The organism is Gaiella sp. (assembly GCF_035710885.1).
Taxonomy (GTDB): Bacteria; Actinomycetota; Thermoleophilia; order Gaiellales; family Gaiellaceae; genus Gaiella.
Genome location: NZ_DASTCS010000039.1, coordinates 1 through 48,772, shown reverse-complemented (window position 1 = coordinate 48,772; position 48,772 = coordinate 1). Strand labels below are relative to the sequence as shown.

The window sequence follows — 48,772 nt, the reverse complement described above, 5'->3', positions numbered from 1 at the left end:
CCGGCATCTCGGCCTTCCTGGTCGAGAGCGACGCTCCCGGCTTCGAGGTGACGCGGCTCGAGCCGAAGATGGGGATCTCGGGCTCGACCACGGGCGAACTCGCGTTCGACGACTGCAGGATCCCGGCGGAGAACCGCCTCGGCGAGGAGGGCACCGGCTTCAAGCTCGCGATGCAGATCCTCGACCGCTCGCGACCCGGTGTCGCCGCGCAGGGCCTCGGGCTCGCCCAGGGCGCGACCGACTACGCGCTCGAGTACGCGAAGACGCGCGAGACGATGGGGCGTCCGATCGCGCAGCACCAGCTCATCCAGGCGAAGCTCGCGGACATGGAGACGGAGTGCGAGGCCGCGCGCGGGCTCCTCTACCGGTTCGGGCGCATGGCCGACGACGGCGTCGACGGGCCCGAGCTGACGAAGGCCTCGGCGATGGCGAAGCTGAAGTGCGGCGACGTCGCGATGGCCGTCACGGTCGAGGCCGTCCAGATCCTCGGCGGCTACGGCTACATCAAGGAGTACCCCGTCGAGCGCTTCATGCGCGACGCGAAGATCACCCAGATCTACGAGGGCACCCAGGAGGTGCAGCGCCTCGTGATCGCCCGGGAGATGCTGAAGGAGAGCCGCGCCTTCCTGCTCGCGGGCGTCGCCTGACGCCGTACGCCTCGGCGCTCGGGTTTCTGCCCTACACCGCGGGCACGACCGCTGACGCAGACGCCGACTTGCTCTCCCAGTAGCGGTTCAGTGCGCCCTGGATCTTGATGAACCACACGAAGAGCCCGACGAGCGGGAGCAGCATCCAGAGGCCCGTCCACCCGGAGAAGGGGGCCTCGCGACCGTCTGCCCTGAACATCTTCCCGACCTCGGAGGGGATCAGGAACCAGGTCACCGGCGAGAGGACGATGTAGATCACGAGGCCGATCACACCGCCGACGCCGATGCCCGAGTGCTCCTTCACCTCGTCCTGTGTCTTGAACACCCAGTACAGCGTGTAGATCCCGAGAGTCACGATCGTGATCAGGATCGCGAAGCCGATACCGCGCGGGCGGCCCAGCGGGCCGGTGGTGGAGGCTTGTGTGCTCATGGGCCTGCAGTCTCGGTGGTCTGCCGGACGGCGTCCACGACCGCGAGCTCGTCCGCGTCCGCGCGGACGTCCGGTGGCGTCGCTGGCGGATAGCGCTCCTTCACGTCCTCGACGTAGCGTGCGAGCGCGTCGGCCGTGACGGCGTCGTGGATCTCGACGACGTTCTCCGCGTTCCGCTCGCCGGAGCGGGAGAAGTTGAACGAGCCGACGAAGCACACGTCGTCGCACACGACGACCTTCGCGTGCATGAAGTCCTGGATGCCGTCGGGAGCCCACGGGGTCGAGGGCTTCCCGGAGAAGGCGCCGCGCTCGACGATCGTGTGCAGGAGCGGGATCTTCCACGCGCTGACCCCGTTGCGGCTCCACTGGTGGAACACGTCGTCGACCTGTGTGTCGTCGACCACCCCCACGACGGTGCAGCGACGCTCGTTCACGACCTCCACGAGCGTGCCCAGGATCGGGCCGGCCGTCAGCACCGGCGAGGCGATGCGCACGCGCTTCCGTGCGCGCCCGATGTGCTTCGCCACGCGGTGCGAGAGCGCGTCGCCGTGGCCCGGGGTGAACCACGGACGAACCGTGATGCCGTCCGCCAGCTCGACGGGACGCGGCTCGACGGTCCCCGTGCCCTCGACCGCACCGCGCTGCCAGAGCTCCTCGAAGGCGAGCGTGAACGCGAACGCGAGCCGGTCGGCGCCGAGCACGCGCACGACGACGTTCTCCTGCCGCGTCCACGAGTCCTCCGTCCAGTTCATCGAGCCGGTCCAGACGTCGACGCCGTCACGCACGCAGAACTTGTGGTGCATGAGGTCCGGGATGCCCGCGATCCCGCGCGTCTCGACGGGCAGCGCCTCGATCGCCTCGGGGCGGGTCTCGGGCGGCGGGGGCACCGCGATCGGCCCCGGGTGGTCGACGTTGTACATCAGGCGGACCCGGAGCCCGCGCTGATGCGCGGCGAGGAGCGATGCGAGCACGAGCGCTCCGGCCTCGGTCTCGAGGCGCACGTCGTAGAGGGCGAGGTCGAGGCTCCTGCGAGCGCCGTGCAGAAAGGCCGCGATCTCCGCCGCGACGCGCGACGCCGGCTGTCCGCCGTCGGTGAGCGTCAGGAGCTCGATCGACGAGTTCATCGTGCCGCGGCGAGCCTATCCGCGTCGGCCACCAGTAGCCGGAGGCGCGTGCGTTTTCGGCAGCGGCAGCGACTCGGCCTCCGCGACGACCGCCTCGCGGGCTTCGACGGAACCGTGATCGAGCGCCATTCCAGGAGTGTCTTCCGGGGCGGGACGGTCGGCCACGATCGTCACGAAGCGAACGACTTGACCGCGACCCAGACCCGTCCCCCACCGACCGTCAGGGCGTCCCAGGGGTCCGCGGGGTAGATGAGCGTCCCGAGCGGGATCGCCTTGGCCACGGTCTGGGACTCCGGATCGGCATGGAGCAGCATCCCATCGGCAGTCGCCACCCAAACAGCTCCATATCCTGTCGCGATGCTGCCGCCCTCCGCGGTGCGGCCGAGCGGAACGATTCCCGCGAAGCGCTTGGTCGTGGAATCGATCCTCCACAGTGACGTGGGAGCCAGCAGCCAGATGGCACCGTCGCCGACTGCGATCCGATAGTGCCAGCCAGTAGTCTCGCCGATTGGGCCGAGCGGAATCGTCTCGACGACATCCCCGGTCCTCGGTTCGATCCGTTCGATCGTGTTCGGCTCGGGGGTGACCGCCCAGAGCGCGTCTTCCCCGTACGCGATCATCCGGTTGCGACGCGGGCGTACCGGCTCCGCGGCGGTCGTGGCAGCGTCGATGCGGATGATGTCCCCAGGGTGGCCGGCGCAGCTGCAGACGAAGACCGCGTTCGGGCCTGCCTCCATGTAGGCCCACCTCAGGCCCAGGGTTCGGGGGAGGCGGATCGTGGCGACGACGTCATTGATGTCAGGGTCGACTCGCAGCACGGCCGAGCCCGAGTCGCTGAGGACCCAGACGCTTCCGGCGACCACCTCGACGTCGGTCGGCGCAACGCCGAGCCCGATCGTGCGCACGACGTCCAGGGTTCTCGGATCGATCCGTAGGAGGGTGTCGTCATCGCGGTTGCCGACCCAGACAGACCCTTCCCCGAAGCCGGGCCCGGTCGGCCTCCCTCCGACCGGAATCTCGCCGGCGATCGTGTCCGTTTCGGGATCGACGACGGCGACGGAGTCGCCCGCCAGGACGACAGGTTCGAGCGAGCCATTCGACGAGTAGCGTGCGGCCGCCACAGCGGCGGTCAGGATCGCGAGCAGCAGTGCGGCGGCCAGCGCGACGGGTCCGCGGCTCCCGAGCCGTGGCCCTTGCCGCACCGTGTCGATCCGCGCCTCTCCTCGGCGCGGCGTCTCGCCGCCGGGCACCTCGAGTGACGGATCGTGGCGGAGGATCGCCCGCTCCAGCGCCTGCAGACGGGGGCCGGGCTCGATCCCGAGCTCCTGACTGAAGTTTCGCCGAGCGCTCCTGTACGTCTCCAGCGCCTCTGCCTGGCGGCCGCTTCGGTAGAGAGCGAGCATCAGCTGTGCGCGCAGGCCCTCGCGGTACGGCTGCGCAGCCGCCAGAGTTTCGAGCTCGGCGACGAGCGAGTCGTGGCGACCCAGAGCGAAGTCCGCCTCGATGCGGGTCTCGAGCGCGGTCAGTCGAAGCTCCTCCAGACGCGCGATCTCGCTCTGAGCGAAGAGCTCGGAGGCCAGATCGGCAAGAGCAGGGCCCCGCCAGAGCGCGAGGGCTTCCCGGAGCGTCAACGAAGCGCGTTCCGCCTCGCCGCTCGCGAGCTCTCCCCGACCCTGCTCCAGGAGACTCTCGAAACGACGCGCGTCGAGCGCTTCCGGCGGAACATGCAGCACGTACCCCGCCGCCTCCGTGAGCAAGGGCTGCTCACCGTTTGCGCCGGCAAGCAGGCGCCGCAGCCTCGAGAGATAGACGCTCAGGACCGCGTTGACGGTCTTCGGGGCAGCATCCTCCCAGAGCCCCTCGATGAGTCGCTCGCTCGACACGGACTCGTTCGCGTGAACGAGGAGGATGCCGAGGAGCGCGCGTTGCTTCGGACTGCCGAGCGCAAGTGCTTCCCGGCCGCGGATGACTTGAAGCGGCCCGAGAATGCGAAACTCGAGATCCGGCTGGCCCTTCGTGGGTCAATGGTACGGCGCTCGCGCTGCAATTGCGACGCGTCCTCGGGTCCGTTTGCGCGATGTATTCCTCGCATTTGACTGCCGTCTTCATCCGGGCGTGATCATCGTCGCGTGCGCATTCCTCGGACCCTCGCTCCCTCGGGCGAAACGATCGGTCTTTCGGTCGTCGTCGCGCTCGTGCTCGCCGCGAATGCAGGTGCGTACGAGGTTCCGAGCAGGCTGAACGAGGTCGCGCGCGTGTACTCGCTCGGGATGGGCGAGGTTCGCTGCCCGCCTCAGGCGGAGTGGGATGCAGATTGGGCATCGTCCTATGCCTCGGCCTACACCAACATCCGCGAGGGCTACACCGTCCTCGGGCCAGTCGCATGCAGGGGCGCGCAGGGTATTGGCAGTGCCGACGTACCTGCCTGGCAGCAAGCGCTCGGGGCCCTGGTGCTCACGCACGAGGCATTCCACCTTCGCCATTGGCGCTTCCGGCGGAACGAGGGAAAGGTGGAGTGCCAGGCTCTCGCGAACTTCAGGCACGCCGTCCAACGACTGGGGGCGACGGCCGCATTGGCCGAGGATCTCTACCCCTACGCGCTGGCGTTGCACGCCTACAAGGTCAGGCTGTTCCCTCGGTACAGAGATCCGGCATGCGTGATCCCGCCCTGGGATCCGCCGACGACGACAGGATGACCGGCTCGCGCCCGAGGTCGATCGGTCCGACGCCGCCCACAGTGATGATCAGGCCTTCGTAGATTCGGCTCGACGGGCGCTGCGGGAAGCGCGCTTGGCGGCCTGGTATGCCTCGAGCGCCTCGACCGAGTCGACGTCGCCGAGCGTCGGGTAGCTCGGGGCGAGCGGCTTCGCGGCCTCGACGCCGAACCGCTTCGCAAGGACGGCGCCGAACGCCTTCACCTTCATGTCGCCGAACCCCGGCAGCGCCCGGATCCGTCTCTCCAGCTCCTTCGCGTCCTGCGCCTCCGTCCAGACGCGCTCCGCATGGCCGCCGTACTCGCTCGAGACGTGCTGGGCCAGATCGTGCACCCGCTTCGCCATCGAGCCGGGGAAGCGATGGATCGCCGGCGGCCTGCGGAAGAGGGACTCGAGCTCGGCCGGGTCGGTCGCGGCGATCGTCGCGGCGTCGAGCGAGCCGAGCCTCTCCTTCAGCTTGAGCGGGCCGGCGAACGCCGCCTGCACCGTGATCTGCTGGTCGAGCGCGAACCCGATCAGGAGCGCGAGCGGATCCTGCGCGATGAGCGCGTCGGCCTCCGCGTCACCGGTGAAGTGGAGAGCTGTGGGCGGGCTCGCCATGGCCCGATCATAGAGGGCCGATCTCGCTTCCCCGCGTCACCGCCGGATCAGCTCGAGGACGCCGGTGGGAATGAGGCCCAGCGTCTCGTAGCGCTCGAACGCCTGCAGCGACAGCGGCTGGGCCGCCACGAGCTCGGCGATCAGCGCGGCGGCACGGTCGAGCTCGCCGCGGCGGGCGTGTGCGAACACCGCCGCCGTGACCGCCTCGTCCTCGCGCAGGCCGGCGGCGAGCGCGGCCTCGTGCTCCTCCTCGGGATCCGCGTCCGCGCCGATGCCGTTCCGCCGGCGGTACCCTGCCGCGAGCCGGTAGAGCCGCCGGAGCTCGCGCAGCGGCTCCTCGTGGTCGTCCACCCGGAGGTCGAACACGCGGTCGACGGCCGGCTGCTCGACGGCCTCCCCGGCCACGACGACCAGACCTGCCGCCTGCCTCCCGCGGAAGTCGCCCCCGGCCGCCTCGGCGGCGTCAAGTGCGGCGAGGAGCCGCTCGGCGAGCGACCCCGGCGTCGTGTCGAACGCCTCGGCCATCGCGGGCCAGACGTCGGGCGAGCGGAGCATGTTGCCCTGCACGCTCACGCCCCCCTCGCTCTGGTGTCCCGCATGGGCGATGCAGTCGTCTCCTGTGTGGGCGGCGGTCGCGCCGCTCGTATCGACGAACGCGACCTGTCGCACCTCGCGCAGGTCGTCGGCCGCGAGGAGCTCGTCGAGCGCCTCGCGCGGCGGTCGCCCGTCGGCCAGCAGCGCGAGGCCACGCGGCCCGTACCGGCGCTCGGTGAACGACTGGGTGGCGACCGCGCCGACGCCCGCGGTCGCCCAGGCGCACGCGCCTCCGGTTCCGAAGGCGCGCGACTGGACCGCCACTCCCAGCTCGCCGGTCTCCGGGTCACGCGCGATGATCGAATAGGTCATCGAGGGCGATGATGCACGACGTCCGCCTCGATGCACGGAATCGCGGGTCTCGGCCGCGTGACGTACTCTCGGCCGGTACGGTCGGCCGTACGCCCGAGGCGACGTCCGAGGGCTACCCTCGACGGGTGGACCCACTCGCCACGCTTTCACCCCGAACGAGAGCTTGGTTCGAGCGCGCCTTCGAGACACCGACACCGGCGCAGCAGCTCGCCTGGCCGGCGATCGCCTCCGGCGGTCACGTGCTCGTGCAGGCACCGACGGGCTCCGGGAAGACGCTCGCCGCCTTCCTCCTCGGACTCGACCGGCTCAACGAGACGCCCGGCGAAGGGCTGCGCCTGCTGTACGTGTCCCCGCTGAAGGCGCTCAACTACGACATCGAGCGGAACCTTCGCGGCCCGCTCGCCGGGATCGGATCCGAGCTCTCGGTCGGCGTCCGCACGGGTGACACGCCGCAGCGCGACCGCCAGCGGATGCTCCGCACGCCGCCGGACATCCTGATCACCACGCCGGAGTCGCTCTTCCTGCTGCTCACTTCGCGCGGGCGGGAGCTGCTCGCGACCGTCGAGACGGTGATCCTGGACGAGGTGCACGCCGTCGCGGGCACCAAGCGCGGCGTGCATCTGGCGCTCTCGCTCGAGCGGCTCGAGCGAGTGGTGGAGAAGCCGTTCCAGCGGATCGGCCTGTCGGCCACGCAGCGCCCGCTCGCCGAGATCGGCCGCTGGGTCGCAGGACCTGGGCGCGAGATCGCGCTCGTCGACGCGGGTCAGCGGAAGGAGCTCGACCTGGAGGTCGTCGTGCCCGTCGAGGACATGCGCGAGCTGGGTGCCTCCTCGGCTCCTCTCTCGCAGCCGGTGATGCCCGACGGCGTGGAGATGGATTCCGGCTACGAGGCCTCGGCCCGCTCGATCTGGCCGTCGATCTATCCGGCCCTGCTCGAGCTGGTGCGCGCGCACCGGTCGACGATCGTGTTCGTCAACAACCGTCGACTTGCCGAGAGGCTCGCGCTTCGGATCAACGAGCTCGCCGAGGCGGAGGTGGCGAGGGCGCACCACGGATCGCTCGCCCGCGAGCAGCGGGTGCTGATCGAAGAGGACCTGAAGGCGGGCCGCATCCCGTGCCTCGTCGCCACGTCCAGCCTCGAGCTGGGGATCGACATGGGCGCCGTCGACCTCGTGATCCAGGTCGAGAGCCCGAAGTCGGTCGCACGGGGCCTGCAGCGGGTCGGCCGCGCGGGCCACGAGCTCGGCGCGACCTCGAAGGGCCGGATCTTCCCCAAGTTCCGGGCCGACCTGCTCGAGTGCGCGGTCGTCGCCAGAGCGATGCGCGAGGGGGCGATCGAGGAGACCGCGATCCCGAGAAACCCGCTCGACGTCCTCGCGCAGCAGGTCGTCGCGATCTGCGCGGACGAGGAGATCGCCGTCGACGATCTCCACCGGCTCGTCCGCGGAGCGTATCCGTTCGCCGACCTCACCCGCCAGCAGCTCGAGAACGTGCTCGACATGCTCGCCGGCCGTTATCCCTCCGACGAGTTCGCCGAGCTCCGGCCGCGGATCGTCTGGGACCGGACCGCAGGCGTCATCCGCGGGCGAACCGGCGCACGCCGACTCGCGGTCACGAACGCGGGGACGATCCCCGACCGGGGCCTCTACGGCGTCTTCCAGGTCGACGGCGGCGGACGCGTCGGAGAGCTGGACGAGGAGATGGTGTACGAGGCCCGCGAGGGGCAGACCTTCATGCTCGGCGCGTCGACCTGGCGGATCGAGGAGATCACCCGCGACCGAGTGCTCGTCTCGCCGGCACCCGGCGTGCCGGGGGCGGTGCCGTTCTGGAAGGGGGAGGGCGTGGGCCGGCCCTACGAGCTCGGGCGGAGGATCGGCGGCGCTTCCCGGGAGCTCGCCGCGCTCTCCGACCGGCGCGCGACCAGCAGCCTGAAGGACGACTACCACCTCGACGGGCTCGCGACGCGAAACCTCCTGACGTTCCTGCGGGAACAGGAGCGCAGCTCGGCGCTGCCGACCGACAGGACGGTCGTGGTCGAGCGGTTCCGCGACGAGATCGGCGACTGGAGGGTCTGCGTCCTCACGCCCTTCGGCGGGCGCGTCCACGCACCCTGGTCGATGGCTCTCGCCGCCCGCCTGCGCGACGCGCTGGGCCTGGAGGTGCAGTCGCTCTGGTCGGACGACGGGATCGCCCTCCACTTCCCCGACGCCGACGCGCCCCCGGCGCTCGCCGACCTGCTCGTCGAGCCGCAGGAGCTCGAGGACCTCGTCGTCCAGGAGGTCGGCTCGACCGCGCTCTTCGGCGCGCGCTTCCGCGAGAACGCCGCGCGCGCGCTCTTGATCCCGCGTCGGAGGCCGGGCCAGCGGACACCGCTCTGGCAGCAGCGCCTCAAGGCGCAGAGCCTGCTCGAGGTCGCGCGCAAGTACGGCTCGTTCCCGATCATCCTCGAGACGTACCGCGAGTGCCTCCAGGACGTCTTCGACCTCCCGGCGCTTCGCAGCATCCTCCACGGCCTCTCCACACGGGAGATCGACCTCGTGGAGGTCGAGACCCCGTCCGCCTCGCCGATGGCAGCCTCGCTCCTCTTCGACTACGTCGCCACCTACATGTACGAGGACGACACCCCGGCCGCCGAGCGACGTGCCCAGGCCCTCTCGCTCGACCGCGAGCTGCTGCGCGAGCTGCTCGGCCAGGAGGAGCTGCGTGACCTGCTCGATCCCGGCGCGCTCGCCGAGGTCGAGGGCTCGCTGCGCCGGCCGCCCCGGAACGCCGACGAGCTGCACGACCTGCTGCGCCGCGTGGGAGACCTGCGCGAAGGGGAGCTCGACGCCGGGTTCGCCGAGACGCTCGTCCGGGAGCGGCGCGCGTTCCACGCCCGCCTGGGAGGGGGCAGCGCCGTGATCGCAGCCGAGGACGCCGGGTTGTACAGGGACGCCTTCGGCGTGATGCCGCCGGGCGGCCTCCCCGAGGCGTATCTCGAGCCGGTCGAGGACGCCCTCGAGCGAGTGCTCCTCCGCTACGCGCGCTCGCGCGGGCCCTTCACGACACGCGAGGTCGTCGCGCGCTACGCGCTCGAGGACGCCGAGGTTCTGCTCGCCGGCCTCGAGGCCCGCGACCTGCTCGTGCGCGGCGAGCTCCGCCCGGGCGGCGTCGAGCGGGAATGGTGCGACCCGGACGTCCTTCGCCGGATCCGGCGGGCGTCGCTCGCCGTCCTCCGCCGACAGGTGGAGCCCGCGGAGCAGGCGGCGCTCGGGCGCTTCCTGCCCACGTGGCACGGGATCGACCGGCGCGCGACCCTGCGCGAGGCGCTCGTCCCCCTCCAGGGCCTCGCGCTGCCGGTCAGCCTCTGGGAGACCGAGATCCTTCCGCGCCGGGTGCCGGGCTACCAGGCGGCCGCGCTCGACCAGCTCTGCGCGTCGGGTGAGGTCGTGTGGGTCGGTGCGGGGCTCGACCGGGTCGCACTCTTCTACCGTGAGGACGCCGCGGTGCTGGGGCCCCCGATCGCGGCGGAGCCCCTCGACGGGCCGGCGCACGACGCGGTCCGCGCGGTGCTCGCCCGGAGCGCGGAGTTCTGGCCCGAGCTGGTGGCCTCCGTCGGGCTCGACCACGGCGAGGCTCTGCCGGTGCTGTGGGAGCTGGTCTGGAACGGCGAGGTCACCAACGACGCGTGGGCGCCCCTCCGTGCCGAGCGCCGCTACGGCGTGCCCGCACCGGAGCGTCGCCCACGCCGGTTCTCGCGCTCGCGCGTCTCCGGTGCCGTCGCGACCGCGGGCCGCTGGTCCCTCACCGGGCGGCTGTTCGAGACGGGCGAGCGCACCCCGCAGTCGGCTGGCGGCACGGCCGACCGCCGGGCGCTCGCCGAGTTGCTGCTGGAGCGGCAGGGGATCGTGACCCGTGACGGCGTGCGGGCCGAGGGGATCCCGGGCGGGTACGGGGCCGTGTACGGCGAGCTGAAGGCTCTCGAGACCGTGGGCGCGTGTCGGCGTGGGTACTTCGTCGAGGGCCTCGGCGGGGCCCAGTTCGCGCTGCCCGGCGCCGTCGAGCGGCTCCGGGAGCTCCGCGACCTCGCCGACGACGACCCGCTCGTCCTCGCAGCGGCCGATCCCGCGCAGCCGTACGGGGGAGTCCTCCCCTGGCCGAGGCGGGCAGCCGCGCGGGCGGCGCGCGTCGCGGGCGCGCACGTCGTCCTGCTCGGTGGGCAAGCGGCGCTCTACGTCGAGCGCGGCGGTCGCTCGCTCCTCCCGCTCCGCGACCCCGAGCCGGCGTGGCTCCGGCCCGCCGTCGACGCCCTCGTCGACTGGGTCAGGGCGGACAGAGGCCGGCGGCTCTCGGTCGAGCGGTTCGACGGCCATCCCGTCGTCGAGAGCGAGGCCCTGTCGCTGCTCGTCGAGGCCGGCTTCCTCGCCGGGCCGCGGCGTGCCGTCCTACGCCCCTGAGCGCACCAACGGAGAACGCTGTCCCTGGACAGATCCGTCGTCCCGGCGACAAGAGGTCCACAGGAACGGGGCGGTCCCCCCGACCGCCCCGTCTCTGCCCCGTGTCGGACGGTCGCTACGGGAGAGCGATTCGGCCGCGGTGGCGTGCCGAGAAGTAGAGCGCTGCCCCCGCCGCCGCGAGGAGAGCCGCCATGCCTGCGCCGAGGCTGATCCACGTCCAATCGGTGTCGTCGCCGGACGAGCTCGCCTGGGTCGTCGAGCTCGGCGACGAGAGATCGGTGCGCGTCAGTGCCGAGTCACCCGTCAGGCCCTCGGGCATCGTGTGTGCGACGCGTCCGGCCCATGTGCCGGTGGCCCTGGACGACGACTCGCCGCTGAACAGGCTCTCGTCGACGCCGATCCCGTGGCTCAGGTACGGGATCGTGCCGGGCTCGCCGGGGGCGGCCGTGCCGGGCTCGACGGCCGACGCCGCGCCGGCCTGAGCGGCCCCGTCACGCTGGAGCGCCGCGTGCACGCCCGTCAGCTGGGGTGACTGCCGGCTGCTGAGCTCGCCCTGCCTCGTCAGTGCCGAGTCGCCCGTGAGGCCGAGGGTCGCCTCACCGCTGAACCGGCTCTCGTCGACGCCGATCCCGTGGCTCAGATACGGGATCGTGCCCGGCCCGATCGGTGCGGGCACCGCAGCCGCGCTCCCTCCGCCCTCGACGTCGAGATTCACGGCGTGCGCCGGGCCTGCGATCAGGGCTGCGACCGCCGCGAGTACGGCGGTCGTCAAGAGCATCCTCGTAGTTGTTGCGTCGTTCATCTCCGACTCCCTTCCGACCGTTCGACCATGGGCGGGAGGCTAGGAGGGCGCCGGCGGCACGTCGTCCTCCGCTGCGACACAGCGTGTGTAACGCTTGCGACAGATGGAATGGCGGCTCTTGGCGGGCGTCCCCGGCGAGGACGTGCGAGCGGTCCTCGCGCTGGCGCGCCGGGCCACCTACCGGCGCGGCGAGGTCGTGTTCCACCACCACGACCCTGCGGACGCTGTCCACCTCATCGCGAAGGGCCGCTTCGACATCCGCATCACGACACCGCACGGCGACGTCGTGGCGCTCGCGATCCGCGGCCCGGGGGAGACCTTCGGCGAGCTCGCGCTCGTGACGGGGACGGAGCGAAGCGCCACCGTGACCGCGTTGGAGCCGGGGGAGACGCTCGTGCTCCGCGGGTCGGAGTTGCGCCGGCTCGCGCGGGAGCAGGCTTCGGTGGACGAGGCGCTGGTGCGCATGCTCGCCGAGCACGTCGCGCTCCTCTCGGAGCGCCTTGTCGAGGCATACACCGTCGACGCCGAGACGCGGGTCGCGCGCCGCGTGCTCGAGCTCGCCCGGGTCTACGGCGGCTCGCCGCCGATCGTCATCCCTCTCATCCAGGAGGAGCTCGCCGCGCTCGCGGGGGCCTCGCGGGCGACCGTCAATCGCGTGCTGCGAGAGGCCGAGGGGCGCGGCCTCGTCCAGGTCAGCCGGGGGAAAACCGTCCTGCTCGACCCGGAAGGGCTCGCCCGGCTGGCCCGCGTGCGCGGCTGAGACGCGGCCCGCGCGGCATCAACCTCAGCGCCCTGGAGCGGTGCGCAGCAACTCGGAGCAGGATGCCTCGGCCAGCCACCGCTCGTATCGCTTCGGCGTCCAGCCCCGGTCGTGAGTGAGGAGGTGCCAGACCGCCGGGCGGTTGAGCGTCCAGAGGATGTCGGTGGCGCGATCGACGCCCAGCCCGGGCATGAGTGCCTTCTTCCGGTGGATGCTCTGCACGATCGCCCGCTGGTTGGAGTGGAGCTCGCCCTGGATCCGCTCCCAGAGAGCGGCGATCTCGGGGTCGACGGAGGCGCCGCCGCGAACGACGTCCAAGGACGGCGCCGACGCGCGACCTGAAGGCCCGCGCGTTGCGGGCGTTGAGGTGGAGCTACCTCACGGGATCGGGCTCGTCGAGCACTTCGCGGTACCAGGTCTGCTCTGCGACGGGGGGGTCGTGCTCGTCGCCTCGTAGGCGTGTGTCCCAGAGGGCGCGCAGCAACCCGCTCTTGGTCTCGAAGGCGAGGTAGACGGTCTTGAGCGCGACGCCCACCTCGGCGGCGATCGCGTCCATCGTCGTCCCTGCATAGCCGCGGTGCGCGAACAGGCCCTGCGCCGCGGCGAGGATCTCACGGCGCGTGGCGGCCGCTTGGAAGCCGCGCTTCACCGCGGATGTGCCGCAGGCCAGACGGGACGCGACCAGCCACCGGCTGTACCGGGCCGTCGACGACCCCAGCGAGGTGTTCGTCTCCGTCGAGTTCACCTCCCTCGACCAGGCCACGGCTGCCCGCCAGCGACTGCTCGCGTCGGGGTGCTCGACCGGGTCACGGTCGTGGCCGGCCCGTCGATCGTCGAGGAGGCGGAGGCGGTGGTCTACTAACCGGATGCCCGAGGGTGACTCGCTCCATCGCGCCGCGGCCCGGTTACGGCCGCTCGTCGGCGAGCGTGTCGAGGCATCGTCGCCGAATCCACGCGGGCTCGCGACGAACGTGGCGAAAGCGGTGGACGGCCGCGTGCTCGAGTCGGTCGAGGCCGTCGGCAAGCATCTCCTGCTCCGCTTCGAGGGAGGCGTCACCGTCCGGAGCCACCTGCGCATGAGCGGGCGCTGGCGCGTCCGGGAGAGCGGCGGGCCCGCATGGCGCGGACGGCCGTGGCTCGTCCTGGCGACGCCGCGGTGGGAGGCGACGCAGTGGAACGGCCCGGTGCTGAAGCTCGACGACGGGCGCGCAGGCCGGCTCGGCCCCGACCTGCTCGCGGATGCGACCACCGTCGGCGAGGTCGTCGCACGTGTCCGTCGTGCGGATCCCGCCAGGCTCCTCGGCGACGTGCTCCTCGATCAGCGCCTCGTCGCCGGCATCGGGAACATGTGGCTCGCGGAGCTCCTCTGGCAGGGACGCCTCTCGCCCTTCCTTCCGGTGGGCCAGGTGACCGACGACGAGCTCGGGGACGTGCTGGGCTGGGGCCGCCGGTCGATGCGCGGCGCGGTGGCCGGGGCGCGGCCGCCGCGCGCCGTCTATCGCAGAGCGGGTAGGCCCTGTCCGCGATGCGGGACGCCGATCCTGTCCCGCGGGCTCGGTGAGCTGAACCGGACGGCGTACTGGTGCGCAACCTGTCAGCGCGCACCGTGACCGCCCGGCCGGGACGCCGCGCGGCAGGGATCGGGCCGCCCGTCGGGTACCTGTCATCGTGGCACCCCGCTCGCCGCAGCTCCACCACGCCCTCCGGGCCTTCACGCTCGGCGCGTTCGCGTACCTCACCCGTGAGCTCGAGGAGGCCGGCGAGTCGCTCCCGTTCGCCTTCGAGGAGCACGAGGCCGAGGACCGACCGGCGCTCTACGAGTACCGGCCGCTGGTGCGGGACTTCGTGGAGGGGCGCGCAGCGCGGCTGCGGGGTCGCGAGGACGCGCTGATCGCCCTCGAGGAGCTGGGCCGCGAGCCGGCGGCGGGCATCTACGCCCGGGCGCACGCCGGACGTGACCCCTCGGAGGACGACGCACTCTTCCGGACCGTCCTCGTCGACCTCCTCATTCGTGTCGCCGAGGCATGCGGCGGCTTCGACTGGGACGACGAGTCCTTCGACCGCGCGTACGCCGAGCTCGAGCGCTCGCTGTTCGGCGAGCGACGGACGTACACAGCCGTCGCCCCGCTCGTGGGCATCTCGACGGGCGTCCAGCGCGAGCTCGGCGCCTCGATGCGCGTCCGCGCGGCGGCGGACGGCGAGCTCGCCCGCCACTGGCCCGAGGCGAAGGGGCTGCTCCCGCAGGGGTTCGGGCGCGAGCCCGACCGGTACTGCGTGATCGAGCTGCGCGTCGCGCTCGGCTCCGGCGAGGACGTACCCGACGCTCCCTCGGAGATCGCCGACTCCGTGTCTGCGATCAGGCTCGCGACCGCCGCGCCGCTCGCGGCCGGGCCGGTGCTGTTCGAGACGCTCGACGGGCGGCCTTACGGAATCCGCCCGGTCCTGCCGATCGCCGCGACGCCCCCACCGGGCGAGCCGACGCGGCTCGACGAGTTCCGCGCCCCGCTGGCGGCGGAGCTCCTGGTGCGGCTCGGTCTCGCCGACGCGGACACCCACCTCGCCGAGGCCCTCGACCGGTGGGAGCTCTCGCTCTTCCAGCACGAGCCGTTCCGCTCGGAGCAGCTCCGAGGCGCGTTCGCGGCGCTCCTCGGGACGACGTGGCCGCTGCGGGCCGCCGTGCTGCTCGAGCACGACCCCGAGCGGCGCGAGGTGCTCCACCGTGACCTGGCGCTGCTCGCGTGCGGCGACGAGGAGGCGACCACCCCCGCGGCGGACGCCGTGCGGCGGTCGCTCGTCGAGGTACTCCGGGACGGCGACCGACCAGCGCTCGTCGCGCGGCTCGATCGCGCCCTCCTCGGGCTCGCGGTGCCCGATCGGCTGCGCGCGGCCTCGTAGCACCCCGAGGGTCTCGGTCGTCCCGGGCCGGGGCGCGACCTGCGCTCGAAGGGGCCCGCATGCGGCACGCAATCAGGACGCCCGGTCGCCCGTGAACGCTGCCGGAGCTTCCGGCTAGGCTCATCGGGCGACATCGCGAAGCTCGTGGCCGGGCAGTCCTCCGCATCACCGAGGACGTCGACCCGTGGACGGTCACGCGGTCACGAACTCGGCACGAATTCGGCACACCTCCGTCACAGGTGACGGGCTACGGTCGCTGCATGGAGGAGGTACGGAGCATCCTCGAACGGTTCGAGCGGATCGAGTCCTTGCGACGGGCGAACGCGGGCCCGGTCGAGTTGCTCGGGGAGCTCCGTGCCCTTCTCCGCGAGGCAGAAGCGTGGGTGAGGGTGGAAGGAGGTGATGCCGGCGACGCCGCGGTCGCGCGACTGCGGGAGGCGTTGGCGCGTGACATGATCGGCGCGTGATCTCACACTGGGACGACGTCGACGCCGTCCACCGCCAGTCGGGCCACATCTCCGGTCACTGGCAGTCCCTCACCGGTCAGGCGTCGGAGGGAGTCGGCGTCAAGCGGATTCGGATCGACCCGGGCAAGTGGTCGACGCCGCTCCATCTCGAAGGCTCCGAAGAGGAGATCTTCTACGTCCTCGACGGCCGGGGCGTCTCGGTGCAGTGGGACGGTTCGAGCGAGGACGCGTACGCCGTCGGCGTCGGTGACTGCCTCGTGCATCTCGCGCTCGAGCACGCACACACGCTCCAGGCGGGGCCGGACGGCCTCCAGGTGCTCGCGTTCGGGCAGCGCCACTACGCGGCGAACACGCTCCTGCCGCGGGCCGGGGTGTCCTGGCTCGGTCCCACCTGGGTGCTCGAGGGTGCGCCGGACGATCATCCGTGGAAGCGCGAAGCTGCCGTCGGCCCACCGAACGTGGGCGAGCTGTCCGATCGGCCGGCGCGGATCGTGAATGCAGCCGACGTGGAGCCCGAGACCCGCGAGGGCGCGACGGTCGCGCGGACGGTGCGTGACCTCGGGCGGGCCGCAAGGTCGGAGCGGACCGGCCTGCGGCTGTTCGAGGTCGAGCCCGGGAAGCTGCTGAACCCGCCGCACTGCCACAGCGCCGAGGAGGAGATCTTCGTCGTCCTGGACGGCGAGGGGACACTCGAGCTGTGGCCTCATCTTCGGCAGGGCGGCGAGCTCGAGGAGCATGCTCTTCGGGCAGGAAACGTCGTCGCGCGCCCGGCCGGCAACGGGCGGCCACACACCTTCAGGGCCGGCGACGGCGGCCTGTCCGTCCTCGCCTACGGCACACGCGAGACCGGCGACGTCACGTACTACCCTCGTTCGGGCAAGGTGAACTTCCGCGGCCTGGGGTTGATCGGTCGTCTCGATGTGCTCGACTACTGGGATGGGGAGGATTGAACGACGGGTGAAGGAGTCGGGTGGACCGTGGTGAACGAGGCGTGGTCATGGGACTCATTCGCCTGCTGCCACGCACCGGGGGCTCACGCCCGGCCCCTGCCGTCGAGCCGGAGCCCGATCCCGCACCGGCCCTCGAGCCGGAGCTCGATCCGACACCGCTCGACTCACCGGAGCCGGTCGCGTTGAGCGAAGCCGCACGCGAGCCCGCGGCGCCGATCGTCACTCGCGTGCCCGTTCCCAGCGAGCCTGCCGTCGAACCGGTCGAGGTCCCCGCAACCGGTGAGCGCACGGCCACGCGCGTGATCGCGTTCGCGAACCAGAAGGGCGGCGTCGCGAAGACGACCACCACGCTCAACCTCGGCGTCGCCTTCGGGGAGATGGGTCATCGTGTGCTGCTGGTCGACCTCGACCCGCAGGGCAACCTGACCATGAGCCAGGGGCTCAACCCCGACGTGATCGAGCGGTCGATGTTCGACGTGCTCGTTCACAAGGTGCCGATCTCCGAGGTGATCGAGCACCGCGAGGTCGACCTCGCGGTGGCGTCGATCGACCTCGCCGGCGCGGAGCTGGCGCTGAGCTCGCTGATCGGCCGCGAGCGGTCGCTGGAGAAGGCGCTCGTCGAGGTTCGCAACGCCTACGATTTCGTGCTCATCGACACGCCGCCCTCGCTCGGGCTGCTGACCATCAACGCGTTCGTCGCCGCGACCGGCGTGATCGTTCCCGTGCAGTGCGAGTACCTCTCGCTGCGGGGTCTCGTGCAGCTCGAGAACACGCTCGCGATGGTCCGCGAGAACCTCAATCCAGACGTGGGAGTGGAGGGGATCGTGCCGACCATGTTCGACGGGCGAACGCTGCACTCACGCGAGGCGATCGAGATCCTGGAGGAGAACTTCGGCGATCTCGTCTTCCGCACCCGCATTCGCAAGACCGTTCGTTACGCGGAGGCGCCCGTGAAGGGCAGCTCCGTGCTCAAGTACGACCCGACGGGCGCCGCGGCGGAGGGCTACCGCGAGCTGGCGCGCGAGATCCTCGCCGCGAAGGAGGCCCAGGATGGCGCGCAAGCGCGCAAGCATGCGTGAGGGCCCGCTCGCGGAGCTCTTCCGCGCGACGGAAGCGGCACAGCGGGCCAAGGGAGAGCAATCGGCCGGCGAGCCTGCAGCGCCGCCCGAGCCGACGGCCGCCGAGCCGGTGGAGCAGCTCGAGGCGCAGCTCCCGCTCGAGCCGCAGGAGCCGCCTGCCGAGGCGCCCCGGCCGACGCCGGTGGAGCTGGACGCCACCGTCGAGCACGTCTACGACTTCGAGGTCGGTCGCTCCGAGCGCAGCGAGGCGTCGGCCGCCCGTGCGCCCGAACCGCCCGTCGCCCCTGCGCCAGAAGCGCCGCCTGCGCGGGAGCCGTCCGTCGTGGAGCCGCCTGCCCGTCCGGTTGCAGAGGTGACGCCGGTCGTCGAGCTCGTCCGCGAGCCGCGCGCGGAGGCGTTGCGCGAAGAGCCGGCCGAGCCGTACCGGCCACCCGCGAGCTTCGTCACGCCGATGCCCGAGAGCGCGCCGCGACTCCACGTCGCCGGCGACGTTGCCTCGTACCTGGCGGTGATTCGCGTCGTCGGGGTCGGGGGCGCGGGGATCAACGCGGTGAACCGGATGATGGACGCCGGGATCGCCCAGGTGGACTTCGTCGCCGTCAACACGGACGCGCAGCAGCTCGAGCTCTCGGACGCGCCCGTCAAGATCCACATCGGCGAGTCCATCACCCAGGGCCTCGGCTCGGGCTCCGATCCCGAGACAGGCAGGCGAGCGGCCGAGGACGGCTATGACCACGTCCGCACGGCGCTCAGAGGCAGCGACATGGTGTTCGTCACGGCGGGCGAGGGCGGTGGGACCGGCACGGGCGCCGCTCCGGTCGTCGCCAGGATCGCGCGCGAGCTCGGAGCTCTCACGGTCGGAATCGTGACGACGCCGTTCAAGTTCGAGGGAACGCGGCGACGGACGACCGCGGAGGGCGGCGTCGAAGCGCTGCGCGCTGCCTGCGACACGGTGATCGTGATCCCGAACGACCGCCTGCTCGAGGTGCTCGACCGCTCGACGTCGATGATCGACGCGTTCCGCATCGCCGACGACGTTCTCCGCCAGGGCGTCCAGGGGATCTGCGACCTGATCACGATGCCGGGGCTCATCAACCTCGACTTCGCCGACGTGAGGACGGTGATGACAGACGCCGGATCGGCGCTCATGGGCATCGGCTACTCCGAGGCGCACGAGAACCGCGCCCGCGAGGCCGCCGAACGAGCCCTGCGCTCACCGCTGATCGACACCGAGATCGTCGGCGCGCGCGGGATCCTGCTCTCGATCGCAGGCGGCGACGACCTGACGCTCCTCGAGGTGAACGAGGCGGCGGAGGTCGTCCGCCAGGCCGCGACGGACGACACGAACATCATCTTCGGCGCCACAGTGGACGAGCGCCTGACCGGGCAGGTGTGGGTGACGGTCGTGGCCACCGGCCTCGGCTCCGGACGCCGGGCCTCGTACACGCCGGCGGCGGCATCGTTCGCGACCGGGCCCGCGCGGCGCACGACGGCCGCGCCCGAGCGCGAGCTTCCGAGCTTCCTGCGCTGAGCAGCGCGGGCTGAGCCCGGCAGCGCCCACCCGAGCGTGGCCATGCGACGGCGTCTCCGCCTGCGGGGCTGCGCCTCCCCCGGGCGACGGAGGCCCCGGCCTGCGGGTGCCCCTCGCTCTACGCTCTCCGCATGGGTGGAGCGGTCGCTGCAGGGAACCGGGACTCGGCCGACGCAGGCGCGTGGGCGCTGAAGGAGGGCGGCACGTGCGTCGACGCCGCGCTGGCGACGACCTTCGCCGCGTTCGTCACCGAGGGCCCCCTCACGGGCCCCGCGGGTGGAGGCTTCGTCCTCCTCCGCGAGCCGGGGGAGGAGCCGACGGTGCTCGACTGCTTCTTCGAGGTGCCCACCGTCGCGCGCGGGGAGATGGACGAGATCGAGATCGACTTCGCGGACGCTTCGACCCAGACGTTCCATGTCGGCGAGGAGTCCGTCGCGGTGCCCGGTCTGCTGCCCGGGCTCCAGGAGGCACACGAGCGGCGCGGACGGCTGCCCTGGGCACGGCTGTTCGTCCCCGCCCTCGAGCTCGCCGCCCGCCCGTTCCCCGCCACCGAGGCGCAGACGTTCCTGCACGAGATCCTCGCCGCGATCCTGCAACGGGAGCCCGGGGGGAAGCGGGTCTACGGCACTCCGGGGGTGATCGACGCGACCGACCTGGTGCCGGCGCTTCGGCTCTTGCGCGACGCCGGCGCAGACGCCGTCGCGCTGTTGCTCCCGGAGCTCGCTGAGGACCTCGAGCGTTACCGGGTGCAGGAGCACCGACCTCTGGAGGAACCGTTTGCGGGGGCGACAGTCCTGACCACACCCGCACCGTCGCTCGGGGGCGCGATCGTTCAGATCGGGCTCGCGACCCTCGATGCTCGGGATCGCGGAGCACCGGGGTCCACGGACGAGGCGCGTGCCCTGGCAGCAGCGCTCTCGGCCGCGTACGGCAGCGGTGGGGCCGGAGCCGGATCCAGGCCGACCGGGACGACACACGTTTCCGTGGTGGATTCGGACGGCGCGGCCGTCGGCCTCTCGTCCACGCTCGGCTCGGGCTCCGGCGCCTTCCGCCAGGGCTTCCAGCTCAACAACATGCTGGGCGAGCGCGACGTGATCGGGCTCGAGACACGCGAGCCGGGGACACGGCTCCCGAGCATGATGACCCCGACCCTCGTCCTCGACGAGTTGGGCGACCCGCGGCTCGTCGCCGGCAGCGCGGGCTCGGTTCGCCTGGCGGGCGCGATCCTCCAGGTCGTCGAGGCGGTCGTCGCCCAGGGCATCCCGGTCGCCGAGGCGATCGCACGTCCCCGCCTGCACATCGACGGGCAGGTCGCCCATGTCGAGGGCGGCTGGGCCGACGACGTCGCCACCGCGCTCGCCGAGGAAGGCTACGACGTCCGCAGCTGGTCGGATCGGAACCTCTTCTTCGGCGGCGTGTCGGCCGTCGAACGTCGCCCGGACGGCGCGCTCGGCGCGGCCGGGGATCCGCGGCGCGGGGGCCACGGGGCCGTCGCCCGATGATCGTCGTGAGGCCGGCCGATCCGAACGACGCCTCCGAGCTCGTCGCGCTCGCGGCCGCCGTCGGCCGAGAGGAGGGAGACTGGCTGCTGACGACCGAGGCGTGGCGGCCGGTCGCGGACGAGCGACGCTACCTCAAGGCCGTCCGGCGTCATGCGGACGCGGCGGTGCTGGTGGCGGTCGACGACGACCGCATCGTGGGTCGCCTGTCGCTTGCCCGCGATCCGCATCCTGCGAGCTCTCACGTCGCGGACCTCGGCCTGATGGTCGCTGCCAGCCATCGACGGCGGGGGATCGGGCGCAGCATGCTGGAGGCCGCGGTCGCCTGGGCGCGGAGGTCCGGGGTCAGCAAGCTGGAGTTGCACGTCTTCCCGTGGAACGAGCCCGCGATCCAGCTGTATGAGGGGTTCGGGTTCGAGCGCGAGGGGCTCCGCCGCGGCCACTACCTCCGCGACGGCGTGCCGGTCGACGCGCTCCTCATGGCGTACCACCTCCCCTCGGAACCGGGAGCCCTTCCATCTCGAGAGCCCTGATCAGGAAGCGGCGCATCTCGGGCTCGTAGCGGGGGTCGAAGAGCGCCTCACCCCCGACCATCCCTCCCGCCGACCTGACAGCGGCGACCAGCTCGGCGATCGACGGTCCCGTCTCCGTCCGCCCGACCGGAAGCGCTATCCAGCTCGGAGGTGGCCCGGGCGCGGCGTCGTCGAGGGGCCATCGATCCGTGACCGGTACCTCGTCACCACGCGACCCGCGTTCGTCCATGGAGACAGCCTGCCGGGAGAGGCGTCACGTGTCTGTGCCGACTTCGTGCCGAAAGTGAGACGGCGTGAGCACGTCGTGCGCGATCCGACGCCGCCCGTCGCCCGCGGGTCGACGCGTCGGCGGCCGCTGGGCGGAGGGATCACCAGACCAAGGACGGCGCTACCCGACCAGGCCCACCGACGCCACGAGCGTCCGCCAGTCCGGGGGCCCCGCGTCGCGGAGCGCCTGCGCGGCCGACAGCCGCGCCGGGCCGTGCGCAGCCGCGGTCGAGAAGAACGCGGGATCCGGGTCGATCCACACGCGGGGAAGGTGCAACCGGTCGGCGTCCCAGCAGGTGCCGATCGTCGGGTCGTCCGACACCTGCCCGTCGGAGTGCAGGCGGAGCGCCTCCACCAGCGACGTGAATCTCGGCTCGTCCAGCGCCAGCGCACCTTCTGCGCGCAGCTCGGCCGCGAAGTCCGCCGCCCGGGCGCCGTGCCCGGGATCGATCGCCTCGTTCGCCCGCCGAGTGTCGTGCATGAGCCCGAAGCAGAAGACGAGTGCCCGGTCCACGTCCCCGGTGGTCGAGGCGAGCTCGAGCCCGGTCGCGGTCACGCAGCGCCAGTGGCTCTCGCCGTGCCACTCCGAGTCGCGCCGCCACGCGCGCTGCAGGACCGCCTCCACGAGGGCGTTCAGCGTCCCTGCTTCCACCCGCTCACCATCGCACGCTGCGCAGCTGTCTGTGGCGACGCCACGAAGGCGTCCGTGACATCGCGGCGCAGCTCCGCGATCCGTCGGATCGGATCACCCGTGTCAAGGCCATGCCGCATCAACCAGCAGCCGACGACGGTGCCGGTGCGGCCGATGCCGCCCCAGCAATGGACGTAGACCGTGCCGCCGTCCTCGATCGCCGAATCGACCTCGTCGAGGATCCGCATCATGTGCGGCACGGTGGTCGTCCCCATGTCCACGATCGGATGCGAGGTGCGTCGTGCGCCGTCCCCCAACAGCCCGTCGTAGGGCTCGAGCGGGTCTCCCGGGTGCGTCAGGTCGACGAACAACGTCACACCGTGGTCGGCGAACGCACGAAGCCGGCGCGCAGCCTGGTCCGGGTCGGCCGAGCCGGGGTACTCGCCGGCCAGGAACCCGGCGGCGACGCGGTAACTGTCCCGGATGGGGAGCATCGAGGCTCCAGGCATGGTAGGCGCTGCCCGGTCGACGCCGATGTGCGCCGGGCCCGCTGGCACGTGTGACGGCGATCTTCTCCAGCCGCGCCGCTTCGCGTAGCCAGCTCGTCACCTCACGTCGTACGCTTCGTCCGTGGACGCCGACCCCGTGGAGCTCCGCGTGCTCGGGTGCCTGCTCGAGAAGCAGCGCACGACTCCCGATCAGTACCCGCTCTCCCTGAACGCCCTTCGCCTCGCCTGCAATCAGACGACGAACCGCGACCCCGTTGTCAGCTACGACGAACAGGAGATCCACGAAGCGCTCCAACGCCTTGCCCGCCGCGGATGGACTCGACTCGCGAGTGGGGCGGGGAGCCGCGCCGCGAAGTACAGGCAGCTCTTCGACGAAGCCCTCGGCCTGACAGATGACGAGGTCGCCGTGCTCTGCGTCCTGATGCTCCGCGGAACCCAGACCCCCGGCGAGCTGAAGCAGCGAACTGCCCGACTGCACCCCTTCGTCGGTCTCGACGAGATCCACGAGACACTCGAACGACTCGGGGCGCGGGAGCTCGCCGAGCGACTCCCACGACGGCCGGGACAGAAGGAGGAGCGATACCGCCACCTCCTCGCCGCAGACGACGGTACCCCCGGCGCAGCAGCCGGGCCGGACACGACGTCGATGGGGTCACCGGCCCCCCTGCCCGCACCCGACCTGGAGGCGCGCGTCGCCGCTCTCGAGGCCGAGGTCGCCCGGCTGCGTGCGGCGCTGGCCGCCTCTGCAACGGTCGAGCAGCCGGACTAGAGCACCCGCGGGACGAACGCCGCCGCCGTCTGCCAGGGTCAGCTTCGCGCGGGCGGCCAAGTGTGAACGGAAACCCCGACGCGCGGGTAGTCGCGTCGACCAGAAGGCCGCGAAGCGCTCAGAGCCGACCCGGCAGGAGCGTCTCCTCGCCCTCGGGCCCGAGGCGGTAGGCCCGAGCGCCCGCCTCGCGCGCGATCACCTCCGCGAGCTCCGTGCCCTCGTAGAGCACGGCCGCTGCGTCGTCGCAGGCGATGCCCGGAGGGAAGCCCTCGCGGACGAGGCCCTCGTACACCGGCCGCCGGCGCTCCTCACCGTCGTAGTGCGGGCACGCGCTGCCGGGCAGGAACCCGAGCCCGTCGCGCATTCCGGCGAGCTCCGGCCCGAACGAGTCCGTCACCCCGGCCTCGAACCAGCAGATCATCCCCGCGCTCCAGCCGCACAGCAGGATGTCGCGCTCCCACGCCTCGCGGAGAATCGCGTCGAACCCGTGAGTGCGCCAGATCGCGAGCGCGTTCGCGGTGTTGCCTCCCGACACGTACACGGCGTCCTGCGCGAGGACGACCTGGCGCAGCTCCGCGGGCGGCCACGGGAAGAAGTCCACGTGACGGGCCTCGGCGCGCCGAGCGAACGAGGTGTAGAAGGGCAGCAGCACGTTGTCCCGCGAACCTGCCGCAGTGGGTACGAACAGGATGCGCGGGCCACCGGCGAGCTCGAGGATGAGATCGTCGAAGTCCGTTCCGAGCGAGAAGCCGCCCATCGCGAGGATGCGTCCCGCCACCGGCCGAGTATCGCAGCGACCGGCCGGCGGGCACCACAGCCCTGCCGGCCGGTCGCCCTCCCCCCGGCCCTCAGCCCGCGCGGCGCGAGCGCCGCGCGATCGGCCCGGCGACCGTCCCGGCCGAACGGTCCTGGTCGCCGGTGAACGCCGACAGCTGGATCAGCTCGTCGTGGAGCTCGAGCCCCGAGCCGAGTGCCCGCCCGCGGAGCCGCAGATCGGTGCCGAGGCCCGTGGCCGGCCCGCGGCTCGGTGCGGCCGCGGCCCCGGCGACCTCGTCGACGAACGCCCGGACGCGCTCGGGGCGCGTCGCTTGCCTGTCCAGGTGGCAGAGGGCGTCGAGCAGGTACCCGGCACGGAGCTTGGGCCACAGGACCGCGAACGCCTGGGGCCGTGAGACGACGTCCAGGCACAGCTCGTCCCCGATCCCGAGCACGGCGCCGCACTGGCCGGGCTCTGCTGCGAACGCGCTCTCGAGCGCGGCGATCGGGCGCTCGTGGGCGACGAACGCATCTCGGCTTGCGTCGGTGTCGGATGCGACTCCGAGGGCGTCGAGCTTCGTCCGCACGGATCGCCACACCTCACCCTGCGCGGCGCCGCGAGCGGGAACCCGCGAGGCGAGGGCGGCCGCCTTCGCCCGACGGAGCTCGGTGCTCGAGACGTGCGGGGCTGCCGAGAAGGTCCGCGAGACCGACCGCCAGCGACCCTGCTCGACGCACGAGACCGGAATGGTGAGCGTCGAGCCGGCGGCGACGAGCACGCTGAGGTCGAGAATCCGGTTCTGCTTCGCCCCGACGAGCTCCTCGCCGTCGTAGAGCAGCACTGCGTCGTCGAGCGGGTTCGTGACGATGAGCTCCGGCACCGTTCCGTCCGGGCCCGTCTCGGCGATCTCGAGCCCGTGCCCGATTGCCTCGTCGAGCGTCATGTACCTCGCGACGGGATCGCGCAGCGGGAAGAGCGGAGCGACGACGATGCCGCGATGCTCCGTGGGCTCGCCGACCTGGAACGGAAAACCCGTCTCGGGACGGCCGCGTGCAAAGAGCGTCTGTTCGGTGATGCGCGACTCCTTTCGTCGCACAGGAGTCACCGCCTCGGGACGCTGCCCTTACGTCGATCACGGGGTCTCCCCGCGACCTCGCGCCGCGACGACCTGCCACGCGGCGGCCGGCGTGAATCCGCGGCGCACCAGGAACGCGACCGCGTTGCGCCGCGCCTTCGGGTCGCCCGTCGGCCGTGACCCGAGAGCCGCCGCGGCGAGCTCCGCTTCGTCCTGCGCGCCGAAGGCCGCGTCGAGCGCCGTCTCGGAGACGACCGAGAGGCCGCGCCGGCGGAGGGCCTGCGCGGCGCGGCGCCGACCGTAGCCGCGGGTGCGGAACCCGCGAGCCAGCTGGCCCGCGAGCTCCTCGTCGTCGAGATACCCGAGCTCGAGGGCATCCGCGATCACCGCGGCCGCAACGTCGGGCGGGACCTCGCGTGCGGCGAGCTTCGCCTCGATCTCCGCGACCGACTGCGCCCTGGCGGCCAGCGAGTTCACGACGAATGAGCGCGCCGCGGCCATAGTATGTCTGTTCTGGACACCTTGTGACTCGGAGTTCATACTGTGATCATGGCACGCAGGGTGTGGCGACACCGCATCACGAGGGCGGGGCAGGTCTCGATACCTGCGGAGATCCGCGCACGGTGGGGGGCGTCGACAGTCGCGATCGAGGACGAGGGCAACCGCATCGTGTTGAGGCCCACGGCAGACGATCCGATCGAGGCATACCACGGCGTTCTGAGAGGGAGGGGAACGGAGATCCCGTCCGATGAGGCGATGCGGATGCTGGACGAGTCCGAGCGTCGCGCCCAGGAACGGAAGTGGAGAGCGCCCTCGTCCTCGACGCGCAGCCGGTAGTCGCCTTTCTCGCCGGCGAGCCGTCGGGAGCCGAGGTGGCCGCCGTGCTGCGCGAGAGGACGAGGATGTCGGTGGCGAACGCCGCCGAGGTCGTGGACGCCCTCGTACGCGTGCGCGGCATCGCTTCCGAGGACGCGAAGACCATCGTGTCCGGGTTCCTCGAAGACGTCTCGGCAGCGGTGGAGGTCACTCGCGAGATCGCGTTGAGCGCGGGTGCGATTCGGGGCGAGGCCTATCGCCGTGGACGGCTGGACGTGTCCCTCGCCGATTGCATTGCGATCGCGACCGCTACGCCCGGCGGTCGAGTAGCCACGTCCGACCCCGCGCTTGCCCGAGTTGCGCTTTCCGAAGGTGTGGGGGTGGTGGCACTTCCGGACTCGCGGGGCCGCCGCCCGCGCCCATAGGTCGCGACCGACAACGCGGGCTACGCCGCCGCGACCTCGGCGCCGGCGTCGGCGGGAGCGAACATCGCGACCAGGTTCGCCAATTCCTGCTCCGTGCCGACCAGGATCCGCACGCGTCCCTCGGCGACGGCGGCCTGCTGGCTCACCGAGCCCTGGATCAACGCGTGCAACTCCTCGGGCGGCGCCTCCACGACGAGCGACGGCTCCTCGGCGGGGAGCTTCATCGCAACGAGCTCACCGTCGGTGACCTGGAGCGAGATCGTCTCGCCCTCGAGGAAGCGGATCTCGTAGACGCCGTCGACGGCGTGCCCGGGCCGGAACCGCACGTGGACGGCGTACATGCTCCAGCAGTCGCCGGGGTCGGGCACTCCCAGCGTGCGGGCTCCCCACTGGGCCAGCGCGCGCAGCACCGGCTCGAGCGCACGCCCGTCCTCGGTGAGCTCGTAGACGCTCACGGCCCACGGCGGTGGCAGCTTCTTCTTGCGCACGACGCCGGCGGTCTCGAGGTCGCGCAGCCGCGACGCGAGGATGTTCGATCCGATTCCCGGGAGCGCCTCGGCGAGATCCGTGTAGCGCCGCTGCCCCAGCATCAGCTCTCGCACGATCAGAAGCTCCCACCGATCGCCGACCTGATCGAGCGCGTGGGCCACGGGGCAGTACTGACCGTACGTCTTCACGCCCTCATTGTATGCCCTGGCTGAAGGTTCGGTTGTCCGCACTCTTGGTACGGAAGACCGTACTTTCTATTAGCAAGCAGAGCCGTTAGGTTCGAGTGGCAAACGAACCGAAAGGTGTCGACTTCATGGTTGCTTCCTCGAATCACAGGTGGTTGGCGCTGGCACTTCTCAGCGTCGTCCAGTTCATGCTCGTGCTCGACATCGCGATCGTGAACGTCGCCCTCCCGTCGATCCAGGTCGACCTCGGGTTCTCGCAGCAGAACCTGCAGTGGGTGATCAGCGCGTACGCGCTCGTCTTCGGCGGCTTCCTGCTCCTGGGTGGGCGCGCTGCGGATCTCCTCGGCCGGCGGAACATGTTCCTCGCCGGCCTCGTCGTGTTCACCGCGGCCTCGCTCGTCGCGGCGCTCGCGTGGAACGAGCCGTCGTTGATCGGCGCACGGGCGCTCCAGGGCCTCGGCGCGGCGATCATCGCCCCGGCAGCTCTGTCGATTCTGATGACGACCTTCTCCGAGGGCAAGGAGCGCAACATCGCGCTCGGGGTCTGGGGAGCGGTCGGCGGGTTCGGCGCGGCCGCGGGCGTGCTGTTGGGCGGCATCTTCACGGACGCGCTCAGCTGGGAGTGGATCTTCTACCTCAACATCCCGGTCGGGCTGGCCGCGATGGCGCTGACCCCGGTGCTCCTCGCCGAGAGCCGTGACACCCGCGCCACGAGCTTCGACGTCCTGGGAGCAGTGCTCGTCACGGGCGGGCTCTCTACGGCCGTGTTCGGCATCACCCAGGCGAACGACTACGGCTGGTCGTCGGGCAAGACGATCGGCATCTTCGCCGCCGCCGTGGCGCTGCTGGTCGCCTTCGTAGGGTGGGAGACCCGCGCCAAGGACCCGCTGATGTCGTTCTCGATCTTCCGGATCAAGACGGTCACGGGTGCGAACATCGCAGGGTTCATCCTCGGCACGGCGCTCTTCTCGATGTTCCTGATGCTGACGCTGTACATGCAGCAGGTGCTCGGGTACTCGGCGATGAAGACCGGGATCGCGTACATCGCGGTCGCCGGGACGTCGATCGTCTGGGCGATGGTCGCCCAGCAGCTCGTCACGCGGGTCGGCGTCAAGCCGGTGCTCGTGACCGGGATGAGCCTCCTCACCGTCGGCCTCCTGTACTTCACGCAGGTCTCGGTCGAGGGCTCCTACCTGGGCGATCTGCTGCCGGGCTTCCTCGTGATCGCGATTGGGATGGCGTTCTCGTTCGTCTCCATCTCGATCGCGGCGCTCGCGGGCGTGCCGGCGAACGATGCGGGGCTGGCCTCCGGGCTGATCAACACGTCGCAGCAGATCGGCGGCGCGCTCGGGATCGCCGTGCTCTCGTCGGTTGCGATCGCGCAGACGAACGACGCGGCGGGCGCGGGCGACGCCGTTCCGCAGGCGCTCACGTCCGGCTTCCAGGCGGCGTTCTGGGTCGGCGCCGGGATCGCCGCGGCGGGCGTGCTCGCCTCACTCGTGCTCATCCGCAACGAGGAGCTGGCGGCCGCACCGTCCTTCGAGACGGAGGCCGAGCCGCTCCCCGAGGCGGCCTAGGCAGATCGCAGGCCCCGGCCGGGAGCCTGCGGGGTGAGATCGAGGGGCGCGGCGCAGGCCGCGCCCCTCGTCGTTCGGGGCATTGCATCGCCCCGTTCCCCGGTCTACTGTCGGGCGCGGGGTCGCCGTCAAAGGCAAGGGGATGACATGCCCGATCGCCACACCGCCGCCGGCAATCTGCGCCGCTTCCCGGCGCGTGCCCAGCAGGCGGCCGCAGCAGCAACTGCCGCGCGCCTGAAGCGCTCGCGCTCGGCGAGCGACGCACGCATGCGCAAGGCGGCCGAGCTCGCAGACAAGGCCGACGGGAGGTTACGGCGATTGCTCGGCAAGACGGACTACGCCGCCCTGCGTGACCTGATGCACCGCGAGCGCCTGGCGCTCCGCGACGTGCTTCAGCCGCCCGGGGGCCTCGAGGTCTCCTTCGACCGCGCGAACAGCGACCGCAGGCGAAAGGCGGGCACGTTCCTGCGTCGCACGAAGGCCGACAGGGGCAAGCTGGCCGCCATCGCGGCCGACTTCCACGCCGGCGCCGCGGAGGTCCTCGCCGACCCCGCGAAACACGTCACGCAGGGCTATCACCTCGAGAGCAACCTCGACGCTTGGCAAAAGCTCTCCCCGCTCCACGTCCACCCGCTTCCATGGGGGGTGTACGACCCGGACCCGGGCGGGTGGGAGGTGCACCGGCCGCCGTTCTTCGGGTTCAACTTCGGCTTCGAGCCGCTCGCGCTGAACAACTTCGCGACGGATTGGGCCCTCACGTTGAACCCCTCACTCGGCGACGTCGGCCTGATGGTCTTCATGGACACGCAGGGCGACGAGAGCGACTGGGACATCGCCCAGGGCGACGGCTTCAGCGTGGTCGCGGTTGGCTTCGTCCCGCCGCGGCCGGGGCTCGTCGAGGTGCTGATCGACGCGCAATGCGTCCAGCCGGAGCACAGGCTCAGGACGGGCAACTGCTGGGGCTGGTCCGACTCGAACACGGGCCAGAACAACTTCCTCGTCCTCGACGTGCTGCATCCGAACGTCAGCGAGCCGTCGTACGCGGCGATGTCGTCGTTCGACGTCCGAACCGACGATGACGCGACGTACCACCAGGAGAACCTCACGCGCGGCCAGCACTACTACGCGCAGCTCTTCAGCGCCGGCCCCGTGCCTGCCGGCCAGACGGTGATCGTCTGCGCGGGCACGCGGTCGCTCGACCTGAGCTACGCGAACGACGTCTCGATCCACTCCGCGTCGGACTTCCGCTGGTTCATCAGCTCGCTGGAGGTGCGGATCGCGCCCTGACTCCGGGGAGCCGGTGTGTCCCGCTGCAATCCCGGTTCCGTCTCGGCTCACCTGCCCGTGGCTACGTTGCGTCCATCGCGGAGTTGGCACGAAGTCGGCACGGACACGTCACACGCTCGCCGCTACTGTCGGTGTCCCCGTGGGTGGGTGGGGGCTAGGGATGGGACCCACCGCACGGCCACGCCGGCACACATCGCCCGGCCGACGCGCCGAAACGGCTGAAATCGGGTAGGACGGCGCCATGACGACAAACCAGACCGAACCTCGCGAGGCCACCCTCGCCACCCGTCTCCCCGAGCACGACCCGATCCGCGACTCCCGTCTCGTCACTGCGGTTGGCGGGCTCTTCGACCAGGTCATCGACCGGATCCTCCTGAGCCCGGAGCGGGTCTCCTCGGCAGCGCAGGGGAAGCGCCTGATGGCGGCCGACGACGACACGGAGGGGATGACCGACACGATCCAGCGCGTCGCGGTGGTCGCGACGCCGATCGTGCGGACGCTCGCACGCGGATCGAGGTTCCTGCCACGCGTCCCGTGGGTGCTCGTCGCGTCGACCACGGCCTCGCTCGTCGTGACCCTGCGCGCCGGTGTCAACGAAGTGCGCGTGCTCGGCTCCCTGATCGCCTACCGCCTGGAGCAGGAGACCGGTCGCCCGGCTGATCCGGCGCTCGTCAAGCAGCTGACGCTCCAGCTCTATCTCTCTCCCCGCAAGACGCCCTCGCTCTCGGGCGGCCTCCCGCTCGGTCGGCTCGTCCGGAAGTGGGTGCTCCGCGGCGCGATCGGCAAGGACACGCGCAAGGCCGCCTACAAGGCCCTCGACGCCGCCGAGCGGCTGGACGTCGCGACGCTCGAGTCACGCTGGCGCGGTTGAGGGACGGCGCGCCGGCCGCGCGCGCCGTCCCTCGGTGTTCGACCGAGGCTCAGGCGGCCTCGAGCGCGGAGTCATGGGCAGTCGACCCGGCGTTCGCCCTCGACTCCGCCCGGCCGGGCGCGCGGAGCGCCACGAACGCCGCTCCGAGGGCCAGGACGATGGCTCCGACGACCATGCTCAGTGTCAGCCCGTCCATGAAGGCCGCCTGGGCGGCTGTGACGAGCCCCGCTCCCTGCGCACCCAGCGTCTCGGCGACCTGCATGGCGCCCGGCAGAGACGACGTCGCCTGCTCGGCGGCCTCGGGAGGCAGGCTCGCGGTCGGCTCGGCGACCCCCGAGCGGTAGGCGTCGTTCAGCACGCTGCCGAGCACGGCGATCCCGAGCGCGCCGCCGAGCTCACGCGAGACGTCGTTCACCGCAGACGCGACTCCCTGCTTCTCCGGAGGGAGCGATGCCACGATCGCCGTCGTCGCGGGGGCTCCCGAAAGCGCCATGCCCGCCCCGAACGGCACGAGCGCCGCGAGGAAGTGCAGGTACGACGAGCCTGGCTCGAGGGCTGCGAAGACGACGAACCCGGTCGCCATCAGCCCGAGGCCGATCGCGCCGGTGACCCGCGTCCCCACCCTCGCCGCGATCGCCGGCGCGAGCCGCGACAGCGGCATCACGACGAGCGCCATCGGGATGAGCCCGGCCGAGGCCTGGAGCGGCGAGAAGCCGAGGACGAGCTGGAGGTAGGGGAGGGCGAGGAAGAGGAACCCGAACGCTGCGAAGAACTGCACTGTGATCGACAGCGACCCGGCTCCGAAGCCGCGCCGGAGGAAGTGGCGGGGGTCGAGCATCGGGTCGCGGCGCCGCAGCTCCCACAGCACGAAGAGGACGATGCCCGCGACGCCGGTCGCGAGGGCCGCGACGGGGACGGGGTCGCTCCATCCACGCTCCGGCCCCTCGATGATCCCGAAGACGAGCGCGGAAAGCCCCGCGACCGAGAGGAGTGTCCCGACGAGGTCGAGCCGCGGCGGCGTCTTCTCGCGAGTCCGCGGGACGACGGCGAGCGTGCCGACCAGCGCGAGGCTCGCGAGGACGACGTTGAGGGCGAAGATCGACTGCCACGAGAACCACTCGAGCAGCAGCCCCGATGCGAGCAGGCCCAGCACCGCGCCACCCGCGGCGACACCCGCCCACGTACCGACGGCCTTGCCTCGTTCCTCCGGCGGGAAGACCGTCGTGATCACGGACAGGGTGACCGGCATCACGAGGGCCGCCGCGACCCCGAGGATCACGCGGAGCCCGATCAGCTCGCCCGGTGAGTGCACGAAGAGCGCTGCGAACGACCCCAGCCCGAAGAGCGCAAGCCCTGCGACGAGGATCGGCTTCCGCCCGAAGCGGTCGCCGATCGCGCCGGCGGGGAGGAGCAGCGCCGCGAACGCGACCGCGTAGGCCCCGACGATCCACTGCAGCTCGGTCTGGGTCGCCCCCGTGTCGCGGGCGAGCTCCGGCAGTGCGACGTTGAGGCTCGCGACCCCCGCCACGACCATCATCAGCGAGAGGCACATCACGCGGAGCACCGCGGCCCGCTGTCGCTTCTCGTCTCGGAACGTGATCCTCGGTCTCATGGCACTCCTCCTCCTAGAACTCAACACTCATTGAATTCAACGAGTGTAGACTTATGGGATGGCGATGTCAAGCACGGGACGGAGCGGGCGGCGCAGAGGCGAGACGCAGACGCGGGACGCGATCGCCTTTGCGGCCCGAGCCGCGTTCGCGGACGTCGGCTACGACCGCGCGACGATGCGCTCGATCGCCGCTGCGGCAGGTGTCGATCCCGCGCTCATCGTTCACTTCTTCGGCTCGAAGGAGGGCCTCTTCCGGGAGGTCACCGCACTTCCGCCCGAGATGGGTGCGGCGATGGCGGGCCTCGCCGACGGCCCGCGCCAGGAGGTCGGGCTGCGCTTCGCGCAGGCCGTCGTCGGGATGCTCGAGAACCCCGCGACGCGACCGGTGATCCTCGCGCGCCTGCGGTCGGCCGCATCGCACCCGGAGGCCGCGGCGCTCGTGCGGGAGCTCGTGTCGCGCGACCTCGGTCTCCTCACGAGCTCTCTCACCGATGACCGGCCGGAGGCCCGCGCGGTGCTGGCGGGCACCCAGGTCGTGGGGCTCGCCTTCGTCCGGTACGTCGTCCGAGTCGAGCCGCTCGCGTCCATGGACGCGGCGGCGGTGGTCGACGTCCTCGCCCCGACGTTCCAGCGGATTCTCGTCGGCCCGCTGACCGACTGAGCGCGCTCAGCCGCGGTCCCGGCGGTTCCGCGGCTGTTCCTTGGGCGCTCGTCCGCGCTTGAGCTCCCACGAGCGCTGGTTGAAGCCCTTGCGCGTCGTGGCGTCGTAGTGCATCAGCGTGCTCCGAGCCGCTCGCAGCTCGCGAGCCTCGTCGACGAGCCCTGCCGCCAGCAGCTCTGCCGCCGTCGCGTCGAACGCCCGCGCGGCCTCGTCGAAGCGCCCCTCGTCGGCCAGCCGGATCGCGTCGTCGCGAACGCGGGCCGAGCGCAGGACGAGCACCTGCTCGCCCACCTCCGCATCGGGCGCGATCCGGGCCGCCTCCGCTGCGGAGACGGCGTTCGCGACCACCGGGATCGTCGTCGTCCGCTGCTCGATCGTCTCTCCGACCGACGTGAACCGCAGCACGAGCTCCGCGACGACACACGGACCGAGCGCGGCGAGGTGGGGGATGCGGAGCTTCAGGACGACGCGCCGACGCTCGCCGGCGTACGCGTCGCCGAGCTCGATCTGCGCGCCTCCGTCGACGGCGAGCGACGGGTAGTCGTTCAGCACCCCGAGCAGCTCGACCGCGGGCCCGGGCCGCACGTCGAGCGTCACGTTGTGCGCGACCACGCGGGTCAGACCCTCGAGCTCGCACTCGAAGATCCCGGGCGCGTCGTCGGGAGTCTCGGCGAAGTGCGTGTTGCCGCCGCCCGCGTCCGCCATGTCGCGCAGCAGGTCCTCGTCGAAGCCCTCGCCGAAGCCGATCGTCGAGGTCGACACGCCCTCGACTCGGGCACGGCGGGCCATGCCGACGAGGTCGTCGTGGTCGGTGATCCCCTGGTTCGCGAGGCCGTCCGTGAGGAGCAGGATCTTGCGCGGGCCGTCGGCAGGGGCGTCGACGAGCTCGCCGAGGCCACGGAGCCATCCGCCCGAGAGGTTGGTCTGGCCGCCCGGCCCGATCGAGGCGATCGCAGCGCGCACGCGGCTCGAGTCCACGCCGGCCCGCGGGGCGAGCAGTCGGACGTGGCCGTCGAAGACCACGAGCGCGAGCTCGTCGGCCGGTCGCAGACGCTCCGCGAGCCAGCGGGCACAGCGCCGCGCGACTGCGAGCTTTGGCCCGGCCATCGATCCGGAGCGGTCGAGCACGAGCGCGACGCGGAGCGGCGGCCGCTCCGCCTGCTCCGGGAGCTCGGGCACGGCGAGCTCGACCATCGCGTGCAGCTCGTGCTCCTGCTCCACGGCGAGCACCGAGTGCTCGAGGCGGACGGACGTCTCCATGTGACTCCCTTCGTTCGGCATCGCGACAGAGTCCGGCCGCCGGCGGCGCCGCCTTACGCCGTTGGATCCCCCGGCCGGATGTTTGACGCGCGGCCCGCGCCGGTATTCACTCCCGGGGTCGTCTTCGCCGTGCGGCACGCATTCGACCGAGCCCACCCCGGCCTCGTGCGGCGCATGACGCGGGCGCTCGACCGCCTGCTCCGACGGGATGAGCCGGTTCGCGGCGCCACTTCCTGCGTCCGCGCTGACTCCGGCACGCGCGCGAGCCGGATGGCCGCGCGCACCCGCGTAAGATCGCGCCGATCCGAGACGTGACCACTCCATCGATGACCGATGACGACGCGCGCGACGCCCAACTCCTCGAGGCCGGCCAGTTCGACCGCCTCCTCGCGAAGTACCACCTGGTGATCCTCGCCCGCTGCATCAGGGGGACGAGGAACGTCGACGACGGCCAGGACGTCGCCCAGGACGTCGAGTTTCGGCTCTTCCGCGAGTTCCAGGCGGGAAAGCGCTATCCCGGGGTCCCGTTCCGCGTCGTCGTCCACCAGGTCGTCAAGTGGACGATCAAGGACCATTTCCAGGGCCGTCCCACCGACGTGCCCCTGCCGGACGGCTGGGAGCCGGGAGGGGCAGAGTTCGCAGACCGGGCGGTCGAGCGCCTGTGGATCGGCGAGCTCGTCGACCAGCTTCCCGACGTCGAGCGCGAGGCCTGCACGCTCGTCTACCTCCGGGGGGTGAGCCCCGAGCAGGCGGCGGCGGTGCTCGGGACCACGCGCAACAACATCGACCAGCGGCTCTTCCACGCACGCAGGCGCCTGCGGGAGATGATCAACGGCGATGGCTGACGTCGACCGCCTCTTCGACGAGTTCGCCGCCGCCTACGTGCGGGGCGAGCAGCCCGACCTCGTCGCGTTCGTCAGGCTGGCCGGGGAGGACGGGGACGAGCTCGCGCGCCTGATCGACGTCTTCCTCCGCGTCGCGCCGGCGCCCGAGCCGCATGACGACGACGTCGCCGTGATGCGCGCGAGGCTCGAAGGCGAGCCGGGGCTGATCGCGCTCCGCAGGCGACGCGCGCGCAAGGTCGACGAGGTCGTGGCGGATCTGGCCGAGCGCCTCGACGTCGACGACGTCCCGCGGCTGAAGAGCTACTACCAGCGGCTCGAAGGGGGCATCCTCGATCCCCGTCGCGTCGACGAGCGTGTCTGGGAGGCCCTGCGGGGGCTGTTCCTCACGAACGTGCGCGCGATCGTCCGCCCGCTGACCACCACGACGGGTGGGAGCGCGATGGCCTACTACCGCCGGGGCGGTGAGCCGATCCCCGACCTCGACCGCCCGTCGCCTGCGCCCCAGATGGAGCTCCACGAGCGGCTGGCTGCCCCGCTCGGGGCGAGCCCGCCCGAGCGCGACGAGCTCGACCGCCTCTTCCTCGGCGACGACTGACCTCTCGGAGCACGCGTCGACGGAGGACCGCCGCCACACAGCGGCCCTCCGTCGAGCCTCCCCCTGTCAGACGGGCGTGATCCTCCGCCGGGCCACGAACGCGGCGCCGACGATGATCAGGCCCGCGCCTGCGAGCGCGCCGATCGCCGCCGCCGTGCCGGTGTCGACGGACGGCAGCTCGAACGACGTGCCGGAGTCCGCCGCGGCCGGCGTGGCCAGGTCACGTGCGGTCGTCGCGTCTCCGGTGCCGATGGAACCGGTGACGCTCGCCTCGACGCCGCGCGCCGCGAGCCCGGCCTCGTCCGCCCCGGGGGCGGTCTGGCCGACGCCGCGCTGAGCCGGTGTTGCCTCGTCCGGGATCGCCGCGACGCTTGCGAGGTCGCTCGCCGTCGTCGCGTCGCCGGTGCCGAGCGCAGACGTCGCGGGTGCCTCCACTCCGCGCGCCGCGAGTCCGGCCTCGTCCGCTCCGGGAACGGTCTGGCCGATTCCGCGTGCGGCGGGAGTGGCCTCGTCGTGGACCGCCGGCGTCACGACGCCGCCGGACGCCGCCGACCCGCCCTGGAAGAGCGACTCGTCGACGCCTTGCCCGTGGCTGAGGTAGGGAATCGTCCCAGGATCGCCGGGCTGCGCGGTCGGCTCGCCCTGGAAGAGCGACTCGTCGACGCCCTGTCCGTGGCTGAGGTAGGGGATCGTCCCCGGGTCGCCCGGCTGAGCGGCAGCCGCCGCCTCGCCCTGGAACACCGACTCGTCGACGCCGATTCCGTGGCTCAGGTACGGGATCGTCCCTGGATCGCCCGGCTGCACGGCAGCCGCCGCGGTGCCCCCCTCGACTCCGCTCCCGTCCATGAGCTGGCCGGACGCGGTGGATGCCGCCATTGCGGCCGACGCGGACGCTGCAGCGACCGTGAGCAGCACCATCTCGCGGATCCCGTGCCCCTCGAAGTCCGGCTGCTCGAGCGCCCGCTGGAGCTCGGCCCGGTCGAACGAGAACGTGACCGCGCCGGACTCGATGCCGGCGAGCACCTTCTCGAGGTCCGAGCGCTCCCACGCGACGCGGACGTCCTGCGGGTCGGTCTCGCCCGACTTGACCGAGAGGATCAGGTCGAGCGCGTCATCGGAGGCGAGCGCCTCCTCGATCTCCTCGCGCGTCACCGTCACGGTGGCGGCGTCCGGACGTCCCCCGACGTCCTCGGGCGTGCCGACGAGCATGGCGGTGGCGCCCGTGCCAGTGCCCTCCATGGAGCCTCCCTTCGTTGTGCGCCGCAGGGGAGCGGCACCTTCCCACCAGACGGGAGACCACGCCGCGATCTTCCCGTTATCGCGACGATTGTGACATGCCTGTCCAGCCCTTACGAGTCGAGTCTCGGGAACGCCCCCGGCGAGCCGTGAGAATCGGTTGGGCGGACGGCTTTACGGAACGGCGTCTTCAGGCGGACATCTCCGAAGTGCCCCCGGGGATCTCCACCGCGTCCTCGGGCCCGATCTCGCGCAGCACGCGCGCGGGCACACCGGCCGCGACGACGCCTGCCGGCAGGTCCCGGGTCACGACCGCCCCCGCCCCGACGACCGTGTCGTCCCCGATCGTGACCCCGGGGCAGACGATCGCGCCGCCGCCGAGCCAGACGTTGTCGCCGATCGTGATCGGCTCGGCGGCCTCCCAGCCGAGCCGCCGCGGCTCGGGATCGATCGGGTGGGTCGCGGTGAGGAGCTGCACGCGCGTTGCGAGCTGGCACGCGGCACCGATCCGGATCGGCGCGACGTCGAGCATCACGCAGTCGTAGTTGACGAACGTCCTCGCCCCGATCGCGATGTTCGTCCCGTAGTCGATCCAGAACGGCGGGCGCACCGAGACTCCGTCCCCGACCTCGCCGAGCAGCTCGCGCAGGAGCCGGTCGCGAAGCTCGGGCTCGGAGGCCCGTGTCGCGTTGTAGCGCTCCATCAGCTCGTGTGCCCGCGCCGCGTCCGCCTGTATCTCCGGGTCGTCGGCGAGGTACCACTCGCCGTCGAGCATCCGCCGCCTCATCTCCGACACGCCCCCGACGTTACCGGGGTCTGTCCCCGCAGGGACTGACCCCAGTGACGCGCCCACCCTTCCGAGACAGACGCTCCAGACGCGGATCATGCCCTTGCGTTCGGCCCTCCCGATTTGCCACCCTGACGTGTCCTCTTTGGAAGGGAGCGTGGCGATGGCGCAGGAACAGGCAGTCGACCTGAAGCAGGTCACGAAGGTCCAGCAACAGACATGGTCGCAGGGTGACTTCTCCCGGATCGGCATCGCCGGCCAGGCTGTCGCCGAGGACCTCGCCGAGGCGGCGAACGTGCGCGCGGGGGAGCGAGTCCTCGACGTCGCCTGCGGGGCCGGGAACGGCGCGATCGCGGCCGCGCGCCGCACCTGGGGGCCGACGGTCGGGCTCGACTACGTTCCTGCCCTCCTCGAGCGCGGGCGGGAGCGTGCCGCCGCCGAGCGGCTCGAGGTCGAGTTCGTCGAGGGCGACGCCCAGGAGCTCCCCTTCGAGGACGGGTCGTTCGACGTCGTGATGTCGATCTTCGGCGCGATGTTCGCGCCCGACCACCAGCGCACCGCCGACGAGCTGCTGCGCGTCACCAGGAGCGGGGGACGCGTCGCGATGGCGAACTGGACCCCCAGCGGATTCGTCGGGACGATGTTCAAGACGGTCGCCGGCCATGCACCGCCTCCGCCGGGCCTCGCACCGCCGCCGCTGTGGGGCACCGAGGAGCACCTGCGGGACGTGTTCGGCGACCGCATCTCGGACCTGAGCATCACGCCGCGGCACCTGAAGATGAGATACCGCTCTCCCGAGCACTTCATCGAGATCTTTCGGACGTGGTTCGGCCCGGCCAAGGTGGCCTTCGAGCGTGTCGGCCCCGACGGAGAGGACGCGCTCGCCGGTGACCTGCGCGACCTGCTCGAGCGGTCGAACACCGACGACGAGACGCTGGTCGTCCCGAGCGAGTACCTGGAGGTCGTCGCGACGAAGGCGTGAGACGAACCGCGCCGGGTCAGCGGGCTCTAGTCGTCCTCGACCGCGTTCTCGGCCAGCCACGCCTTCGCGACGCGCTTCTGCGCCCGCGTCAGCCAGGCCTCCGCGACGAGGTCCCGCAGCTCCTCCCGGTCGATCCGCTCGAGGTCGGGGATCCGCATCAGCACGGCCGAGTACCCGTTCCAGTGCGGCGTCGTGAAGAACACGCCGCGCTCGTCGGCGAGCATGATCTCCTTCTCGCCGAGGTCGGCGACGCGGAACACGAGCACGTCGGCGAGCCGCTCGCCCGTCTCGGGGTCGACGGCGTCGGGCCGCCTGCTGCGGTGGAAGCAGAAGAACTTCCCGTGCACCGAGTACGTCGGCCGCCCGTCGTCGGAGACGTGCTTCTCCGCCTGCGGCATCGTGAGCGCGAGCTCGTCGAGGTCCTTCAGCGTGGCCACGGTGGGACTTTGCCACGATGCGGCCGATGCACCGACGCGATACCCGCCTACCGCGTCAGGGATCGCGCGACAGCGTGCATGACAGCGTGTAGGTGCCGTCCGAGATCGTGTCGAACACGTTGATCGCCATCGTCCGCTTCTTCTCTGCTGGCTCGTTCGGGCTCAGCGGGTTGATCGTGTGGGACACGACGCCGTGTGCTGCCCCGAGCGGCGAGTCGGGGTCTTCGATCACAACGTCGATCGACTCGGCGAAGGCGATTTCCTTGACGGGACGCGGCGGTGTCCAACCGCGCTGGAGCGCCTCGAACCAGAGCTTCTCGACGAGCCCCGGCCAGTCCTCGCCTGTGTCGGCGTCGTCCCACGCCGTCTTCAGCAAGGGCACGGCGTCGCTGTCCATGCGCACCTCGAGCTCGGGCTCGTCCGCGCCCGGCCAGTCGGGCCCGGTCTCGTCGTTGACGTGGACCGTGAATCCCTTGTCGAGGCGCAGGTACGAGACCGGCGTCTCCCACCGGATGACGTGACCGACGTCCTGGTCGCTGTCCCGGGTGACGGCGACGAGGAAGTTGTCGTCGCCAACCGCGACGAACGAGTGCTCGAGTTCGCCGCCGCCGCTCGTCCCGCCGAGCGAGCTCATCCCGGCGTCGAGCGCCTCGAGGCTCCCGCTCGCCCCGCCCGGGTACCGGACGGTGACGCGCTCGTCGCGCGGCTTCGCCATCAGCGTCGGCCGGGGCATCACGCGGAACCACGCGGTGTCGTCTGCGCCGAGGAGCTGATTCGCCGGGAAGGGGACCTCGACGTCCAGGTGCGGCGGCAGCGCGATCGCCGTGCGCGGGCTGTCGCCGAGATGCTCGAAGACGAGAAACGGCCCCTGGACCGGCCCCCCGTTTCGCGACCGGACCGCGACGAGGAGCGGAGAGCGGTTGACGTATGTGCCGCCGACCGGATCGACCCGGCCGAACCTGTCGTAGGGCCACTGCAGCGAGGGCGGCAGCTCGACCACGGACAGTGAGTCGAGACGCTCGAGCGGCGTCGAGATGTCCGTGTCGGCGAACACCTCGTACTCCATTGTCGGCGGAGCGTGGAACGTGTAGGTGCCGGGGCGCGGGATCCAGAGCCAGTGGCGTCCGCTCAGGCGGGTGATCTCGATGTTCGTGTGGTAGACGGCCGACGTTCTCGGCCGGCTCGGGTCGGGCGCTCCCACGATCGGCCCCTGGGCGTCGATGTCGCTGGCCGACGACGGCTGGCAGTGCGCGTCGCGCAGCTGGAACAGCCCCTCGAGCGCGTAGTGGTCGGAGACGTCGCGGTGGCCGACCCGCATGTGGTGGGCGACGACGTCGATGCCGTCCGGTGTCTTCAGCCGACAGAGGTAGTCGAGCCGTTGCTCCTGCTGTGTCTCCCGGTTCCGGTTGGTGTGCCCGGGGTCGTGGTCGACCGTCTCGTTGGGCGGGCGCATCTCGATCCAGCTGTCCGCGAACAGCTCGCCGAACGGGTCGCCGGGAGTGTCGAAGATCTCGAACCACTCGTCGCTCGACATCCCGGCGTCGCCGCGGATGTTCAGGTCGCCGGCGACCACGACGTTCGCCCAGACTCCGATGTCGGGCCCAAGCACCTCCGCCACCAGCTCGCGAACCTCGGCGAGTTGCCTCTTGCGGATCTCACGGTGCTCCTCCTCGGTCACGTACGCGGCCTGGAGGTGCGTGAACACGAGCGTCATGTTCTCGACGGGCTGGCTCACCTGGACGAGCACCGCCGCCTTGGACGCCCACGAGTCGTCGCCCGCGTCGTCGCTGTAGAAGCGCTCTGCGCGGTCGCTTCCGTTCGGGAGCTGCTGGAAGGGAAGGCGCGAGAACACCATCAGTCCGGCGTCCTCCTCGACGTCGCCCTCGAAGACGATCTCGATCACGTTCGGCCAGACGGGCTGCAGCGCATCGAGCAGGACGCTACGGCCGTCCTCGCTGAACACCTCGTTCAAGCCGATCACGTCCGGCCGCTCGCCGGGCCTGATCGAGAGGATGTCCTTGGCGACCGCCTCCGCGCGGGCGACCGCATCCTGGTTCCCGCCCGGGAACAGCCCGACCACCGCGGTGGGGACGCTCACCGTCCCGTCGAGCACCCCTGCGATGAACGGCAAGAGCTGAACGTTGAACGTCATCAGCCGAAGCGCAGCCATGACCGAACCTCCTGCCCGCCCCGGGACGTCGTCCGCCGCGAAAGCTGGCCGTCCGAGCTCGCGATGATTTCCGCTCCGAGTCTACGCCGCTTCGAAGGCAAGGGAATTCGGCGTGCTCGGCGGCATGGTCGCTGCAGCCTGGACAGGTCACGTGCCGGCCCGATACGTTCGAGACAGCGCCGTCGATCTCGACCGGTCACCCCGCCCGTGCTCGGGCGAGCGCCGTCTCGACGTGCGGCAGGCGTTCCCATCGACGATCCAGCAGAGGAGGCGCGACGTGTCCGACATCACCGTGACCACCATGAACGACCTTCCCGGCTACCGCGTCACCCAGGTGTACGGCGAGGTGTTCGGCCTGACCGTGCGCAGCCGCAACATCGGCAGCGACATCGGCGCGAGCCTCAAGGGCCTCGTCGGCGGCGAGGTCAAGGGCTACACGAAGATGCTCGCGGACAGCCGCCTCCAGGCCGTCGAGCGGCTGCGGGACGCAGCCCGCGAGGCGGGAGCGAACGCCGTGATCGCCATGCGCTTCGACTGCAACGAGCTCGGGAGCAACATGACCGAGGTCGCGGCCTACGGCACCGCCGTCACCGTGCAGCGCGCCTGAGGCGGCGCGGGCCCAGTGCCCGGGGCCGCATCAGGCTGCCTCCTGGAAGGCAGGCTCCTCGGTCGAGGTCTGGAGCTGCTGCCGGTGCCCGCGCATCGTCACGACCGCGACCACGGAGCCGGCCACGGCGATCACCGCGGCGACCTCGAGCCCGCGCTGGAAGCCGTCCATGAAAGCCTCCGGGCGCGTGTGCCCCGCGGCGAGCGAGCTCGACGAGACGTGCGCCACGATCGCGCCGGTGACCGCGATCCCGAGCGAGCCGCCGACCTGACGCATGCTGTTCAGCACGGCGGAGCCGACGCCGGCCTGGTCGCGAGGCACGGAGCCCATCGCGGCGGCGGTCGTCGGCGTCATCGTCAGCGCCATGCCGACGCCCATCGCGACGAGCCCGGGGAGGATCTCCCAGTAGGTCGAGCTCGTCCCGAGCCGCGCGAAGAGGACGAGCGAGAGGGAGAGCAGCAGCATGCCGCTCCCCGTGAGCCAGCGGGAGCCCACCCGGTCGACCACGCGGCCGACCTGCGGCGCGAGCACCGCGATCAGGATCGTCGCGGGCAGGAAGCTGGCGCCTGCCTCGACGGGCGAGTAGCCGAGGATCTGCTGGAGGTACAGCGACACGTAGAAGAACACGCCGAACATCGCGAGCGCGACGAGCAGCATCGACACGTTCGCGCCGGAGAACGTCGCATTGCGGAAGAGCGTCAGGTCGAGCATCGGCCGCCGCTGCCGCAGCTCCAGCACGACGAACGCCGCGAGCGACACCGCCGCCAGAGCGAATGCGCCGAGGATCCGCGTCGAGCCCCAGCCGTGGGAGTTCGCCTCGATCAGCGCGTAGGTGAGCGCGAACAGGCCGACACCGGAGGTGACGAGGCCGGGCACGTCCGGGCGCTGGTCGTGCGAGGTGTCGCGTGACTCGTCGACGAACGCGTACGCGGCGGCGATCGCGACGATCCCGACCGGCACGTTGACGAAGAAGATCCAGCTCCAGTCGACGTGCTCGCTGAGCAGGCCGCCGACGAGCGGGCCGATTGCGAGCGCGAGCGCCGACACGCCGGCCCAGATCCCGATCGCGGTGCCGCGCTGGCGTGGCGGGAAGGTCGCCGTGATGATCGAGAGCGTCGCCGGGTTCATCATCGCCGCCCCGATGCCCTGGACGACGCGCGCGCCGATCAGCACCTCGGCGCTGCCTGCGAGCCCGCAGGCGAGCGACGCGGCCGTGAAGACGACGAGCCCCGCCACGTACACACGCCGTCGCCCGAGCAGGTCGGCCAGCTTGCCGCCGGTGAGCATCAGCGCCGCGAACGTGAGCGCGTACCCGGCCACGACCCATTCCAGCTCGGAGAGCGACAGGCCGAGCGACTGCTGCATCGACGGCAGCGCGACGTTCACGACGGTGTTGTCGAGCATGATCATGAACAGCCCGAGCGACACGGCCCCGAGCGTCCACCACCTCCGATGCTCCCCGCCGAACACGCCGCCGTGACCCATCGCGCCCGCTGTATCCATCCGGATCGCCTCCTTCGACTGGCCTTCCCCGAGGGTTGCTGTCGCGCCGGCGGCTGCGCGGGCGGGTGACCGGCTTCCGGGTGGTGCGGGCAGCCGTACACCGGGACCGGCACCGCAGATGCCTGTTTCCCGTGACGCTCTGGGTGGCGGGAAGCTGCAGCCTCAGAGAAGCACGCGCCGCACTGCGTCCTGCCACTCGGCGCGCCGCTGCGCCGCCTCGTCCCGACCGATCCGCGGCTCGAACCGCTCCCCGCGACGGATCAGCGCGACCACCTCCTCCTGCCCCGACCAGGTCCCGACCGCGAGCCCGGCGAGCGCCGCCGCGCCGATCGCCGTCGTCTCCTTGTCGGCGGCCGTCTCGACGGGACTGCCGATCAGGTCGGCCTGGAGCTGCATCAGGAACGAGTTCGCGGTCGCACCGCCGTCGGCCCGCAGGACCTCGACCTCGAGCGGTAGCGCGTCGAGCACGTCCGCGACCTGGTGCGCCACCGCCTCGAGCGCCGCGCGGACGAGGTGCGCGCGGGTCGTCCCGCGCGTGAGCCCGCAGATCAGGCCGCGCGCGTCGGGTCGCCACTGCGGCGAGCCGAGGCCGGTGAGCGCGGGGACGAAGTACACGCCGTCGGTCGATTCGACGCTCTCGGCCAGCCGCTCGCTCTCCGCCGCCGTGTCGATCACGCCGAGCCCGTCGCGCAGCCACTGCATCGCCGCGCCGCCGACGAGCACGGAGCCCTCGGCCGCGAACCGACGGCCCCCCGCGGGCTCGACCGCCGCAGCCGTGGTCACGAGCCCCTCGACTGCCTCACCCCGGCGCTCGCCGAGGTTGACGAGCACGAACGTGCCTGTCCCGAACGTCGCCTTCGCCTCGCCGGGTGCGAAGCACCCCTGCCCGAAGAGGGCCGCCTGCTGGTCGCCGGCGATGCCCGCGACGGGAACGGTCGTGCCGAGCAGCGACGCCTCTCCGACGAGCCCGGACGACGGGACGACCTCGGGCAGCACCGCGCGCTCCACGCCGAACAGGGCGAGCAACTCCTCGTCCCACTCGCCCGAGTCGAGATCGAGGAGCATCGTCCGCGACGCGTTCGTCAGGTCGGTGACGTGCACGGCGCCGCCGGTCAGCTTCGAGACGAGCCAGGAGTCGACCGTCCCGAAGGCGAGCTCCCGCTGCGGCCGCTCGGCACGGGAGAGGATCCACTCGAGCTTCGTCGCCGAGAAGTACGGGTCGGGGACGAGCCCCGTCCGCTCGCGGATCAGCGCCGCGGGGAGCTTCGCGCAGCGCTCCGCGGTCCGCCGGTCCTGCCACACGATCGCGCGGTGCACCGGCCGGCCGGTACGGCGTTCCCACACCACGGTCGTCTCGCGCTGGTTCGTGATCCCGATCGCGTCGAGGTCTCGGGCAGCCGCGCCGGCCGCGGCGAGCGCCTCCGAGGCGGCCTGCTCGACGCTCGCCCAGATCTCGTCCGGGTCGTGCTCGACCCAGCCCGGCTGCGGAAAGTGCTGCCCGATCTCCCGGTAGCCGAGCCCCAGCACACGGAGCGCGCCGTCGAGGACGAGGCACGTCGTGCCGGTCGTCCCCTGGTCGATCGCCAGGATCACGGCTGTAGTAGACCAGCCTGCGCGCCCGAACCTCGGCGGTCTCACGTGGCTGTCGCGGCGCCCGACGTGCGGCTCTCGGCACGACCTTCGTACCGATTGCCCCGGAGGGCGCGCCGCGGTCGCCGCACCGGCGCGATCAACGCCAGCCGAGCTCTGGCGCGACGTACGTCAGGATGCTTTCGATGACGTGCGCGTTGTACTCGACCCCCAGCTGGTTCGGCACGGTCAGCAGGAGCGTGTCTGCGGCCGCGATCGCCTCGTCCTGCGCGAGCTGCGCGACGAGCACGTCGGGCTCCGCCGCGTAGGTGCGGCCGAAGATCGCCCGCGTGTCCTCGTCGATGTAGCCGACGTGGTCGCCGTCGTCGTTGCGCCGGCCGAAGTACGCGCGATCCGTGTCGTTCACGAGGGCAAAGATGCTCCGGCTGACAGAGACGCGTGACTCGCGCCCGTGCCCGGCCTCCCGCCACGCCTCGCGGAACGCGTGGATGTGGCGCGCTTGCACGACGTGGAAGGGGTCGCCGCTCGCATCGTCGAAGACCAGCGTCGAGCTCATCAGATTCATTCCTCTGGCGGCCGCCCACGCCGCCGTCGCCGGCGACGCTGCGCCCCACCAGATCCGCTCGCGCAGTCCCGGCGCATGGGGCTCGATGGGCAGCAGGCCGGGCGGATTCGGGAACATCGGCCGCGGATGTGGCTCGGCGAAGCCCTTCCCCTCGAGGAGCTCGAGGAACACCTCGGCGTGGCGCCTTGCCATCTCGGCGTCGGTCTCTCCCTCGGCCGGCTGGTAGCCGAAGTAGCGCCAGCCGTCGAAGACCTGCTCGGGCGACCCCCGGCTGATGCCCAGCTGCAGCCGGCCGCCGGCCAGGAGGTCCGCGGCCCCCGCGTCCTCCGCCATGTAGAAGGGGTTCTCGTAGCGCATGTCGATGACGGCGGTGCCGATCTCGATCCTCGACGTCCGTGCGCCGACCGCCGCAAGCAGCGGGAACGGCGAGCCGAGCTGCCGCGCGAAGTGGTGTACGCGGTAGTAGGCGCCATCGGCGCCGACCTCCTCGGCCGCGACGGCCAGCTCGAGCGACTGGATCAGCGCGTCGGACGCCGAGCGCACCTGCGACGAAGGTGACTGCGACCAGTGGCCGAAGGACAGGAAACCGATCTTCTTCACACAGGCATCCTGCCTTTACGCGCACGCCCGATACTTCGGGTTGTGGCGCTCGTGGTCGTGGACGCGGAGAACGTCCGTCGCTCCCGCTGGCCGAACATCTCCCGCGAGGGGCTCGTGGATCGCGCTCGGGAATGGGCAGCTCGCGAAGGCCACGATCTGCTGATCGTCTTCGACGGCGAGCCGCCCGAGGAGGCGCCGGACCTCGTCGGCTCGCGCGACGCGGATGACGCCATCGTCGAGCTCACGGCGAGCCTCGACCGTCCGTGGTGGCTCGTCAGCTCCGATCGCGGTCTCCGCGCGCGGCTCGGCGACCGCCCCGCACGGATCATCGGCGGCGGATCGTTCAGCCAGGCGATCTGAGCAGCGTCGCCTCGTCCCACCCTCGCAGCGCTCGCACGAACGCGAACCTCCGACCGGATCTTGGCGTTGGGGTCAGCCGACGACCTACGGGTCGATGCCGAGCTTGCGGAGCTCGACGATTGCAGCTCTGCGCCAGCGGATCGTGTCAGGAGAGAACGGCAGCATGAACGGCATGCCGTTTGCCTTACGGAGTGGCTTTCCGTCACGCAAGACCCGGTAGTGCCCCGGCGTCGGTTGGACGGTCAAGCCCGCGGCTTCGAGCCGGCGGATGAACTCACGCACGTCCTTCCGCATGTCGCACCTCGTCAGGTTGTCGCGAGAAGTATGCGGGCGCGGTGCGCACACCGCGTCGAGCGTGAGCGAGCTGGGCCGGCAGCCGCGTCGGACCCTTCGCTTGCGGCGTAGTCTCTCCGACGTGTTCCGTCCTCGTGCGGACATCAGCTGTCGGCCCGCGGTGGGCGCGTGTCCCGGCGAGTTCGCCTATCGCTGCCTGGACCTTTCCGACTCGGAGGAGGGGCGTTGACTGCCTACCCACACCTGTTCAGCCCGCTGGAGATCGGCGGCGTCTCGGTGCGAAACAGGATCATGCAGACGGCGCACGTCAAGCTCTGGGCCCACAACGCCGTCGACTCGGAACGGAACGTCGCCTACCAGGCAGCTCGCGCCAAGGGTGGTGCCGGTCTCCTGATCACCGGCAACCGCGTCGTCCACCCGACCTCGACCACCGGCTTCCCGCGCGTGGCCTGGGCATATCGGCCGGAAGCGCTCGAGTCCGACCGTCGCCTGACGTCCGCCGTGCACGAGCACGGCGCGCTGATCTTCGCCCAGTTGAACCACTTCGGACTCAATGCGACGAGCGACTCCGCGGACGACCTCCGGGTTCTCTGGGGCCCGTCCGCGGTGAAGTCGCCGGCCTACGGGGAGACGCCGAAGGCGATGGAGCGCGAGGACATCCGCGAAGTGGTCGAGTGGTGGGGCCGCTCCGCCGAGCTCACGCGCGAGGGAGGCTTCGACGGCACGGAGGTGCACATCTCCCACAGCTACCTCCTGCATCAGTTCCTGTCGCCGCTCTACAACAAGCGCGAGGACGAGTACGGCGGGTCGTTCGAGAACCGGCTCCGCTTCGCGCGCGAGGTGATCGAAGAGGTGCGGGCGCGTGCCGGCAACGACTGGATCGTGGGCGTCCGGATCAGCCTGACCGACTTCATCCCGGGAGCACTCGACATCGAGGACGCGATCCGGGCTGTCCGGCTGCTGGAGGCCGACGGGCAGATCGACTACGTGAACGTCACAGCGGCCGGATACCACAACATCTTCAAGGCAATCGAGCCCGCGGATGTCCCCGACGGCTATCTCGTCGACCTCACCGCACAGGTGAAAGCCGCCCTGTCGGAGTTGCCGGTGTTCACCGTCGGCGGCATCAAGGATCCGGCAATGGCCGAGGAGATCCTCGCAAGCGGCAAGGCGGACATGGTCGCAATGACCCGCGCGCAGATCGCCGACCCCGAGTTCGCGAACAAGGTACGCGAGGGCCGCGAGAGCGAGCTCGTGCACTGCATCCGCGGCAACCAGGGCTGCATCGGTCGCGTGTTCAAGGGGCTGCCGATCTCGTGCACCGTCAATCCGGGTGCCGGGCGCGAACGGCGATTCGGCCCGGGAACGACGTCCCCGACCGATCAGCCGGCGCACTGGCTCGTCGCCGGCGGCGGGCCGGCAGGGATGAAGGCCGCCGCTGTCCTTGCCGAGCGCGGCCACCGGGTGACACTCCTCGAGCGCGAGGACGAGCTCGGGGGCCAGGTAAACCTGATTCTGCGGACCCCCCGCCGCGACGAGTTCGGCTGGATCACACGCGACCTCGAAGGGCAGCTCCACCGGCACGGAGTAGACGTTCGGCTCGGCACCGAGGCGACCACCGAGCTCGTCCGCGAGCT

At 71.5% G+C, this 48,772-nt stretch carries 48 protein-coding genes and 1 pseudogene; 25 read left to right on the top strand and 24 right to left on the bottom strand.

Annotation, left to right across the window (positions count from 1 at the left end; all coding sequences use genetic code 11):
• On the top strand, positions 1 to 647 hold a 647-nt coding region (locus VFO26_RS09240; RefSeq protein ID WP_325114668.1), incomplete at its 5' end, for an acyl-CoA dehydrogenase family protein.
• A gap of 31 nt (positions 648 to 678) precedes the next feature.
• On the opposite strand, the gene VFO26_RS09235 is transcribed toward VFO26_RS09240, so the two are convergent.
• The 3 genes from VFO26_RS09235 to VFO26_RS09225 all read right to left on the bottom strand — a co-directional run bounded on the left by VFO26_RS09235 (position 679) and on the right by VFO26_RS09225 (position 4,168).
• Positions 679 to 1,077: a DUF4234 domain-containing protein gene (locus VFO26_RS09235; RefSeq protein WP_325114667.1), complete on the bottom strand. Its 399-nt coding sequence runs from the start codon at positions 1,075 to 1,077 to the stop codon at positions 679 to 681.
• Entirely contained in the window at positions 1,074 to 2,201 is a 1,128-nt protein-coding gene (locus VFO26_RS09230) for a phospholipase D-like domain-containing protein (protein ID WP_325114666.1), read from the bottom strand. The genes VFO26_RS09235 and VFO26_RS09230 overlap by 4 nt, the downstream gene beginning before the upstream one ends.
• 170 nt (positions 2,202 to 2,371) lie before the next feature.
• Positions 2,372 to 4,168 carry a BTAD domain-containing putative transcriptional regulator gene (locus VFO26_RS09225; protein ID WP_325114670.1) on the bottom strand — a complete coding sequence of 599 codons (1,797 nt, stop codon included), beginning with the start codon at positions 4,166 to 4,168 and terminating at the stop codon, positions 2,372 to 2,374.
• A gap of 162 nt (positions 4,169 to 4,330) precedes the next feature.
• On the opposite strand from VFO26_RS09225, the gene VFO26_RS09220 reads away from it, so the two are divergent.
• Positions 4,331 to 4,897 (top strand): hypothetical protein, encoded by a 567-nt coding sequence (locus tag VFO26_RS09220; protein WP_325114665.1) that lies wholly within the window; start codon positions 4,331 to 4,333, stop codon positions 4,895 to 4,897.
• Between the two features lie 48 nt (positions 4,898 to 4,945).
• Here the strand turns inward: VFO26_RS09220 and VFO26_RS09215 are convergent, their stop codons facing one another.
• Positions 4,946 to 5,515: an HhH-GPD-type base excision DNA repair protein gene (locus VFO26_RS09215; protein WP_325114664.1), complete on the bottom strand. Its 570-nt coding sequence runs from the start codon at positions 5,513 to 5,515 to the stop codon at positions 4,946 to 4,948.
• A 36-nt stretch (positions 5,516 to 5,551) separates the two neighbouring features.
• On the bottom strand, positions 5,552 to 6,421 hold the full coding sequence (locus VFO26_RS09210) for a DUF1028 domain-containing protein (protein WP_325114663.1): 870 nt from the start codon (positions 6,419 to 6,421) through the stop codon (positions 5,552 to 5,554).
• Positions 6,422 to 6,546: 125 nt separating this feature from the next.
• On the opposite strand from VFO26_RS09210, the gene VFO26_RS09205 reads away from it, so the two are divergent.
• Positions 6,547 to 10,857 carry a DEAD/DEAH box helicase gene (locus VFO26_RS09205; RefSeq protein ID WP_325114662.1) on the top strand — a complete coding sequence of 1,437 codons (4,311 nt, stop codon included), beginning with the start codon at positions 6,547 to 6,549 and terminating at the stop codon, positions 10,855 to 10,857.
• Between the two features lie 115 nt (positions 10,858 to 10,972).
• On the opposite strand, the gene VFO26_RS09200 is transcribed toward VFO26_RS09205, so the two are convergent.
• The gene (locus VFO26_RS09200; RefSeq protein ID WP_325114661.1) at positions 10,973 to 11,629 is read right to left on the bottom strand and encodes a hypothetical protein; all 657 of its coding nucleotides are present in this window, start codon (positions 11,627 to 11,629) and stop codon (positions 10,973 to 10,975) included.
• 133 nt (positions 11,630 to 11,762) lie between these two features.
• Here VFO26_RS09200 and VFO26_RS09195 point away from each other — a divergent pair, with 133 nt between their 5' ends.
• Positions 11,763 to 12,419: a Crp/Fnr family transcriptional regulator gene (locus VFO26_RS09195; RefSeq protein ID WP_325114660.1), complete on the top strand. Its 657-nt coding sequence runs from the start codon at positions 11,763 to 11,765 to the stop codon at positions 12,417 to 12,419.
• 24 nt (positions 12,420 to 12,443) lie between these two features.
• On the opposite strand, the gene VFO26_RS09190 is transcribed toward VFO26_RS09195, so the two are convergent.
• Positions 12,444 to 12,737, bottom strand: a complete 294-nt coding sequence (locus VFO26_RS09190; RefSeq protein ID WP_325114659.1) for a hypothetical protein — start codon at positions 12,735 to 12,737, stop codon at positions 12,444 to 12,446.
• 55 nt (positions 12,738 to 12,792) lie between these two features.
• Positions 12,793 to 13,182, bottom strand: coding sequence for a helix-turn-helix domain-containing protein (locus tag VFO26_RS09185; protein ID WP_325114658.1), 390 nt, complete (start codon positions 13,180 to 13,182; stop codon positions 12,793 to 12,795).
• Between the two features lie 103 nt (positions 13,183 to 13,285).
• Here VFO26_RS09185 and VFO26_RS09180 point away from each other — a divergent pair, with 103 nt between their 5' ends.
• The 8 genes and pseudogenes from VFO26_RS09180 to VFO26_RS09145 all read left to right on the top strand — a co-directional run bounded on the left by VFO26_RS09180 (position 13,286) and on the right by VFO26_RS09145 (position 21,373).
• Positions 13,286 to 14,029 (top strand): DNA-formamidopyrimidine glycosylase family protein, encoded by a 744-nt coding sequence (locus VFO26_RS09180; RefSeq protein ID WP_325114657.1) that lies wholly within the window; start codon positions 13,286 to 13,288, stop codon positions 14,027 to 14,029.
• 58 nt (positions 14,030 to 14,087) lie between these two features.
• Positions 14,088 to 15,314 (top strand): hypothetical protein, encoded by a 1,227-nt coding sequence (locus VFO26_RS09175; protein WP_325114656.1) that lies wholly within the window; start codon positions 14,088 to 14,090, stop codon positions 15,312 to 15,314.
• Positions 15,315 to 15,574: 260 nt separating this feature from the next.
• Positions 15,575 to 15,781, top strand: coding sequence for a hypothetical protein (locus VFO26_RS09170; RefSeq protein WP_325114655.1), 207 nt, complete (start codon positions 15,575 to 15,577; stop codon positions 15,779 to 15,781).
• Positions 15,778 to 16,731 (top strand): cupin domain-containing protein, encoded by a 954-nt coding sequence (locus VFO26_RS09165; protein ID WP_325114654.1) that lies wholly within the window; start codon positions 15,778 to 15,780, stop codon positions 16,729 to 16,731. Before VFO26_RS09170 ends, VFO26_RS09165 begins: the two co-directional genes overlap by 4 nt.
• 47 nt (positions 16,732 to 16,778) lie before the next feature.
• Positions 16,779 to 17,810 carry an AAA family ATPase gene (locus VFO26_RS09160; protein WP_325114653.1) on the top strand — a complete coding sequence of 344 codons (1,032 nt, stop codon included), beginning with the start codon at positions 16,779 to 16,781 and terminating at the stop codon, positions 17,808 to 17,810.
• 451 nt (positions 17,811 to 18,261) lie between these two features.
• Positions 18,262 to 19,311: pseudogene (gene ftsZ / locus VFO26_RS17905) on the top strand (cell division protein FtsZ); the annotation flags it as partial.
• Between the two features lie 161 nt (positions 19,312 to 19,472).
• Positions 19,473 to 20,843: a gamma-glutamyltransferase gene (locus tag VFO26_RS09150; RefSeq protein ID WP_325114651.1), complete on the top strand. Its 1,371-nt coding sequence runs from the start codon at positions 19,473 to 19,475 to the stop codon at positions 20,841 to 20,843.
• The gene (locus VFO26_RS09145) at positions 20,840 to 21,373 is read left to right on the top strand and encodes a GNAT family N-acetyltransferase (protein WP_325114650.1); all 534 of its coding nucleotides are present in this window, start codon (positions 20,840 to 20,842) and stop codon (positions 21,371 to 21,373) included. The genes VFO26_RS09150 and VFO26_RS09145 overlap by 4 nt, the downstream gene beginning before the upstream one ends.
• Before the next feature lie 388 nt (positions 21,374 to 21,761).
• On the opposite strand, the gene VFO26_RS09140 is transcribed toward VFO26_RS09145, so the two are convergent.
• Positions 21,762 to 22,292, bottom strand: a complete 531-nt coding sequence (locus tag VFO26_RS09140) for a hypothetical protein (RefSeq protein ID WP_325114649.1) — start codon at positions 22,290 to 22,292, stop codon at positions 21,762 to 21,764.
• Complete coding sequence (locus VFO26_RS09135) at positions 22,274 to 22,765, bottom strand: protein-tyrosine phosphatase family protein (protein ID WP_325114648.1); 492 nt, start codon at positions 22,763 to 22,765, stop codon at positions 22,274 to 22,276. The genes VFO26_RS09140 and VFO26_RS09135 overlap by 19 nt, the downstream gene beginning before the upstream one ends.
• A gap of 136 nt (positions 22,766 to 22,901) precedes the next feature.
• Between VFO26_RS09135 and VFO26_RS09130 the strand changes: the two genes are divergently transcribed.
• Positions 22,902 to 23,549, top strand: a complete 648-nt coding sequence (locus tag VFO26_RS09130; protein WP_325114647.1) for a YceH family protein — start codon at positions 22,902 to 22,904, stop codon at positions 23,547 to 23,549.
• Between the two features lie 118 nt (positions 23,550 to 23,667).
• Here the strand turns inward: VFO26_RS09130 and VFO26_RS09125 are convergent, their stop codons facing one another.
• The 3 genes from VFO26_RS09125 to VFO26_RS09115 all read right to left on the bottom strand — a co-directional run bounded on the left by VFO26_RS09125 (position 23,668) and on the right by VFO26_RS09115 (position 25,921).
• Positions 23,668 to 24,327, bottom strand: coding sequence for a peptidase E (locus VFO26_RS09125; protein WP_325114646.1), 660 nt, complete (start codon positions 24,325 to 24,327; stop codon positions 23,668 to 23,670).
• 70 nt (positions 24,328 to 24,397) lie between these two features.
• Positions 24,398 to 25,402: an ARPP-1 family domain-containing protein gene (locus VFO26_RS09120; protein ID WP_325114645.1), complete on the bottom strand. Its 1,005-nt coding sequence runs from the start codon at positions 25,400 to 25,402 to the stop codon at positions 24,398 to 24,400.
• A gap of 36 nt (positions 25,403 to 25,438) precedes the next feature.
• Positions 25,439 to 25,921 carry a RecX family transcriptional regulator gene (locus tag VFO26_RS09115; protein ID WP_325114644.1) on the bottom strand — a complete coding sequence of 161 codons (483 nt, stop codon included), beginning with the start codon at positions 25,919 to 25,921 and terminating at the stop codon, positions 25,439 to 25,441.
• Positions 25,922 to 25,930: 9 nt separating this feature from the next.
• Here VFO26_RS09115 and VFO26_RS17985 point away from each other — a divergent pair, with 9 nt between their 5' ends.
• Together VFO26_RS17985 and VFO26_RS09110 are read left to right on the top strand one after the other, a co-directional pair.
• Positions 25,931 to 26,218: an AbrB/MazE/SpoVT family DNA-binding domain-containing protein gene (locus tag VFO26_RS17985; protein ID WP_414653074.1), complete on the top strand. Its 288-nt coding sequence runs from the start codon at positions 25,931 to 25,933 to the stop codon at positions 26,216 to 26,218.
• Positions 26,182 to 26,622 carry a PIN domain-containing protein gene (locus VFO26_RS09110; protein WP_325114643.1) on the top strand — a complete coding sequence of 147 codons (441 nt, stop codon included), beginning with the start codon at positions 26,182 to 26,184 and terminating at the stop codon, positions 26,620 to 26,622. Before VFO26_RS17985 ends, VFO26_RS09110 begins: the two co-directional genes overlap by 37 nt.
• Positions 26,623 to 26,642: 20 nt before the next feature.
• On the opposite strand, the gene VFO26_RS09105 is transcribed toward VFO26_RS09110, so the two are convergent.
• A complete protein-coding gene (locus tag VFO26_RS09105; RefSeq protein ID WP_325114642.1) occupies positions 26,643 to 27,299 on the bottom strand; it encodes a helix-turn-helix domain-containing protein in 657 nt (218 codons plus the stop codon).
• A gap of 152 nt (positions 27,300 to 27,451) precedes the next feature.
• Between VFO26_RS09105 and VFO26_RS09100 the strand changes: the two genes are divergently transcribed.
• The 3 genes from VFO26_RS09100 (at position 27,452) to VFO26_RS09090 (ending at position 31,031) form a co-directional block, all read left to right on the top strand.
• Complete coding sequence (locus VFO26_RS09100; RefSeq protein WP_325114641.1) at positions 27,452 to 28,873, top strand: MFS transporter; 1,422 nt, start codon at positions 27,452 to 27,454, stop codon at positions 28,871 to 28,873.
• Between the two features lie 147 nt (positions 28,874 to 29,020).
• Positions 29,021 to 30,160, top strand: a complete 1,140-nt coding sequence (locus tag VFO26_RS09095; RefSeq protein WP_325114640.1) for a hypothetical protein — start codon at positions 29,021 to 29,023, stop codon at positions 30,158 to 30,160.
• 241 nt (positions 30,161 to 30,401) lie between these two features.
• Positions 30,402 to 31,031 (top strand): hypothetical protein, encoded by a 630-nt coding sequence (locus VFO26_RS09090; RefSeq protein WP_325114639.1) that lies wholly within the window; start codon positions 30,402 to 30,404, stop codon positions 31,029 to 31,031.
• Positions 31,032 to 31,080: 49 nt separating this feature from the next.
• On the opposite strand, the gene VFO26_RS09085 is transcribed toward VFO26_RS09090, so the two are convergent.
• On the bottom strand, positions 31,081 to 32,643 hold the full coding sequence (locus tag VFO26_RS09085) for an MFS transporter (protein WP_325114638.1): 1,563 nt from the start codon (positions 32,641 to 32,643) through the stop codon (positions 31,081 to 31,083).
• A gap of 58 nt (positions 32,644 to 32,701) precedes the next feature.
• Between VFO26_RS09085 and VFO26_RS09080 the strand changes: the two genes are divergently transcribed.
• The gene (locus VFO26_RS09080) at positions 32,702 to 33,304 is read left to right on the top strand and encodes a TetR family transcriptional regulator (RefSeq protein ID WP_325114637.1); all 603 of its coding nucleotides are present in this window, start codon (positions 32,702 to 32,704) and stop codon (positions 33,302 to 33,304) included.
• A gap of 6 nt (positions 33,305 to 33,310) precedes the next feature.
• Here VFO26_RS09080 and VFO26_RS09075 read toward each other — a convergent pair whose 3' ends face one another.
• Positions 33,311 to 34,564, bottom strand: coding sequence for a vWA domain-containing protein (locus VFO26_RS09075; protein WP_325114636.1), 1,254 nt, complete (start codon positions 34,562 to 34,564; stop codon positions 33,311 to 33,313).
• Between the two features lie 326 nt (positions 34,565 to 34,890).
• Between VFO26_RS09075 and VFO26_RS09070 the strand changes: the two genes are divergently transcribed.
• Together VFO26_RS09070 and VFO26_RS09065 are read left to right on the top strand one after the other, a co-directional pair.
• Positions 34,891 to 35,409 (top strand): sigma-70 family RNA polymerase sigma factor, encoded by a 519-nt coding sequence (locus VFO26_RS09070; RefSeq protein ID WP_325114634.1) that lies wholly within the window; start codon positions 34,891 to 34,893, stop codon positions 35,407 to 35,409.
• Positions 35,402 to 36,004 carry a hypothetical protein gene (locus VFO26_RS09065; protein ID WP_325114633.1) on the top strand — a complete coding sequence of 201 codons (603 nt, stop codon included), beginning with the start codon at positions 35,402 to 35,404 and terminating at the stop codon, positions 36,002 to 36,004. The genes VFO26_RS09070 and VFO26_RS09065 overlap by 8 nt, the downstream gene beginning before the upstream one ends.
• A gap of 66 nt (positions 36,005 to 36,070) precedes the next feature.
• Here VFO26_RS09065 and VFO26_RS09060 read toward each other — a convergent pair whose 3' ends face one another.
• Positions 36,071 to 37,243, bottom strand: coding sequence for a hypothetical protein (locus tag VFO26_RS09060; protein WP_325114631.1), 1,173 nt, complete (start codon positions 37,241 to 37,243; stop codon positions 36,071 to 36,073).
• 187 nt (positions 37,244 to 37,430) lie between these two features.
• On the bottom strand, positions 37,431 to 38,036 hold the full coding sequence (locus VFO26_RS09055) for a sugar O-acetyltransferase (RefSeq protein WP_414653073.1): 606 nt from the start codon (positions 38,034 to 38,036) through the stop codon (positions 37,431 to 37,433).
• Positions 38,037 to 38,190: 154 nt separating this feature from the next.
• On the opposite strand from VFO26_RS09055, the gene VFO26_RS09050 reads away from it, so the two are divergent.
• Positions 38,191 to 39,009 carry a class I SAM-dependent methyltransferase gene (locus tag VFO26_RS09050; RefSeq protein ID WP_325114630.1) on the top strand — a complete coding sequence of 273 codons (819 nt, stop codon included), beginning with the start codon at positions 38,191 to 38,193 and terminating at the stop codon, positions 39,007 to 39,009.
• A gap of 26 nt (positions 39,010 to 39,035) precedes the next feature.
• On the opposite strand, the gene VFO26_RS09045 is transcribed toward VFO26_RS09050, so the two are convergent.
• Entirely contained in the window at positions 39,036 to 39,446 is a 411-nt protein-coding gene (locus tag VFO26_RS09045; protein ID WP_325114629.1) for an MmcQ/YjbR family DNA-binding protein, read from the bottom strand.
• A 55-nt stretch (positions 39,447 to 39,501) separates the two neighbouring features.
• Positions 39,502 to 41,616, bottom strand: coding sequence for an endonuclease/exonuclease/phosphatase family protein (locus tag VFO26_RS09040; RefSeq protein WP_325114628.1), 2,115 nt, complete (start codon positions 41,614 to 41,616; stop codon positions 39,502 to 39,504).
• 277 nt (positions 41,617 to 41,893) lie between these two features.
• Between VFO26_RS09040 and VFO26_RS09035 the strand changes: the two genes are divergently transcribed.
• Positions 41,894 to 42,223: a YbjQ family protein gene (locus tag VFO26_RS09035; protein WP_325114627.1), complete on the top strand. Its 330-nt coding sequence runs from the start codon at positions 41,894 to 41,896 to the stop codon at positions 42,221 to 42,223.
• Between the two features lie 30 nt (positions 42,224 to 42,253).
• Here the strand turns inward: VFO26_RS09035 and VFO26_RS09030 are convergent, their stop codons facing one another.
• The 3 genes from VFO26_RS09030 to VFO26_RS09020 all read right to left on the bottom strand — a co-directional run bounded on the left by VFO26_RS09030 (position 42,254) and on the right by VFO26_RS09020 (position 46,481).
• On the bottom strand, positions 42,254 to 43,726 hold the full coding sequence (locus VFO26_RS09030; protein ID WP_325114626.1) for an MFS transporter: 1,473 nt from the start codon (positions 43,724 to 43,726) through the stop codon (positions 42,254 to 42,256).
• A 162-nt stretch (positions 43,727 to 43,888) separates the two neighbouring features.
• Positions 43,889 to 45,319, bottom strand: a complete 1,431-nt coding sequence (gene glpK / locus VFO26_RS09025) for a glycerol kinase GlpK (RefSeq protein ID WP_325114625.1) — start codon at positions 45,317 to 45,319, stop codon at positions 43,889 to 43,891.
• A gap of 136 nt (positions 45,320 to 45,455) precedes the next feature.
• Complete coding sequence (locus tag VFO26_RS09020; RefSeq protein ID WP_325114624.1) at positions 45,456 to 46,481, bottom strand: LLM class flavin-dependent oxidoreductase; 1,026 nt, start codon at positions 46,479 to 46,481, stop codon at positions 45,456 to 45,458.
• Between the two features lie 42 nt (positions 46,482 to 46,523).
• Here VFO26_RS09020 and VFO26_RS09015 point away from each other — a divergent pair, with 42 nt between their 5' ends.
• On the top strand, positions 46,524 to 46,841 hold the full coding sequence (locus tag VFO26_RS09015) for a hypothetical protein (RefSeq protein WP_325114623.1): 318 nt from the start codon (positions 46,524 to 46,526) through the stop codon (positions 46,839 to 46,841).
• 84 nt (positions 46,842 to 46,925) lie between these two features.
• On the opposite strand, the gene VFO26_RS09010 is transcribed toward VFO26_RS09015, so the two are convergent.
• Positions 46,926 to 47,135 (bottom strand): hypothetical protein, encoded by a 210-nt coding sequence (locus VFO26_RS09010; protein ID WP_325114622.1) that lies wholly within the window; start codon positions 47,133 to 47,135, stop codon positions 46,926 to 46,928.
• Positions 47,136 to 47,360: 225 nt separating this feature from the next.
• Between VFO26_RS09010 and VFO26_RS09005 the strand changes: the two genes are divergently transcribed.
• Positions 47,361 to 48,772, top strand: a 1,412-nt coding sequence (locus VFO26_RS09005; RefSeq protein ID WP_325114621.1) for an NAD(P)-binding protein, incomplete at its 3' end; no start/stop codon positions are given.

Coding starts and splice junctions, on each gene's coding strand:
- VFO26_RS09195 (WP_325114660.1), top strand. CDS start 11,763: ATGGAATGGCGGCTCTTGGCGGGCGTCCCCGGCGAGGACGTGCGAGCG.
- VFO26_RS09215 (WP_325114664.1), bottom strand. CDS start 5,515: ATGGCGAGCCCGCCCACAGCTCTCCACTTCACCGGTGACGCGGAGGCC.
- VFO26_RS09160 (WP_325114653.1), top strand. CDS start 16,779: ATGGGACTCATTCGCCTGCTGCCACGCACCGGGGGCTCACGCCCGGCC.
- VFO26_RS09065 (WP_325114633.1), top strand. CDS start 35,402: ATGGCTGACGTCGACCGCCTCTTCGACGAGTTCGCCGCCGCCTACGTG.
- VFO26_RS09080 (WP_325114637.1), top strand. CDS start 32,702: ATGGCGATGTCAAGCACGGGACGGAGCGGGCGGCGCAGAGGCGAGACG.
- VFO26_RS09060 (WP_325114631.1), bottom strand. CDS start 37,243: ATGGAGGGCACTGGCACGGGCGCCACCGCCATGCTCGTCGGCACGCCC.
- VFO26_RS09115 (WP_325114644.1), bottom strand. CDS start 25,921: ATGAACTCCGAGTCACAAGGTGTCCAGAACAGACATACTATGGCCGCG.
- VFO26_RS09145 (WP_325114650.1), top strand. CDS start 20,840: ATGATCGTCGTGAGGCCGGCCGATCCGAACGACGCCTCCGAGCTCGTC.
- VFO26_RS09230 (WP_325114666.1), bottom strand. CDS start 2,201: ATGAACTCGTCGATCGAGCTCCTGACGCTCACCGACGGCGGACAGCCG.
- VFO26_RS09095 (WP_325114640.1), top strand. CDS start 29,021: ATGCCCGATCGCCACACCGCCGCCGGCAATCTGCGCCGCTTCCCGGCG.
- VFO26_RS09085 (WP_325114638.1), bottom strand. CDS start 32,643: ATGAGACCGAGGATCACGTTCCGAGACGAGAAGCGACAGCGGGCCGCG.
- VFO26_RS09070 (WP_325114634.1), top strand. CDS start 34,891: ATGACCGATGACGACGCGCGCGACGCCCAACTCCTCGAGGCCGGCCAG.
- VFO26_RS09075 (WP_325114636.1), bottom strand. CDS start 34,564: ATGGAGACGTCCGTCCGCCTCGAGCACTCGGTGCTCGCCGTGGAGCAG.
- VFO26_RS09150 (WP_325114651.1), top strand. CDS start 19,473: ATGGGTGGAGCGGTCGCTGCAGGGAACCGGGACTCGGCCGACGCAGGC.
- VFO26_RS09235 (WP_325114667.1), bottom strand. CDS start 1,077: ATGAGCACACAAGCCTCCACCACCGGCCCGCTGGGCCGCCCGCGCGGT.
- VFO26_RS09010 (WP_325114622.1), bottom strand. CDS start 47,135: ATGCGGAAGGACGTGCGTGAGTTCATCCGCCGGCTCGAAGCCGCGGGC.
- VFO26_RS09090 (WP_325114639.1), top strand. CDS start 30,402: ATGACGACAAACCAGACCGAACCTCGCGAGGCCACCCTCGCCACCCGT.
- VFO26_RS09135 (WP_325114648.1), bottom strand. CDS start 22,765: ATGCTCCCCATCCGGGACAGTTACCGCGTCGCCGCCGGGTTCCTGGCC.
- VFO26_RS09040 (WP_325114628.1), bottom strand. CDS start 41,616: ATGGCTGCGCTTCGGCTGATGACGTTCAACGTTCAGCTCTTGCCGTTC.
- VFO26_RS09170 (WP_325114655.1), top strand. CDS start 15,575: ATGGAGGAGGTACGGAGCATCCTCGAACGGTTCGAGCGGATCGAGTCC.
- VFO26_RS09050 (WP_325114630.1), top strand. CDS start 38,191: ATGGCGCAGGAACAGGCAGTCGACCTGAAGCAGGTCACGAAGGTCCAG.
- VFO26_RS09030 (WP_325114626.1), bottom strand. CDS start 43,726: ATGGATACAGCGGGCGCGATGGGTCACGGCGGCGTGTTCGGCGGGGAG.
- VFO26_RS09210 (WP_325114663.1), bottom strand. CDS start 6,421: ATGACCTATTCGATCATCGCGCGTGACCCGGAGACCGGCGAGCTGGGA.
- VFO26_RS09180 (WP_325114657.1), top strand. CDS start 13,286: ATGCCCGAGGGTGACTCGCTCCATCGCGCCGCGGCCCGGTTACGGCCG.
- VFO26_RS17985 (WP_414653074.1), top strand. CDS start 25,931: ATGGCACGCAGGGTGTGGCGACACCGCATCACGAGGGCGGGGCAGGTC.